Source organism: Novosphingobium malaysiense, from assembly GCF_000802225.1.
In the GTDB taxonomy this organism is placed as follows: Bacteria; Pseudomonadota; Alphaproteobacteria; order Sphingomonadales; family Sphingomonadaceae; genus Novosphingobium; species Novosphingobium malaysiense.
Window position 1 is genome coordinate 338216 of the sequence record NZ_JTDI01000007.1, and the last position, 54105, is coordinate 392320.

The following is a 54105-nucleotide window of genomic DNA, read 5'->3' on the forward strand; positions in this document are numbered from 1 at the left end:
AAGACTTCGGGAGGGATCATCCTCCGCGCTGCGGAACCGGGCCGCGCGCTCGATCAGCTCCGACTTGAGCATGGCCTCCTGTCGCAGGCCGTCATTGCGATTTGATGGCAATGGTTCTTGGCACAGGGCATGGACGCAATCCAGCATTTGCGCGAGTCGTCGTCAAGCGGGCATTATTGCGCCCATCCGACAATCCACAGTCGCGAGTTCTTGCGGCGGGCGCGCTTGCCGGTAGGACTGGCCACGCCATGATCGTGACACGCTTTGCCCCCAGCCCCAACGGACCGCTGCACCTCGGCCATGCCTATGCCGCGATCGTGGCGCATGACCTTGCGCGAAAGAGGGGTGGTACGTTCCGCCTGCGGATCGAGGACATAGACGGGCCGCGAAGCAGGCCCGAACTCGTCGAGGAGTTCTTTCTCGATCTCGAATGGCTGGGCCTGACCTGGGACGGCGAACCAGCCTTCCAGTCGCGCCGACTGGCCAGCTATGCCGAGGCCGGCGAGCGGCTCAAGGCCATGGGTCTGCTCTATCCGTGCCGCTGCACTCGCGCGGAAATCGCTGCCGCCGCTACCGACGCCGGGCCGGACGGCCCGATATATCCAGGAACCTGCCGCCACCGGGATGTGGAACCGCTAGAGGCAGCATGGCGGCTTGACGTCACTGCTGCGATGGAGCGTGCCGGGCCGCTGGAATGGCTGGACGAGAGCGCGGGACCGCAAGTGGCAACACCGCAGATTTTCGGCGATGTCGTGCTGCTGCGCAAGGATCTGCCCGCCGGCTATCACCTTGCCGCCACGCTCGACGATGCCGCCGACGGCATAACCCTCGTTACCCGCGGCATGGACCTGTTCCGGGCCAGCCACGTGCACCGCCTGCTGCAGGCCCTGCTTGAGCTGCCCGTGCCGACCTGGCACCATCACGGCCTGCTCGTGGAATCCGATGGCCGAAAGCTGGCCAAGCGGCGCGGGTCCCCGTCGCTGGGAGACCGGCGGCGTGCCGGCGAGGACGGGCGGGCGATCGCCGATGCCCTGCGCGCCCACCGCTTCCCCGCTGGTATTTCCCTGTCACAAGTCTTAGATGGGGGACCATGAACTACATTCTTGTCCCCATCATCGTCGTGCTGATGATCATGGTCGTGGTCAGCCTCGTGCGCGGCATCGCCGCCTTCATCAACAGCACCAAGGAAGACCTCAACCGCGATCCGAATGCGACCGGGCCTTCGCCCAATCAGGTGCTGCAGAACAAGATGATGTTCAACCGCATCAAGTACCAGGCCGCAGCGGTGCTGGTCTGCGCGCTGTTGCTCGCGATGGCGCATTGACCATTGAAGGCGCGGCCCTGACCGAATAGGGCGCCGGCAGCGCAATTCGTAACGGGTACATCCTTGGTCCGGCTGAACAAGATCTACACACGCACCGGTGACGACGGGACCACGGGTCTCGTCGACGGCTCGCGACTGCCCAAGCAGGCCCCGCGCATGGATGCGATCGGCGCGGTCGACGAAGCGAACAGCGCGATCGGTCTGGCCTTGTGCGCCATGCCGGACTCGCCGCACGCCGCCACGCTGATCCGCATCCAGAACGACCTGTTCGATCTCGGCGCCGATCTGGCCACGCCCGGCGAGGATTTCACCCCCGGCGAAATGACGCTGCGTGTCGTGGACGCGCAAGTCGAATGGCTCGAAACGGCAATCGACGCGATCAACGCGGACCTTCAGCCGCTCAAGAGCTTCATCCTGCCCGGCGGCAGCGAAGCGGCAGCGCGGGTTCACGTCGCTCGCGCCTCGACCCGCGCGGCTGAGCGCAAGGCCGCGGCCCTCGCCGATGCCGAGCCCGCCAACCCGGCCGCGCTCGCCTACATCAACCGCCTCAGCGACTATCTCTTCGTCCTCGCCCGGGCGCTGAATGCCAACGGCACCGACGACGTACTTTGGGTGCCCGGCCAAAATCGCTAGGTTCCCTCCGTGAAAGCGACGCGCTAGGCAGCGCTCGAATTCGGTCCAGCGAGAGGGAGTGAAGCGTGCAGACAGTCGGTATCATCGGTGCGGGTATCATGGGCTCAGGAATTGCCCAGACGGTCGCGAGCAAGGACATGGACGTGGTGCTCACGGACATCAGCCTCGAAAATGCCGAAAAGGGCAAGGCCGGCATCGCCAAGGGCCTGTCCAGGCTCGTCGCCAAGGAAAAGATGACCCAGGCCGATGCCGACGCCCTGCTGGCGCGGATAACCCCGGTCGGTGATTATTCCGCGATGTCCGGCTGCGACCTGATCATCGAGGCCGCCACCGAACGCGAGGACATCAAGGCCAAGATCTTCGAGGCCGCGGGCAAGGTGCTCAAGGATGGCGCGATCATGGCGTCCAACACCAGTTCGATCCCGATCACCCGGATGGCCGCGCAGTCGCCAGATCCGACGCGTTTCTGCGGGATGCACTTCTTCAACCCGGTGCCGGTGATGGGCCTCGTCGAGGTAATCCCCGGCCTTGCCACTTCGCAGGACACCACCGACCGGATGAAGGCCTTCGGCGAAAAGCTGGGCAAGACCGTGGTCCTTGCCGGCGATGCTCCCGGCTTCGTGGTCAACCGCATCCTGTGCCCGCTGCTCAACGAGGCTATCTTCGTGCTGGGTGAGGGACTGGGTTCGGTGGAAGACATCGATGCCGGCATGCGGCTGGGCGCCAATCACCCGATGGGTCCGCTGACGCTGGCCGATTTCGTGGGCCTCGATACGCTCTACGAGATCATGAAGGTGTTCCAGGCGACTACCGGCGATCCCAAGTACCGCCCCGCCCCGCTGCTGCAGAAGTATGTCGAGGCCGGCTGGTACGGCCGCAAAAGCGGCAAGGGCTTCTACGACTATTCGGGCGAGAAGCCGGTTCCGAGCCTGTAAGCCACGCAACCGGACCAGCGATTGCGCCCTCGGCTTTGCGAAGCCGGGGCGTTTTCGTGGAACAGCACGCGGCCGTTCGCCGTTATCGGATCGAAGGAGAATTCCTATGACCGAACGTAACGACGATCTCGCCCCGGAAACCGTCAACGCCGAACAGCAGGATGCCGAAACGCAGGCCCAGGCCGTGGCCGACGAGGCCATGACCAGTTCGCTCTCAGTGCTGGGTCTCGAACAGAGCGAAAAGCTTTCCAACAGCCTGAACCCGGCGCGGGCGCAGGACCTGGTCGATCACATGAAGCAGATGGATACCAGCGGCACGATCGACATGAGCGCTTATCGTGGCGAAGAAACCCTCGACGACCTGGAAAACCGCTTCGGCTATGCCGCTGTCGCCGACGATTACCTGTCCCGCGACGACAGCTAGTCGTCACTGTCCTTCGACCACGGATTCGTGTGGTCGGCCTTGGTGACCGCGACCTTGGCCTTTTCGGGCCGGGCTCCCTGCTCGGCGGCCGGTACGCTGCAGTAGGCTGTGGCCAGAATGCCGGCCGCCCAGAACAGCGCGTTCCAGCGGCTCTTGAAGACGGTGGTGATTCTGGGCCCGAACAGCATGGCAGGAGCCTAGACCCGGCAGGTTAAGGTTCGGTGCCTGCTTCGCGCTTCAGATCGTAGAGAATTTCCAGAGCGTCGCGCGGGGCCAGTGCATCGACATCCATGTCGCGCAATTTTTCACGCAGGGTGTCGCACTGCTCCTCCCGCGCGTCGTGCGCTGCGGCAAACAAGGGAAGATCCCCCAGGCCGGCGGCCAGCCCACCGGTTTCCGCTCGCCCCTTTTCCAGCTTCTCCAGCACCGATTTCGCCCGGCTGACGACCTTCGGAGGAACGCCGGCGAGTCGCGCCACGGCAAGGCCATAGCTGCGATCAGCCGGCCCGTCGGCCAGTTCGTGAAGCAGAACCAGTTCCCCCTTCCATTCCCGGGCCCGGACATGGTGCAGCGACAGGGCCTCGCAAGTCTCGGCGAGCCGCGCGAGCTCATGATAGTGCGTGGCGAAAAGGCAGCGGCAGCGGTTGGTTTCGTGCACCGCCTCGGCGACGGCCCAGGCGAGTGCCAGACCGTCATAGGTCGAGGTTCCTCGACCGACTTCGTCGAGAATGACGAAACTGCGTTCGCTCGCTTGCGCAAGAATCGCTGCGGTTTCAACCATTTCGACCATAAAGGTGGAACGTCCACGGGCGAGATTGTCCGAAGCGCCGACCCGGCTGAACAAGCGATCCACCATACCAATCCGGGCCGATTTGGCAGGTACGAACCCGCCTGCCTGAGCCAGAAGCACGATCAGCGCATTCTGGCGCAGAAAGGTTGATTTACCACCCATGTTGGGGCCGCCGATAAGCCAGAGACGGTCATGCGTTCCAAGCCTGCAATCGTTTGCAACAAAGCGCTCGCCCTGTCCCGCCAGCGCCGCCTCCACCACGGGGTGACGGCCGGCCTCGATATCGAGGGAAAGGCCCTCTACCACGTCCGGGCGGGTCCAGCCGCCCTCGGCGGCCCTTTCGGCCTGCCCCGCAGACACGTCGATTCGTGCAAGTGCTGCTGCCGTAGCGGCAATTTCCCTTTTTGCTGCAATAGCTTGCGCCACCAGCTCCTCGAAATGGGTGTCCTCGGCGGCGAGCGCGTGGGCGCCGGCTTCCGTGATCCGGCTGGCTTCCTCGTGCAGGGCGAGAGCATTGAACCGCATGGCGCCGGCCATGGTCTGTCGATGCGAAAAGCCGCTGTCGGCTTCCATCAGCTTGTCGGCATGACGCGACGGCACTTCGATAAAGTAGCCGAGCACATTGTTGTGCTTGATCTTGAGCGCGGCAACACCGGTTTCCTCGCGGTACTTCGCTTCGAGCGCGGCGATCGCCCGTCGCGCATTGCCGGAGGTCTGCCGCAGCTCGTCGAGCGCCGCGTCGTAGCCTTCGGCAATGTAGCCACCCTGGCCACGTTCGGTCGGCGGCGCCGGCACCAGAGCGCGCGCGAAATGGTCGACCAGCGCGCCATGCCCCCCAAGACGAGGCAAAAGCGCTTCCAGCAGCACAGGCAGGTTGTCCCGCTGCGCCAGCCTCTCACCGATTGCCCTGGCACCGGCAAGCCCATCGCGAAGCTGCCCGAGATCGCGCGGACTCCCTCTCCCGGCGACCACGCGCCCAAGAGCCCGCCCCACATCCGGAAGGGAACGCAGCGCTGCGCGCAGGTCCTCGCGCAGCAACGCATCCTCGCAAAGCCATTCCACCAGTTCGAGCCGTTGCGCGATAGCGGTACGATCCGTCAGCGGCGCGGCCAGGTCTTCTGCAAGCTGCCGCGCGCCGGCGCCCGTAACGCAACGGTCGATGGCATCGATCAGGCTGCCCTTGCGCGTCCCCTGCGTGGATTCGAGAATCTCCAGGCTAGCCCGGGTCGCTTCGTCCATGGCCAGGGTGGCTTCGCCCGAACGCACTTCCGGCGGCAGCAGCAAGGGCAACGCGCCGCGTCCGACATGATCGAGATAGGCAATCAGCCCGGATGCTGCTGCCAGCATCGGGCGCGAGAATGTGCCGAACCCGTCGAGCGTTGCGACGCCGTGAATACCCTTGAGCCGTTCCTCGCCGCCTTCGGAGGAAAACTCGTGTCCCGAACGGGAGATGGCATCGTCCGGCGCAAGTTCCCAGCCATCGGGGACAACGATTTCGCTGGCGCCGAGCCGCGCCAGCGCCGCGCCCAGCCGATCGGGCGGGCACTCTTCCAGTTCCATCCGGCCGGTCGAGATGTCGCAAGCCGCAATTCCCGCGATCCCGCGCACTTCGCAAGCCGCCGCCAGGACATTGGCCCGCCGCGGCTCCAGCAGCGCTTCCTCCGTGAGCGTGCCCGCCGTCACGAAACGCACGATGTCGCGCGCGACCAGGGCCTTTGAACCGCCGCGCTTCTTGGCTTCGGCCGGTGTTTCGGTCTGCTCGGCTATCGCCACGCGGCAGCCTGCCTTGATGAGCCGGGCAAGATAGCTCTCGGCCGAATGCACCGGGACGCCGCACATCGGGATCGGCGCGCCGTTGTGCTCGCCCCTTGTCGTCAGGGCGATGTCGAGGATGGCCGCGGCCTTCTTTGCGTCGTCGAAGAACAGCTCGAAGAAGTCGCCCATCCGGTAAAACAACAGGCAATCGGCCGCCTCCTCGCGCAAGGCGAGGTACTGGGCCATCATCGGGGTTGCGCCCTGGTTGCCGGAACTGCCACTCATGGGGCAGCGTTAGCGCCGTCTTCCGGTTTTTGTGAAGCGCATGAGCGCGCCTTTCCCCTATCGCGTCACGGGAACATCCGTTAGGGGCTCAGGCGAATGCAGGAGATGTAGCTTGTCCGAGAAAAGCAAGGTCCAATTCACCGAGCGCGAAGCGCTGTTTTATCACGAGACGATCCGCCCGGGTAAGATCGAGATCATCGCCAGCAAACCGATGGCGACACAGCGCGACCTTTCCCTTGCCTATTCTCCCGGCGTCGCCGTTCCGGTACAGGCGATCGCCGACGATCCTCAGAAGGCCTATGACTACACGGCCAAGGGCAATCTCGTCGCCGTCATCTCCAACGGGACCGCGATCCTGGGCATGGGGAATCTCGGTGCACTGGCCTCCAAGCCGGTCATGGAAGGCAAGGCCGTGCTCTTCAAGCGCTTCGCCGATGTCGATTCAATCGACATCGAGCTGGCCAGTGAGAACGTGGATGAGTTGATCGAAGCCATCGCAATGATGGAGCCCAGCTTCGGCGGCATCAATCTCGAAGACATCAAGGCACCCGAGTGCTTCATCATCGAGCAGACCCTGCGCGAGCGGATGAACATTCCGGTCATGCACGACGACCAGCACGGGACCGCCATCATCGCGGCGGCCGGCCTGATCAACGCGGCGCACCTGACCGGCCGCGATCTCGACAAGCTCAAGGTCGTCGTCAACGGCGCCGGCGCCTCGGCGCTGGCATGCACCGCGCTCATCAAGTCGATGGGCGTGCGCAACGACAACGTGATCGTCTGCGATTCCAAGGGCGTGATCTACAAGGGCCGCGAAAACGTAGACCAGTTCAAGTCGGCCCATGCCGTCGATACCGACAGGCGTACGCTTACCGAAGCGCTCAAGGGTGCGGACGTGTTCCTGGGTCTTTCCGTTGCTGGCGCCGTGACGCAGGAAATGGTCAAGGAAATGGCCGATGAGCCGATCATCTTCGCCATGGCCAACCCCGATCCGGAAATCACGCCGCCGGCCGTGAAAGCGGTGCGTCCCGATGCAATCGTCGCCACCGGTCGTTCGGACTACCCCAACCAGGTCAACAACGTCCTGGGCTTCCCCTTCATCTTCCGTGGCGCGCTCGACGTGCGTGCGACCGCGATCAACGAGGAAATGAAGATCGCTGCTGCCCGCGCCATTGCCGAACTGGCGCGCGAGCAGGTGCCCGAGGAAGTTGCCGCCGCCTATGGCGAGACCCAGCAGTTCGGCCGCGAGTACATCATCCCAGCTCCGTTCGACCCGCGCCTGATGGAAGTGGTACCCATGGCGGTGGCCAAGGCGGCGATGGAGTCGGGCGTTGCCCAGAAGCACATCGACGACTTCGACGCCTATCGCCATGAGCTCAAGGGCCGTCTCAACCCGACAACCTCGGTATTGAGCAGCGTTTACGCGCAGGTGAAGGCCAACCCCAAGCGCGTAATCTTCGCGGAGGCCGACAACGAGGTGGTCCTGCGCGCCGCCATCCAGTTCCGCGATTTCGGCTATGGCGAACCGGTCCTGGTCGGACGCACGAAGAACATCCACAATCTGATGAACGAACTCGGCGTTGCCGATCCGGACAGCTACCGTATCGAGAACTCCATGGTGTCCGAACATGTCTCGCCCATGGTGGAAATGCTCTACGAGCGCCTCAAGCGCCGCGGCTTCCTGCAGCGCGACGTGCAGCGCATGTGCAATACCGATCGCAATGTCTTTGCCGCCGGCCTGCTGAAGCTGGGCGTGGGCGATGCCATGATCACCGGCATGACCCGTCCCTTCGCGCAGTCGATGAAGGAAGTGCGCCGGGTACTCGATCCGGCGGAAAACAAGCTTCCCTTCGGCATCCACATGCTGGTCGGCAAGAACCACACGGTCTTCCTTGCCGACACCACGATCAACGAGCGGCCCAACGCCGATGAACTGGCTGTCATCGCCACGGAAACGGCGGCCGTAGCGCGCAGGCTCGGCCACGAGCCGCGCGTGGCTTTCCTGAGCTACTCCACCTTCGGCAATCCCTCGGGCAAGTGGCTCGATACCATCCGCGGGGCGGTCCAGATCCTGGAGGGGCAGGATCCCGGCTTCGAATTCGACGGCGACATGGCACCCGATGCTGCACTCAATCCGAAGATCATGGCGCTCTATCCGTTCTGCCGCCTGAGTGCGCCTGCCAACGTGCTTATCATGCCCGGCCTGCAGTCGGCCAATATCTCGGCCAAGCTCCTGCGCGAGATCGGCGGAGCGACGAACATCGGGCCGATGCTCCTGGGCATGGAAAAGCCCGTGCAGATCGTCCCGATGACCGCGATCGCCCCGGATGTCCTGACCAGCGCCGTACTCGCTGCGGCCGGAGTCACCGGCTGATCGCGGCGGCAGGCAGGCCATGAACGCATTTTCGATCCCCGGCATCGATCTTGTCGCCTTCGTCGAGGCCACCCTGGCGGAGGACCTCGGCGTGGGCCTGCCCGGCGGCGGGCATGACGTCACGTCGGAAAGCGTGATCGATGCCGATGCGCGGTTTTCCGGCGTGATGGATTCGCGCGATGCGATAACGGTGGCGGGCCTGCCGATCGCAGCCGCGTTCTTCCGGAAGCTCGACCCGTCGATGGACATCGAAATTCTTGTCGAGGAAGGCACTCAGATCCCGCCCGGCACCGACCTGATGCGCCTCACCGGCAATGCCCGGGCCATGCTCACGGCGGAACGCTCTGCGCTCAACACCGTGCAGCACCTGTCGGGCATTGCCACGATGACACGGCACTATGTCGATGCGATGCAGGGCAATGCCACCCTGCTCGATACCCGCAAGACCATCCCGGGCCTGCGTCACCTCGAAAAGTACGCGACCCGGATGGGCGGTGCCCGGAATCATCGCATGGGCCTTTGGGACGCCGCGATGATCAAGGACAACCACGTTCTTGTCGCCGGCGGTGTCGGCCCCGCCGTTGCCCGCGCCAAGGCAGCCGGCGTCGAACAGATCATTTGCGAAGTCGATCACCTCGAACAGATCGAGCCGGCCATTGCCGCCGGCGCGCACCATCTCCTGCTCGACAACATGGGACCCGCCATTTTGCGCGAGGCCGTGGCGCTGGTGGCCGGCCGCGTGCCGACCGAAGCCTCCGGTGGGGTCAACCTCGAAACCATCGGGCCGATCACAGCAACCGGCGTCACCTATGTGTCGGTCGGCCGACTTACCCAGAGTGCGCCGGCAGCCGACATCGGACTGGACTTCACGCCGCTGTGAGGGCTCTGGCGGCCTTGCTGCTCGCACTGCCTTCCCCTGCCTTCGCCCAGGCCTATCAGTGTTCCCTGCCGCGCAGCATCGGCCCTTTGCGTCCCGTGGCCCCCGATGGCCCGGTCCGCAAGCTGGCGGTGGCCGGCTATACCCTCGCGGCGAGCTGGTCGCCCGATTATTGCAAGACGAGGGGCCAGCCGCAGTCCATGCAGTGTTCGCACCGCAATGGCCGTTTCGGATTCATCCTGCATGGCCTCTGGCCGGAAGCCCGACGCGGCCCGGCTCCGCAATGGTGTGCATCGGGGCCGATGCCGTCCCCGGAAGTTGTGCGGCGCAACTTGTGCATGACGCCATCGCCCGAGCTTTTGGTGCATGAATGGACCAAGCACGGCACCTGCATGACAAAGCGGCCGCAGACCTATTTCAAAGTCAGCGCGATCCTCTGGCGTTCGATCCGCTGGCCCGATGCAGACCGACTTTCGCGCAAGGAGGACCTGACGGTGGGCGACCTGCGAGAGGCCTTCGTTGTCCGCAATCCGGCCTGGAAGCCAGAATATGTCGGTATCCAGGTCAGCCGCACCGGATGGCTGCGGGAGATTAGGCTCTGCTACGACAAGGACTTCATGCCGAGAGCCTGCAGCAAGTGGCAGCATGGGCCTTCGGATGCAGCCAGCCTGAAAATCTGGCGCGGTCTGTAGCGGATGCGTCTCTGGCGATCACCGCCTTTCGCGAAAGAAGCCGCGCAGCAACTCCGCCGATTCGGTCTCGCCGATTCCCGAATAGACTTCCGGGCGGTGAAGGCACTGCTCCTGTTCGAAAACCCTCGCCCCGTGCTCGACAGCGCCACCCTTGGGATCGGACGCCCCATAATAGAGCCGAGCGATGCGGGCATGGACAATGGCACCGGCACACATGGCGCAGGGCTCCAGCGTCACCCAGAGCTCACAGCCTTCCAGACGTTCGTTTCCCAGGACGCGCGCAGCCTCGCGAATCGCTTCGATTTCGGCGTGGCTGGTGGGGTCGCAGCGCTCGCGGGGGCCGTTGCGACCAGTGGCGATGGGCCGCCCTTCCTTGACCACCACGGCACCAATCGGCACTTCCCCCGAATCGGCGGCCTCCTTCGCTTGCGCCAAGGCGATCTGCATGTATTCGGGAAGGGGCCAGCGGGTCATTAATCCGCGCTAGCGCGCAGAATCCCGCCATGCAACTTGACCTTGCCCGGGCGACTCGGTAAGGGCGCGCCTTCCCGTACAAACGGCAACAGATTTTTCGAGCGAGAGTAGACATGTCCCGCATCTGCGAACTGACCGGCAAGGGCCGACAGGTCGGCTGCAACGTCAGCCACGCCAACAACAAGACCAAGCGCGTCTTCCTGCCGAACCTGCAGAACGTCACGCTGATGTCGGAAGCTCTGGAGCGCAGCTTCAAGTTCCGCGTTTCGACACAGGGCCTGCGCTCGGTCGAGCACAATGGCGGTCTCGACAACTGGCTGCTCAAGGCTGCCGATTCGAAGCTTTCGGCGCGCGCCCTCAAGGTGAAGCGCGAACTGAAGAAGAAGCAGGCCGCCTGACGTTTTGGGCTCTCCTGCGGGAGAGCCTTTACCCGTCAACTGCGCAAGGCGTGCAGGCATTTGCCATGCGCGCCTTTAGCGTGCCTGATGGCGATGACGTGGCCAGGGCAACCGACGCGGATCGACGGTCAACTTCCACAGCAGTGTGCGCTGTAGAATGCGCATGTTGTTGTCATCCGACATAAGCCAGACATTCACTTTGCTGTCGGTTCGCGGAACCACTGCAATAGCCTCGAAATTGTCGACTGGCAGCACCGAGGCAAGCGATGCGAGCGGCACCGAGTGCCAGATGCCGCCCGGACGAATCTGCGCGGGATCGGCAATGACGATGCGACCGGCAAATCGCATCGGGAATGCCCAGAGCAGCCGACGCATGAGAATCAGCGCGCGGCCGTCGGGCAAAAGCGCCATATCGACGACGGAGAAGTTGTCCGGGCCGTCGAAGAAGAACCTGTGGCCTGCAGGGTGCTTGATAGGATCGCCGTCGAACAGGACTGCTTGATGCAGACGTGCGTCCCGCCAGGATCGAGAGACTTCGCGAATGGCCACGAAGCGTCCATCCGGCAAGCGCGTCATGGCCTCCGGCCCGGTATTGGCACCCCAATGCTTCATCTGGACCGGCTTGAATTTGCCTGTCTCTTCCAGATTCCGGTTCAAGCGGATTATGGCGTTGGCGCCTTCGACTCCCAGCCAATATCGATCCGACGAAGGGTCGTAGGCGACGGATTCGACGTCCCGAAACGCCGCGCGCCGCTTCCGTCCGAACTTGACCCAACCGAATTCCGGATCCGCCCGTGTTGCCCCCGGCAACGAAAACCGCAGATACTTGCCGCCGTCGGTGAATGCCAGCATTCGGCCGTCGGGCTCGGGGAGCATCGACGAATAGCCGGAAAACCGGCTGTCGGGCGAGGTCAGTCGCCAGGCGGCATCGAGTTGGAATGGACCGAGATATGACGACAGGATCTTCGCGCTGGGCAATCGCAGCGGCGTGACCCGGATGCGCGGGTCGAAATGCACCGGCGCTCTGGCGCCTTTGTCCCACGTGACCGCGAGCAACAGCAGAAGCGGAAGGAGGAGAACGATGTTGCGGCGCACAACGGGGTGATTACCCTCCTGCGGCAGCACTGCAAGCCCTCCTGAAGGGTGTCAGCGCATCGGTCCTGTGAAAAGCAGCGGATCCAACCGATCGTCTTCCCATTTGATCGACCAATGCAGATGCGGGCCGGTGGCGCGGCCAGTCATGCCGATCTTGCCGATGACCTGGCCCTGCTTCACATGATCGCCTTCCCGCACCAGTATCTGCGAGCAATGCAGAAAGGCGCTGTTGAGCCCCATCCCGTGGTCGATCATCAGGAGATTGCCTTCGAGCGTGAATGGCTTGTCCGCGACAAGGGTCACCACCCCGTCCGCCGGCGCCACGAACGGCGTACCGCTCTTGCCCGTGGTGATGTCGATGCCGGAGTGGTAGCTCCCGGGCTCGCCGCGATAGATGCGCTGCGATCCGAAACGACCCGATATACGGCCCTCGACCGGCCAAATGAAACGTTCGCGCCATCCCTGGGCGCCCGTACGCATGGCGCGGGCTGCATGGATCCGGGCGAGTTCCGGACGGCGCAACTTCATGAACGCCTCGGACGGCCCGCCGGACCGACGTGCAATGTTCACATGCTCGATGTTCCAATCGCGTGGCGCGACGGCAAGTTGCTGGCGGGTAACAGTGCCGTCTTCCGTGGTAACCGTCAGCGTGGCCTGAGGCGGCGCATCCCGGTCGAACGCCGCGAACCACGCCCCGTCGGGCGCCAACGGTACCGGCTGACCGTCGAGCGAAAGCGATTTGACGTCGTCGGGGGCCTTCCCGCGGATCCAGCCGCCCTGGGTGAGTTCGCCGGAAAATGTCAGCCGCGCGGCTCGAGCGTCCGGTGCTGCCGCGTCGGCGGCGCTGCCGCGTCCAAGCGGCAGCCCGGTCATGGCCGCGAGCAGACAGGTGGCTGCCAGCGATGCTATCGAAGCTGCACGCAACCTCATGCCTGGCCCAGCAGACGCCGCGTGGCGATCTCCGCTGTGACGTAGGCTTCCTGCCGCTCGACACTCCAGTAGCGAAGCGCCTCCAGCGAAACCTTCTCACCGGTAACGGCGCACTCCACGAAGTGCCCCGGGCTCAGCACCCGAAATCCATTGGGGCCGTAACTGAGATTGGCGGGGCGATCAGCAGAAGACATAAGCATGACAATTACCTAGCAGAGCCGTGCATTCAGAACAAATCGCCTTGCCGCGGTTCATCGGCTTTCGGTCGCGCCGGTTTGCGGGCCGGAGGCGATGCGCTTTCATGGCGCGTCGCGCCTGAACCGACCGTGACCGGCAGTTTGCCGTCGCGAAATTCGAGAACGAGCGTGGCTTCCTGCGCCGCCCGGTCGCGGCTTGTAAGCGCCTGCCCGCCAGCGTCCGTTACCAACGCATAGCCGCGTTGCAGCGGCAGTCGCGGATCGAGCTGCGGAAGGACTCGCGCAACCGGGGCCAGATTGTCGCGCGCCTGAGCCCAGCGGCGGGTAAGCAGCCGGGCTGTCAGCCCCACTCTGTCCAGCCTTTCGCCACTGGCCTGCACGCGCTGGCGCAGCAACGGGAGCGACAATTTGGCTGCCGTGCTGCCCAGGCGTTCGCGCTTGCTGCGCTCCTGGTCTTGCAGGCCGCGCCGCAATCGCTCGGAAAGTTCGTCGAGCTTCTGGGCCTTGGCAGCGAGGATCGCGTCCGGTTTGGGCAACCGCTGCACACGCGCTTCCAGCCTTTCCCGGCCGAGCGTCACCGGGCGCAAGGCGCAGCGCCGCTTGCGCAGGGCCAGTTCGTCGAGTTGCGCCATGAGCTCGGCGCGCACGGGCACGGCGATCTCGGCAGCGGCCGTGGGCGTGGGCGCCCGTCGGTCCGCAGCATGATCGCATAGCGTCGTGTCGGTCTCGTGACCGACCGCGGAGATGACGGGAATCGACGATTCGGCTACCGCCCGGACAACCGCCTCCTCATTGAAGCCCCAAAGGTCTTCTATGGAACCTCCGCCACGAGCCACGATGACGACGTCCGGTCGCGGCACGGGCCCTCCCGGCGGCAGGGCGGAGAAACCGCGCACCGCGTTGGCGACTTGCTGCGCCGCGCCTTCGCCCTGGACGAGCACCGGCCAGACCAGGACCCGGCTCGGAAAACGATCGGCAAGGCGGTGAAGGATATCGCGGATCACCGCGCCCGTAGGCGACGTCACGACACCAATGACGTCGGGCAGGAACGGGAGCGGACGCTTGCGCTCGGCTGCAAAGAGCCCTTCTGCCGCCAGCCGTGCCCGCAGTTTCTCGAGCAGCGCAAGCAGGGCCCCTTCGCCGGCGATCTCCATCGATTCGATGACGATCTGGTATTTCGATCGCCCCGGGTAGGTCGTGAGCTTGCCCGATGCGACGACCTCGAGTCCGTCTTCCGGACGAAAGGCGAGCCGCTGTGCACCGCCGCGCCACATCACGCCGTCGATGACCGCCTTGTCGTCCTTCAGGCAGCAGTACAGGTGCCCGGATGCCGCCCGTTTCACCCCCGAAAGCTCACCGCGCAACCGCACGAAACCGAAACGATCCTCCACGGTGCGCTTGAGCAGGGCGGAAATCTCGCTGACCGAGAGCGGGGCGGCGTTGTCCCCGGCGGCCGCCTTCGCTACCAGCCCCTCCGAGCGACCGTTTTCATATTCGTCGTCACCGAAAGACTGACCGAAAGGCTGAGGCAAATGAACATCCTTCTTCTGGGTTCTGGCGGCCGCGAACATGCGCTGGCCTGGAAGCTGGCGCAATCCCCGCAATGCGACAGCCTGTGGGCTGCGCCGGGTAACCCCGGCATTGCCGAGCATGCCACATGCGTAACGCTGGATGTCGCCGATCACGCGGCAGTTCTGGCTTTCTGCGAGGAAAAGGTGATCGGTCTCGTCGTCATCGGACCGGAAGCCCCGCTGGTGGACGGTCTGGCCGATTCGCTGCGCGACCGGGGCTTCGCCGTCTTCGGACCGAGCAAGGCGGCTGCCCAGCTGGAAGGATCGAAGGGCTTCACCAAGGACCTCTGCGCTCGCGCCAACATTCCGACGGGCGGCTATGAACGCGTGGCCAACGAGGCCGACGCGCTGGCTGCCTTGCAGAAATTCGGCGCGCCGGTCGTGATCAAGGCCGACGGCCTCGCCGCCGGCAAGGGTGTGACGGTGGCCATGACCATGGCGGAAGCCGAGGAAGCGGTGCGCGACATCTTCGCAGGACGTTTCGGCGAGGCCGGCGCCGAGGCGGTCATCGAGGAATTCCTCGAAGGCGAAGAAGCCAGCTTCTTTGCACTTACTGACGGCTCGACCATCGTCCCTTTCGCATCGGCGCAGGATCACAAGCGCGTGGGGGACGGCGACACCGGTCCCAACACCGGGGGCATGGGCGCGTACAGCCCCGCCCCGGTGCTAACGGCCGATCTCGCGGGCGAGGCCATGACCCGGATCATCGCGCCGACCGTCAGGACTCTGGCCGAGGAAGGCATGCCGTATTCGGGTGTGCTGTTCCTGGGCCTCATGCTCACGCGCGATGGCCCCAAGCTGATCGAGTACAATTGCCGTTTCGGCGATCCCGAATGCCAGGTGATGCTGCTCAGGCTCGAGTCCGACCTTGTGGAGCTGCTATACGCCTGCGCCGAGAACCGCCTGGCAGCCATCCAGCCGCCCAAGTTCTCGGACAATACGGCGCTAACCGTCGTCATGGCCGCGAAAGGCTATCCCGGCACGCCGGAAAAAGGCGGCACCATCGATGGCATTGCCGCCGCGGAAGCCCACGGAGCCAAGGTCTTCCAGGCGGGAACGGCCCTGAAGGACGGGCAGCTCGTCGCCAGTGGCGGACGCGTGCTCAACGTCACGGCGCGCGGCGATTCGGTAACCGAGGCGCAGCGCAATGCCTATGCAGCCGTCGACGCCATAGATTTTCCGACCGGCTTCTGCCGGCGCGACATCGGCTGGCGCGAGGTCGCACGCGAAACGCGCGATGCTTAAGCATTCCGATGCGATCCTGAAGCTGGCGCTCGCCCTGGCCATCCTGCTTGCCGGCGGCGGGGTCGGTTTCTACTATGGTATCTTCCTGCCATCGCAGGACATCCGCCGACAGACCCAGGCCATGGCTGAAAGGCGATCCAAATCCGAGGCGCAAAGTCGGGCGCTCGTCGAGCAGGCCCGGCGCGAAGCGGATCTGGCGAAACGCAATGCCGAGCGCGCAAAGGCGGCGCAACGCGAGTATAACGACTGCATCGGCTTCGCCGAGCTGTCCTACAAGCGGCGTTGGGCCGGAAGTTGCCGGACCCTGCACGACGCCGACGTGGCCGCCTTTGAGGACTGTGCCGACAACCTGTTCAGCACCGATAGGGGATGCCGCGCCAAGCACCCGATCCGCCCGGCCAATGACTGCGCTCTGCCGGCCCGCATGGCGCACGAACTGACCAGCGCCCGTGACAAGCGCAAACGCGAATGCCTGGCCAAGCTGCAGGCCGTGCAAGCCGCTTCAGGCGGCTCCCCGACACCCTTGTCGCCCGCCGAACGGTAGCGGATCAGTAACTGAGGCCCCGGGGCGGCTCATCCAGCAGCAGCTTCACCACCATGGCCAGCCGCTTCGCATCTTCGCGCGCCAGGTGTTCCTTGGGCAGGCGACGCTTGGCCTCTTCAAGGGCGGTGACGACCTGCGGACGAGAGTACCCGCGCTTCTTCATGAACTCGCCGAGAAAGCGGACTGGAAACGGTGGCGTGGTTCCCGCCGCGTGGCACAGCAGTTCGAGCCAGTACTGATCGAGATCGGCATCGGCGTAGACGTTGCAGTCGTGGACGAAATTGCTCAGTTCCGCGACCACCTGCTCGGGCGGCAGTCCTTCCTGTTCGAGCATCGCGCGACTGATGCCATGCAGTTTTTCCGCCTCTGGCGACCAGTCCCAGTGCTTCCAGGCCTCGACGGGCCGGATTAGCCAGGCACGACTGTCTCCGTCGGTCCGGGCGACTGCGACTTCAATCGGGAAGGACTGACCGTATTCGGGCAGGCAGCTCGCTTCGAAATCGATCAACGCCGGACAGTTCAATCGCGTTTCCCTTTCCTATCTGGCCTGGAATCACCCCATCCGTTCGGCAACGAAGGCCTTGAGGTCGCGCTCGGCGCGAGCGCCGTAGTGGGAAATGATCTCGCTGGCACAAATCGCACCCATCCGCAGGCAATCGTCGGTTGCCATTCCGCGAACATGCCCGAACAGGAAACCGGCTGCAAACAGGTCCCCGGCTCCCGTCGTGTCGACCACCCGGTCGATAGGTTCGGCGGCGACTTCGCTGCGAACGCCGTCAGCAATCGCGACCGCGCCATCGGCGCTTCGCGTCACCACCAGCGTCGGGATCTTCGGCGCAAGTTTGGCAAGGCCGGTTTCGAAATCGGCCTCCTTGGTCAACGCGGCCATTTCGTGTTCGTTGCAGAAGAGCACGTCGATTTCGCTCGCTTCGATCAACTCGACGAAATCGTCGCGATGCCGATCGATGACGAATGTTTCCGATGGCGTGAAAGCGACCTTGCGGCCAGCCCGGCGCGCGGCCGCAATCGCCTTGCGCATGGCCGCGCGTGGTTCTTCGGGATCCCACAGGTAGCCTTCGAGATAGAGCACGGCGGCATCGGCGATCACGGTCTCGTCGAGCGCTTCCGGCGGCAGGTGCTGCGAGGCGCCGAGGAAGGTATTCATCGTACGCTGGCCATCCGGGGTCACGAAGATCAGGCACCGGGCCGTCGGCGGATCCCCCGCCCGGGCCGGAACCGAGAACTGGATACCGGCCGAACGGATGTCGTGCGAAAAGACGTCGCCCAGCTGGTCCTGCGCAACCTGCCCGATGAATCCGCACTTCGCGCCGAGCATGGCGAGCCCGGCAAGGGTATTGGCCGCAGACCCCCCCCGAGATCTCCCGCGCCGGACCCATCGCGTCGTAGAGGCTGCGCGCCTGGTCCGTGTCGATCAGCATCATGCCGCCCCGGGCGAGACCCAGTTCGTCAATCAGGCTGTCCTCGCAATTGGCGATAACGTCGATGATGGCGTTGCCGATGGCGACGACATCCAGGCTCGGTTGCGTCATGGGGAAAACCTGTCCTTGAATTGGCGGGAAGAGCAATGGACCGCGAGTAGCGTGCGGCCCGCCGCTCCGCAACCGTCAGCCCGAAGCGGAGCCGTTGACAGGCGATGCCCGCCGCGCAATGCGATGGGCCGATCATGACCAAACCGCATCCGCGACCGACCCTCGCCCGCATCCGTGCCCCCCTGGCTGCCTGTTCGCTAGCGTTGCTGCTCACGGCCTGCGCCGGGGGCGTCGCCAGCACGCAACGCCCCTCTTCTGGTATTCCCACGGTACGGCAACCAACGCGCACGGTACCGCGCGAGCCGCAGTTCCAGTCCATTCCCGGACTGGAGGGCGTGATCGGCGCCACGCAAAAGCAATTGGTCCGCGAATTCGGCGATCCCCGTCTCGATGTCTGGGAAGGCGATGCCCGCAAGCTGCAATTCACCGGCACGCCCTGCGTCCTCGACATCTATCTCTACCCTACCTCGCGTTCGCGCGAGCCGCTGGCGACCTACGTCGACGCGCGCCGCGCATCCGACGGCCAGGATGTGGACAGGGCCGCCTGCGTCGCCGCGCTCAGGCAAAGATAGCCGGTTTAACGCCAAATTAGACTTATGCTGCCACTGGTTTCCCGACGATTATTTGCGGGAGCCGCAATACGATGAGCATGCATTTCAGCGAAATCGCCGAGCAGGCACTGGCGGACGGCGAGATCTGTAGCGACGATGTTCTTGCGCTGCGCCAGGCCGGTTGGGCCAATGGGCGAATAGACCCGGAACAGGCCGAGGTCATCTTCGCCATAAACGGGCGGCTCGACGCCCCGAGCCGGGAATGGGCGGACTTCTTCATCGAGGCCATCGGCGAATACGTGGTCAACCAGCTCGAGCCGCGCGGTTACGTCACCGAAGGCAATGCGGACTGGCTGATCGCCCATGTCGAGCGCGACGGCCGGCTTCACTCGATCACCGAACTCGAACTGCTGGTTCGCGTGTTCGAAAAGGCGCTCAACGTGCCTGACAGCTTGCGCACCTACGCCCTTCGCCAGATCGAGGATGCCGTGCTTACCGGGGTCGGCCCCACCCGCTGCGGTGGCGAACTGGCGGCCGGGAATGTGACCGCTGCAGAAGCGCAGATCATGCGCCGTATCCTGTTCGCGTCCGGAAGCGAGCGCCCGGCGGGCGTAAGCCGCCGCGAAGCCGAAATGCTCTTTCGCATCAAGGACGAGACTCTGCAGGGCGAAAACGCCGCGGAATGGAAACGGCTCTTCGTTCAGGGCGTCGCCAACTATCTGCAGGGATTTACTTCGCACACACCGATGTCACGAGAAAGGGCCGCGCAGCTCGAGGCGTTCATGAACGACCGGACCTCTTCGGTCGGCGGTTTCATGGTGCGCGCCGTTCGCAGCATCGCCACGGTGAACCGCAAAGGCATCGTGTTTGGCCGCAAGGAGGCCAAAGCCAGTTTCGCGTCTCTCGCCCAAATGGCAGTGCGTGTCACCAACGACGAGCAGACCTGGCTCGACGACAGGATCGACGCAAACGGCAAGGTCGATGAATACGACGAAGCTCTGCTGACGTTCCTTGCCGAGGACGGGCACACGCACTGAACGCAGGCCCGGCGGGCCTACGGCGCGAAAAAGGGCGCCAATTCAGATTTTCACGGCGCCGAACAGCTCAGCCTTGAGGGCCTTGCGGTCCGGTTTTCCGACCATCGTCCGGGGCAGCGACGAACGCACAACGATCTGATCGACGCGTTCGTGCTTTCCGACGCGGGCATTGAACCATTCGGCAATTTCGTCCGTTCCAGCGCTGGCTGCGGGCTGGAGCACCACGTAGGCGCGCGGGCTTTCCCCGCGATAGGCATCGGGCACGCCGAGCACCATCGCTTCCCTGACGTCGGGATGTTCCAGCAGGACCGCTTCGACCTGGCTGGGAAAGACCTTGAACCCGCCCACCGCGATCATATCCTTGGCGCGGTCGACGATACGCACGTAGCCTTCCTCGTCGATCGTCGCGATATCACCCGTGCGCAGCCATCGTTTGCCGTTGCGCTCGACGAAAGCCGCGCGGTCCGCCTCCGGCCGGTTCCAGTAGCCGGCCATGACCTGGGGGCCCGACACTGCAAGCTCTCCCGCCTCGTCCGTCGGAGCATCCTTCCCGGGATCGTCCTTGTCGAGCAGGCGCAGGTCCGTACCCGGCAGCGGATGACCGATCGAGCCGACCCGTTCGGGACCGTCGAACGGATTTGTCGCGACGACGCCTGCCGCTTCGGTAAGACCGTATCCTTCTACCAGCTTGGCGCCCGTCGATCTTTCGAAGTCGCTTTTGACTCCTGCGGGCAATGGCGCGCCGCCCGATATACACGTGAACAGATGGGAGAAATCGGTCCGGCTCACATGCGGATCGTCGAGCAGTGCCTGAAACATGGTCGGCACGCCCGGCATCGCCGTGGCCTTGACCCGCTCAAGGGTGGAGAGCGTCGCCGCTGGCCTGAACCGGGGAAGCATCGCGATCATGCCGCCATTGCAGATCGTGCGATTCAGCACGCTGGAATTGGCGAAGACGTGAAAAAAGGGCAGCACGCCCATGATCACGTCGCGCGCATGCGCATGAGGATCGATGCATTCGATCTGCCGCGCATTGGCCGTCAGGTTCTGATGGGTCAGCATCGCGCCCTTGGGTGTTCCGGTGGTCCCGCCGGTATATTGCAGCAGGGCCAGGTCAGTGAGCGGCTCGATGTCTACGGGATCGGGATCGTGGTCGGCCAGCGCTGTCGGCCACTCGATAACGTCGGCGCTCACCTGGACAGGCACGGTTTCGTCACGGCGGAACACGCTGAGACCAAGCCTTTGCCAGAACGGCATCTGCGCTCCCAGGCGTGCGACCACCAGCAATTCCAGGTCCGATTCCCGCAGGACCCGTTCGGCGGTCGGCAGCAGCGAGGGCACGTCGAGCGTGACCAGCAGCCGCGTACCTGAGTCAGCAACCTGGACCTCCAGCTCTGATCGGGAATAGAGCGGTGAGAAGTTGACCACCACGGCGCCGCACATCAACGCCCCGAAGTAGGCCGCGAGATAGGTAGGGACGTTTGGCAGGTAGAGCCCGACCCGGTCACCCTTGGCAATGCCGAACGACTGCAGACCCGCCGCAAATCGCCGCGCTTCGCGGTCGATTTGGCCATAGGTGTATGTACGCCCGAGAAAATCTGCCAGCACGCGCTCGCCATGACTGGCCACGCTGGCGGCAAACATGTCCGGCATCGCCAGAGGCGCAAATTCCCGCTCCCATGAGCTGGGATGAGCGTAGCTCATGCGCCATGCGGCGGGGCCGTTCCTCTCGTCCATGCGCGCGACATTGCGCCCAAGGCGGACGCCGGGCAAGCGACTTGTGTTCAGTTGTTAACTTTGCCGACACCAGCAACGCATAAGCGCGGTAGCGATCGGTTTGAGCAGCGTTATTCCCCGCGCTCTTCCGCCGCCTCCGCAGCGCGCTTGGCCTCGAGCCAGGCGGCGGCTTCGGCCTCCTGCGCGGCTTCGCTGGCGGCCTTGGCGGCAGCCTCGCGCTCGGCGCGCAGTTCCTCGATCAGCGCCTCGCGATCGCCGACCAGGTTTTCATCGCCCGATACCTCGTCTTCAATACCGGCCTTCTTGGCGGCCTTGGCGACGATCGCGTCGAGTTCGCGCTGCGAGCACAGACCCAGCGTCACGGGATCCTTCGGCGTGATGTTGGCGATGTTCCAGTGCGACCGGTCGCGGATCGCGCCGATGGTGTTGCGCGTGGTGCCGATCAACTTGCCGATCTGCGCGTCGGAGACTTCCGGATGGTTGCGCAGAATCCAGGCAATACCGTCCGGCTTGTCCTGGCGCTTGGAAACCGGCGTATAGCGCGGCCCCTTGGTACGGCTGACCGTCACCGGCACCTTGTGCATCTTGAGCTTGTATTCCGGATCCTTCTGGCCCTTCTCGATCTCTTCCATCGTAAGCTCGCCAGCGCGCACGGGATCGCGGCCGGTATACTTGCTGGACGCGAGATCATCGGCCATGGCCTGGACTTCAAGCATGTGCAGACCACAGAATTCGGCGATCTGCTCAAAGGTCAGCGCGGTGTTGTCGACCAGCCAGGAGGCGGTCGCGTGCGGCATCAGCGGAGTGGGCTGGCTCATTCTCTATCTCCGGCGGAAACAATAAGGGCCGCCCCTGCGGAGCGGCCGTTCGATGCCGATTTAGGGAAAGTTTCCGGATTCGGCAAGCAAAAGCCTTGATTCTTGCGAAGCGCCCAGCGGATTTCCCGGCTCAGTCCATGGAGACGTATCTTGGCAGGCCCGACACACGGTTGAGCCAGCGGCATACGGCGGGATAGTCGTAAAGCCGGAATCCACCCGCTTCGCAGACGTGGGTATAGGGATAGAGGGACAAGTCGGCGAGGGTGACGCTGTCGCCGACAAACCAATCGCGGGCCGAAAGGTGCTCGTCCATCACGGCCAGGGCAGCTTCCCCGCCCGCGCGCTTGGCCATGATCTGATCCCTCTGGAACGTCGATAGATTCGACTCGCCCACGAACATCAACCAGAAGCGCAAGGTCGCGATGTTGGGTTCATGATTGTACTGCTCGAAGAACATCCAGCGCAGCATATCGGCACGATCGAACGCCTCCGCCGGAATCAAAGGCGAACCTTCGGCGAGATACCAGCAGGCGGCATTGCTCTCGGGCAGAAACCGGTTGCCGATCTGCAGCACAGGAATGCGACCGTTGGCATTCACGTTCTGCAGGAATTCCGACGTGCGCGTCTCTCCGTTCATGATGTCGTACTGCACCCGCTGGATGCGCTTGCCCAGCAAGGCAGCGGTCAGCCGTATCTTGAAGCAGTTCCCGCTGCGCGGGTCTTCATGCAGGATCAGGTCGTCCATGGTGACGTCATCGCATGAGTGACGTCACACCTCCAGCACGATCTTGCCGATGTGGTCGCCGGCTTCCATGCGCGCATGCGCTGCCGAAGCGTCGGCCAGCGCAAAGCGCATGTCCATCACCGGCCGCAGGGCGCCCTCCACGGCAAGAGGCCAGACGTTGGCACGAATTTCCTGCGCAAGCAACGACTTGAATTCATCAGACCGAGGCCGAAGGGTGGAGCCGGTGAGCGTGTAGCGCCGACTCATGACCACAGCCATGTTGATCTCCGACTTGGCCCCTCCCTGCACGGCAATGGTGACATGACGTCCATCCATGGCGAGGCACTTGAGGTTGCGCGCGACGTAGCTGCCCGCAACCATGTCGAGCACGAGATTGACACCGTTTCGGTCGGTGAGCCTTGCCACTTCTTCCACGAAATCGGTCGACTTGTAGTCGATAGCGTGGGCCGCGCCGATCTCTAGCGCCCTGGCGCACTTTTCGGCAGAACCACAGGTAACGATTACGCGCAGCCCGAATTGCTTGCCCAGCATGATCGCCATGGTCCCGATCCCGCTGGTGCCGCCGTGCACGAGGATGGTCTCGCCTTCGCGGGCATAGCCGCGCTCGAAGACATTGTGCCAGACCGTGAACAGCGTCTCGGGCAAGGCCGCCGCCATGTCGAGCGGCATGCCATCGGGAACCGACAGGCAATGCCCGGCCTTGGCCAGACAATACTGTGCATAACCTCCGCCGGAAACCAGGGCGCAGACGGCCTGGCCCACCTCGAGGTCGAGGACGCCCTCGCCCAGCGCCGCGACGGTGCCGGAGATCTCGAGGCCGGGGATTGGCGAGGCGCCCGGCGGCGGCGGATAGTTGCCCTTGCGCTGGACGACATCGGGCCGATTGACCCCGGCAAAGGCCACTTTGACAAGCACTTCTCCCGGGCCGGGCCTTGGGAGGTCCAGGGTAACGGGCTGAAGAACATCCGGGTCGCCGGGAGTCTCGAAGCCGATGGCGGTCATGGTCGCGGGAAGATTAGCCAACATGATGTCACTGTTGCCACACAGTACCAGTGGAGGGGAACTCCTTTCCGGGCATTGACAGCAGAGAATTACAGTCCGATGCTGCAGTGCAATGGACGAGGACGATCGACCGCGGCGGCGGTCGCCCGAGAATGATCTCGGTGCCGCCAGCCTTCTCGCCAGCGAAAGCCTGGAGCGCTATTCGCTGGACGAACTGGATGCACGCATCGTCCTGCTCGAAGCCGAGATCGTCCGCATCAGAGAGCATCGAAGCAAGTCCTCCGCGCACATGGCGGCGGCCGAAGCTTTGTTCAGGCCGAAGACACCGTGATCCGGTCAAGGTTCGCCTCGTTGCCCTTAGCGGCACCTCGCATCCGCTCCGAGCGTTCCTATATAGTTCCTGCACCCTGCTCCGCCACACACTCCCGCAAGGAGAGTCCTCCCTCCCAATGAAAGTGTCCTAAATGCCAAGTTTCGCGCAAAGCCTTGAAAAGACCCTGCACTCGGCCCTGTCTCACGCGTCTGAACGGAGCCACGAGTATGCGACGCTCGAGCACCTGCTGCTCGCGCTGATCGACGATCCGGACGCAGCCCAGGTCATGCAGGCTTGCGGCGTGGACCTTGGCGATCTCGGCGACGTGGTACGCCAGTACCTCGACCAGGAATATCAGTCGCTCAAGACCGAGGAAAAGGGCGACCCCGCCCCGACCGCCGGCTTCCAGCGCGTGATCCAGCGCGCCATCCTGCACGTCCAGTCGTCCGGCAAGGACACCGTGACCGGCGCCAACGTCCTGGTCGCACTGTTCTCCGAACGCGATTCCTATGCCGTGTATTTCCTGCAGCAGCAGGACATGAGCCGGCTCGATGCCGTCAGCTACATCAGCCACGGTATCGGCAAGGGCGGCAAGCGTATCGAGGACCGCAGCCCCAAAGGCAACGACGACGGTGCCGCGCCGCAGGAAGACAAGGCCGAGGCGAAAAGCGCCGGCAACAAGAAAGATTCCGCGCTCGACCAGTTCTGCGTCAATCTCAACGAGAAGGCGCTGGCCGGCAAGGTCGACCCGCTTATCGGCCGCGGCCCCGAAGTGGACCGGACAATCCAGATCCTGTGCCGCCGTTCCAAGAACAACCCGCTCTACGTGGGCGATCCCGGCGTCGGCAAGACCGCCATCGCCGAGGGCCTGGCGCGCAAGATCGTCGAAGGCGAAGTGCCCGAAGTGCTGTCCGAGGCGGTGATCTACTCGCTCGACATGGGCAGCCTGCTTGCGGGCACGCGCTACCGCGGCGATTTCGAGGAACGCCTCAAGCAGGTCGTTTCCGAACTGGAAAAGATGCCGCACGCGATCCTGTTTATCGACGAGATCCACACTGTGATCGGCGCCGGCGCCACCAGCGGCGGGGCAATGGACGCCTCGAACCTGCTCAAGCCGGCGCTTTCGGGCGGCACGATCCGCTGCATCGGGTCGACCACCTACAAGGAATTCCGCAATCACTTCGAAAAGGACCGGGCCCTGCTGCGCCGATTCCAGAAGATCGACGTGAACGAGCCTACGGTCGAAGATACCGTCAAGATCCTTCGGGGCCTTCGCTCGGCCTTCGAGGAACATCACAAGGTCAAGTACACGACCGATGCGATCAAGACCGCCGTGGAGCTTTCGGCCCGGTACATCAACGACCGCAAGCTGCCCGACAAGGCGATCGACGTGATCGATGAAGTGGGCGCCATGCAGATGTTGCTGCCGCCCAGCCGCCGCAAGAAGACGATCACAGCCCGCGAAATCGAGGCGGTGATCGCAACCATGGCGCGCATTCCGCCCAAGTCGGTCAGCAAGGACGACAAGAAGGCGCTCGAGAACCTCGAACGCGATCTGAAGCGCGTGGTCTTCGGCCAGGACAAGGCGATCGAGGTTCTTTCGACCGCCATGAAGCTGAGCCGTGCAGGCCTGCGCGATCCGGACAAGCCGATCGGTTCGTTCCTGTTCTCCGGTCCGACCGGCGTCGGCAAGACCGAAGTCGCCAAGCAGCTGGCCTCGATCATGGGCATACCCATGCAGCGCTTCGACATGTCCGAATACATGGAGCGCCACTCGGTCAGCCGGCTGATCGGCGCACCTCCGGGGTATGTCGGCTTCGATCAGGGCGGCCTGCTTACCGATGCCGTCGACCAGCAGCCGCATTGCGTCCTGCTGCTCGATGAAATCGAGAAGGCCCACCCGGACCTTTTCAACATCCTCCTGCAGGTGATGGACAACGGAAAGCTGACCGATCACCACGGCAAGACCGTCGATTTCCGCAACGTGGTGCTGATCATGACCACCAACGCGGGCGCTTCGGACATGGCGCGGCAAGGCATCGGTTTCGGCGACGTTTCCAAGGAAGACGCCGGCGACGAGGCGGTGAAGAAGATGTTCACCCCCGAGTTCCGCAACCGGCTCGATGCGATCGTGCCGTTCAGCTACCTCGCCAAGGAGACCATCAGCCGGGTCGTGGACAAGTTCATCCTCCAGCTCGAGCTGCAGCTGGCGGACCAAAACGTCCACATCCAGTTCGACTCCGATGCCCGTGCATGGCTGGGCGACCGCGGTTACGACCGCCTCTACGGCGCGCGCCCGATGGGTCGCGTGATCCAGGAGCGGGTCAAGCAGCCGCTGGCCGAGGAACTGCTGTTCGGCAAGCTGGCGCATGGCGGCGAAGTCCATGTCTCGGTCAAGGACGGCGGACTCAACTTCGAGCTGACGCCTTCCGCGCCGAAGGTGAGCAAGTCCAAGAAGCGCAAGGCCCCGGTCCGCAAGACTCCGGCGAAGAAGACCGGACCGCAGCCGGAGGAAAGCACCGACGACTGAGGCCAATGCCGATAACTGACATGATGGGGTGGAACCTGACGGGTTCCGCCCCATTTTTGCTTGCATGCCTCGCGATTTTTCCTGGATCCGACCCGAACCCTGGGGGATCCATGTCGTTCCCGCCGACTGCTGGATAGACCCGGCCCGGCCCGTCGACCGGGCGCTGATCACTCACGGCCATGCCGACCACGCGCGCGGCGGCCATGGCACGACCATGGCGACACGCGAAACGCTCGCGATCATGAAATTGCGCTACGCTACCGACGATGGAGCAGTGCCGGTCGCCTACGGGGAAACTCTCACCCTTCCCGGCGCCGTGTCGGCCACCTGGATCCCCGCCGGCCACGTATTGGGGTCGGCCCAGATCCTGCTTGAACATGCCGGCGAGCGGATTGTCGTGACGGGCGATTTCAAGCGGCGGCCCGATCCCACTTGCGCCGCATTCGAGGTCACCCCCTGCGATATCCTTGTCACCGAGGCCACATTTGGCCTTCCCGTCTTCCGGCATCCGCCCGCTGAACGGGAAATCTGCAAGCTTCTCTCGGTCCTGGCCGCCAATCCGGAACGCTGCGTCCTTGTCGGCGCCTATGCATTGGGCAAGGCCCAGCGCCTGATCGCGGAACTGCGCCAGGCAGGGCACCACGACGTGATCTGGCTGCACGGTGCAATGGAGAAGATGTGCCGGCTCTACGAAGAGCACGGGGTGAATCTCGGCGAACTCGGTCTGGTTTCGGACGCAAACAAGGAGCAATTGCGCGGGAGCGTGGTCGTGGCACCTCCGTCCGCCTTGAACGACCGCTGGAGCCGTCGCCTGCCCGATCCGGTCACCGCCATGGCGTCCGGCTGGATGCGCGTGCGGCAGCGGGCCCGCCAGCGCATGGTCGAACTGCCGCTCGTTATTTCCGACCATGCCGACTGGGACGAACTGACGCAGACCGTCGTCGATATCGACCCGAGCGAAACCTGGATCACGCACGGGCGGGAAGAGGCCATGTTGCGCTGGTGCCAGCTCAACCAGCGACGGGCCAGGGCCCTTGCCCTGGTGGGGTACGAGGACGAGGACGACTGATGGAAGCCTTCGCCCGACTGCTCGATGCGCTGGTCTACACCCGCAGCCGCAACGCCAAGCTCAAGCTTCTGGCCGACTACCTGCACGATACCCCGGATCCGGATCGGGGCTGGGCGCTGGCCGCACTTACGGACGGGCTCGATTTTCCCGCAGTGAAAAGTTCAACCATCCGCAACCTGATGAGCGAGCGCATCGACCCGGTGCTGTGGACCCTGAGCCGGGACTATGTCGGCGATTCGGCGGAAACGGCGAGCCTGCTCTGGCCGGAAAGCGATACGGTGCCTTCGCCGCCGTCCATCAGCGAAGCCGTGGGCCACCTTTCGCGCATGACCCGCGCCAACGTAATGACCGAACTGCCGGTCCTGCTCGACCGCCTCGACGCGAACGGGCGTTACGCCCTGCTCAAGCTGGCGACCGGGGCGATGCGCATCGGCATATCGGCGCGGTTGGCCAAGACGGCTTTCGCGCAGGCCTTCGACGTCGCCGTGGAGGATGTCGAGGAGCACTGGCACGGCCAGCAGCCGCCGTACACGGAACTGTTCGCATGGGCTGCACATGGTGCGCCGCCCCCGGACACGGAAAACCTTCCCTTGTTCCGGCCCTTCATGCTCGCCCATCCCCTGGACGAAGGGGAAGTCGACCTGGCGGAGTTCGCGGCAGAGTGGAAATGGGACGGAATCCGCGTGCAGGTTGTACGGGCAGGGGGCGAAACGCGGGTCTATTCCCGATCGGGCGACGACATCTCCGCCACCTTTCCCGAAATCACGCAGGCGCTGGAAATCGACGCCGTGCTGGACGGCGAACTGCTCGTGCGGGGAAGTCATCAGGGGGGAGCCGAGGGTGGCGCGGCGAGCTTCAACGCCCTGCAACAAAGGCTCGGCCGCAAGACCGTATCAAAAAGGATGCGGGCCGAATTGCCGGCCTTCGTGCGGCTCTACGACGTACTGATCCTAGAAGGCGAGGACCTGCGCGAACGGGCTTGGCACGAGCGGCGAGACCGGCTCGAGGCTCTGGTCGCCGATCTCGATACCGAGCGGTTCGACCTGTCGCAGGTGATCGAGGCGGACGATTTCCCGGCTCTGGCCGCCTTGCGCGAACGCGCGCGTGACGACGCCATCGAGGGAGTCATGCTCAAACGCCGCGCCAGCCCCTACGTGGCGGGAAGAAAGACCGGGTTGTGGTACAAGTGGAAGCGCGATCCGCTGTTGGTCGATTGCGTGCTCATGTATGCCCAGCGCGGCTCGGGCAAACGCTCCTCCTTCTATTCGGACTACACGTTCGGCTGCTGGGACGGCGATCCGGATGCCGGCGCGGATCTGCTGCCGGTGGGCAAGGCCTATTTCGGTTTCACCGACGAGGAGTTGAAGTGGCTCGACAGATACGTACGCAACCACACCGTCGACCGCTTCGGACCCGTGCGCGAAACGGACAAGTCGCTGGTATTCGAAGTGGCCTTCGATTCCGTCCATGCCAGCAAGCGGCACAAGTCGGGCCTTGCCATGCGCTTTCCCCGCATCAACCGGATTCGCGCAGATAAGCCCGCCCACGAGGCCGATCGGATCGATGCGCTGCGCGCGCTGGTGCGCGATTGATCGCGATCAAGGTTTCACGTGAAACCAAGGCGCTAAAGACGCACCATAAGCCCCCTTGTTCCGGAGAGATCAGCCTGTGACCGTTGAAGCGCCTGCGAAGCCGACCGCCAATCCCAACGCGCCTTTCTATCGCCTCGGCGGCGCGCCCGTATTCGAAGCAATCTGCAACCGCTTCTACGACCTTATGGAGCAGGATTCCGCCTACGCGGAACTGCGCGCCATGCACGCGCCCGATCTGGCCCCGATGCGCGAATCGCTACCCAAGTTCCTCGCCGGCTGGGCCGGTGGGCCGCGCGACTGGTTCGAGGCCAACCCCGGCCGCTGCATGATGAGCATCCACAAGCCGTTCACGATCACCAAGGACACCGCCGGCCAGTGGGCGGAGGCGATGCAGCGGGCCATTGCCGACGTCGCGCCCGAGCCAGCCGACATGGCCAAGGCCATGGGCGAGGTTCTGGGAGACCTCGCCCGCGGAATGGGACGCTGACACCACTCGTCAGCGCGGCATCATGCCGCTAGTCTCGGCTTCGTGCACAGCCTCGACCGACCCCGAAAAGCGCTTGCCGCCGCCCTTTCAGCCCTCGCCGGGTATGTCGATGCGGTCGGGTACCTGTCGGCAGATCGCTATTTCGTCTCCTTCATGTCGGGCAACACCACGCGGTTCGCCACCGATCTGATCACCGAGGGCCTGAGAGCCGCGATCCCCGCCCTTCTCATTTTCGGCTTCGTGCTGGGCGTGGCCGCAGGCAACGTCACCGCGTTCAGGGCCGGGCCCTGGCGCAAGCCCGCAGTACTGCTGCTGGTGACGCTGCTCCTGCTTCTTGGCGGCATCTCCACGGCGACAGGCCACCGCTCCACGATGATGGCCTGCCTCGTCCTGGCCATGGGCGCTCTCAATAATTCGCTGCAGCACGACGAGACGCCAGTGCCACTTACCTATCTCACCGGCGCGCTGGTCCGCATCGGGCAGTCGCTGGGCTCGAAAATCACCCGTCGCCCGCAAGAGCCGGCCTGGCCATTCTTCGCGATGTGGGCTTCGCTGGCGAGCGGAGCCGCGTTCGGATCGCTCGTCTTTCTCTCGCTGGGACGTGCCAGTCTCTGGGTCGCAGTCGCGGCTTCGGCTGTGCTCACGCTTATCGGGTACAGGATTGCGCGGGCTAACCTGGGATCCTGAACTGCTTTTCCCGACAAGTTGCGCCGCGCAACAGTTCGAGACGGGACGGTGCCATTCCCAGCGCCGCTGCAAGCAGACTGCGCACGGCATCGTTGGCCTTGCCCCCTTCGGGCTTGGCGCGCACCTTGGCAAGCAACCGGCCTTCCGAAATCTCGAGCGCTTCCACGCGCGCGCCGGGCGTGACGCGAACGGCAAGCCGCCCCTGGGAATCTATGAGCGCAAGAACGGCCTCCGCGGCCGGAAAGTCCGCTTTGGGCCGCGCCATCAGGCTTTCAGGCCGAGCGCCTCGGCATGCATGCGACCATTGATGACATAGCCCTTCACTCCGGCCTGGTTCGCTTCGATTGCGGCATCATCCAGATCGCGCAGGTGCTTGGCGGGCCGCCCCATCCAGAGCTGACGCGCGCCGATCCGTTTGCCGGTGAGCATGGCGCCTGCCGCAAGCATACCGTCGCTTTCGATGTAGCTGCCGTCCATGACGATCGCCCCGAGCCCGACGAAGGCGCGGTCCTCGAGCGTGCAGCCATGGACCATGGCCATGTGCCCGATCAGCACATCTTCACCGATTATTGTTGGAAAACCATCTGGATTCAATGGCTTAGGGCTATCGCAGTGGACGACCGTCCCATCCTGAATGTTGCTGCGCGCGCCGATGACGACGCGATGCACATCGGCGCGAATTACGCAGTTGTACCATACACTGGCATCGGGTCCTATCTCGACATTGCCGATGATCCGGCATCCCGGCGCAATGAACGCGCTCGAATGGATCCTGGGAGACTTCCCGTTGATGGCGGCCAGGGTGATGTCTGTGCGTTCGCTCATGTGATCTCTCTAACGTCGTGCCCAAAACCCCCCATGGGCCAGGGCACAAGGCGAGCGCAAGCCTGCAAAAAGTGCAGGCCGTCAGCCGCTCACGATTTCCAGGCGTCCCGGGCCAGCGAATAGACGATCGTGTCGCACAGCGGCGGATCGAAGCGGCTGTCCGTATAATCGAGGTCTTCTCGCCGCGTCATGCCGAGACGTTCCATCAGGCCCCAGCTCGCGGCATTCCCGGGAACGGTGATCGCGTAGATCACCTCGGCGCCGAAGCGGTCGAAACCGGCATCGAGCGAGGCAATCGCCGCTTCCTTGGCGTAGCCCCTGCCCCATGCATCCTCGCGCAGGCGCCAGCCGATCTCGAATTCACCGAGGATGTCGGCATCGGGCGCGTCGGCACGCTTGAGACCGCAGAACCCAAGCACTTGTCCCGCGAGGTGCCCGCCATCGTCCTTGCGCTCGACGATCCAGAAACAGTGGCCGTACTTTTCCTGGAAGCCGATCATGCGACCTTCCAGCATGCCTATCGTAGCCTCGTCCATCAGCCCGCCGAGCCAGCGCATGACTGCAGGCGTGTTGGTCACCGCGACGAACCGATCGACATCGCCCGGCCCCCAGCCGCGCAGCGTCAGCCGGTCGGTTTCCAGACGAAAGGGTGTAGTCGCTTCAACCATTTAGGAGCCGTGCGGCATGCGCCGCGTGATAGCTCAATACCCCCGAACACCCTGCACGCTTGAAGGCCAGCAGCGTTTCCAGCACCAGGGCATCGCGCTCGCCGGCGCCAGCGGCGACCGCTGCCTCGATCATCGCGTATTCGCCGGAGACCTGATAGGCAAACACCGGCACCTCAAAGGTGTCCTTCACGCGCCGGACAATGTCGAGGTAGGGAAGGCCGGGCTTGACCATCACGCTGTCCGCGCCTTCGGCCAGGTCCATTTCCACTTCGCGCAAGGCTTCCTCGGCATTGGCCGGGTCCATCTGATAGGTTTTCTTGTTGCCTTTCAGGAGACCGCCCGAACCAACGGCATCGCGGAACGGACCGTAGAATGCCGAAGCATATTTGGCGGCGTAGCTCATGATCTGGACATTGGCATGGCCTTCGTCCTCGAGCGCGGCGCGGATCGCGCCAATACGGCCATCCATCATGTCCGACGGCGCGATGATATCCGCGCCCGCAGCGGCCTGGTTGAGCGACTGGCCGACCAGCATTTCCACCGTCTGGTCATTGAGCACGTAGCCGTCCTCGTCGATCAGGCCGTCCTGACCGTGGCTGGTGTAGGGATCGAGCGCCACGTCGGTCAGCAGACCGATCGAATCGCCCAGCGCATCGCGGATCGCCCGGATCGCCCGGCACATGAGGTTGTCGGGGTTGAGCGCTTCCTTCCCGTCCTCGCTGCGGCGCTCGGGCTGGGTGTTGGGAAACAGTGCCAGGCACGGAATGCCCAGGTCCACCGCCTCCTTGGCGCGCACCACGATCTGGTCCACCGACCAGCGCGAGACGCCCGGCAGCGACGAAACGGGCTGTTCGATCGCGTCGCCTTCGGTGACGAACAGCGGCCAGATCAGGTCCGCGGGCGTGAGCTGCGTTTCACGGTGCATCGCACGGCTCCAGGCCGTGGCGCGCACGCGGCGCAGGCGAGTGTGGGGATAGGTTCCGGACATGGCCGGGTGATTGCCGGAAAATGCCTTGCGGTTCAATTGCGCAAGATGCGGCGCGACTTGCGCAATCGACGGGTCGTCAGCCGATCTTCTTCGGTGCCAGTCGGTCGATCTCGCGCTCGGCCTCGGCATGTTCGCTCGGCGCGGCAGCCATGGGTCCCAGCGCGGCGCCCGGCTCGACGGTCAGCAACGACTTGAGCCTGGCCTTGAAGGCATCGCGCTCCTTGGCGTCGATCTGCGGCCGCGAAACGATACTGATACCGGCAGGATTGATCGTGTGGCCGTTGCGGTAGGCTTCGAAATGCAGGTGAGGTCCGGTCGACAGGCCGGTAGAACCGACATACCCGATCACCTGCCCGGCACGCACATGGCTTCCCGACGATACGGCGATACGGCTCATGTGGCCGTAGCCGGTACCCAACCCGCCGGTGTGCTGGATACGCACGTACTTGCCATGGCCACCGTGGCGCCCGGCGTAGGTCACGGTACCATCGGCCACGGCATAAATGGGGGACCCATAGGACGCGCCGAAATCGATGCCGGAGTGCATGCGCACGTATCCCAGGATGGGATGGCGGCGCATGCCGTAACGCGAGGTGATGCGACCGGCCACTGGCTGGCCGATCGGCACGCTGCGCGGCTTGCTCAGCGCGGTTGCCGAGAACATCTGGCCGTCCTTGCCCCAGCGCAGCAATTGCAGGCGCGGCTTGCCGTCGCGCTCGATGCCCGCGTAGAGCAGCTTCCCGACCTGGCGCTCTCCCTTGGCCGAGCGCTTGTAGGCCACGATCATGTCGAACTCGTCGGACGCGCCGATGTCGTCCTCGAGGCTGAGATACTTGTCGACTGCCTGCAGGTAGGGCTGGATGGCCGCGACCGGCGCGCCGGCATTGCGCGCGGAGCGGTAGAGACTGGAACCCACCGTGCCGCGAATGCGCAACGGCGTTTCATCGACGGCGATGGGATGACGCACCAGCGCGAGATTGCCGTCATCACCCCGTTCGATCGAGAGATCGAGGTCGAAGCGAGCGCGGAAGCCGATCGCGTCGAGCGCCCGCGAGGCGTTCGGTTCCGGGCGTTTGCCCAACGTGATGTCGAACTGCGTGCCGGATGCGATGTCCTCGACTGGCATGGCATTGCCGATCAGTTCCGAAACGCGGGTGATATCGCTGCCCCCGACTCCGGCGCGCTCGAGCATACGGCTGAAGCTGTCGCCCTGGCTCAGCGTGGAAACGAGCTGGATACTGGGGCGCTCAGGGACTTGCGCAAGCGGCCTGACCAGGGGGCTGGCGCCCATGTGGCGACCGCTGTCGGCGCCGAAGGCCAGCGGGGCGATGCTCTGGCTGCGGAATTCGTCGCGCTCGCGGTGCTCGACCGGCATCGCTGTCGCTGCTTCGACTTTGGAAAAGTCGGGCCACATGGCGATGGCGGCCGCGCTCAAACCGAGCAGCGTAGCGAGGCCGCGCATCCATTTGCGGCTGCCGATATCGCTGGCAAGGTCGGGTGCCAGGTCGACGTGTGCGCACCAGGCTTCGAACTGCTGGCAGCGTTGCGAAAAGCGCTCGAAGAGGCTGGGCCTGTCCGGCTCGTCATAAGGGCAGCGGAGCCACACCTCGTCGGCCGCGGGCGGATCTGTCAGGACATGCGCGTGCGACAGGACGACAGCGTCGCCTGCACCATGGCGGATATCTCCACCGCTTTCTTCAAGCGCCTTGAACAAAACGCCCCGCTTCCCGTTTCAACCCGACGTAATGCAACCCTTGGATCCCCATGGAAGGGTGAAGATCCCGATCCGGACCTTCATCAATTTCCTTGCCCGCTCAAGGTTAACACCACCCTAATCCTGTGGATTCCGGACCTTCTTTTCGGTGAGTCGACACTTGCGAGCGGCGGGCGGCGATGCCACATTCGTGTCCGAGATGGTTCACGCTCCGCACGTCTCCTCACGTCAGGACACCCCAAGCGGGGTGAAGGCGGTGCTCGGGCCGACGAATACCGGCAAGACGCATCTCGCCATAGAGCGCATGTGCGCGCACTCCAGCGGCATGATCGGCTTTCCCCTGCGACTGCTGGCGCGCGAGGTCTATGACCGGGTCTGCCATATCAAGGGCGAAAGGAACGTCGCCCTGATCACCGGTGAAGAACGGATCGAACCGAAGGACGCGCGCTACCTGCTGTGCACGGCGGAGGCCATGCCCATCCTCGATCGCTCCATGGCTTTCGTTGCCATCGACGAAGCTCAGCTGGCGGCCGATCGGGAGCGCGGCCACGTCTTCACCGATCGCCTCCTGCATGCGCGCGGGCGCGAGGAAACGATGATCCTGGGTTCCTCGACCCTCGAACCGATGGTCAAGGCGCTGGTGCCGGAAGCCGAGATCGTCACGCGCCCCCGGTTTTCCACTCTCACCCATGCCGGAGCGAAAAAGCTCAGCCGTATTCCTCCGCGCAGTGCCATCGTCGCCTTCTCCGCCGAGCAGGTCTACGCCATTGCCGAGATGCTGCGCCGGTTCCGCGGCGGCGCGGCTGTCGTCATGGGAGCGCTCAGCCCGCAGACGCGCAATGCCCAGGTTGCGCTATACCAGTCGGGCGAAGTCGACTATCTGGTCGCCACCGATGCCATCGGCATGGGCCTCAACCTCGACGTGGAGCATGTCGCATTCGCCGGCCTATCCAAGTTCGACGGCCGGCGCCATCGCCGTCTCACTTCCGCGGAAATGGCGCAGATCGCCGGCCGCGCCGGCCGACACCAGAAGGACGGAAGCTTCGGCACGCTGACCGGGCACGGCGGACATGATTCCGAATTCGAACCCGAAGAAATCTATGCCATCGAGGAGCACCGCTTTCCGCCCCTGACGAAGCTCTTCTGGCGCGAGCCGGAGCCGCGCTTCGACAGCCTCGAAACACTCATCGCCGATCTCGAGACGCCGCCGCTGCGCCCCGAACTGGCGCCCGCGCCGGAAGCAATCGATCTTGCCGTCCTCAGGCGCCTCGCCGAAGATCCGCAGATCGCCGGGAGCGTTCGCGGCGCGGCCCAGGTCGAGCGCTTCTGGGAAGCCTGCCGCCTGCCCGATTTCCGCCAGCAGGGAGTGGAAACCCATTCCCGGTTCGTCACCCGGCTGTGGCAGGACCTGCGCGAAGGCGAACTGGGCGCCGACTTCGTAGCCGGTCAGATCGCCCAGCTCGACCGGACCGGCGGCGATATCGACACGTTGCAGGGAAGGATCGCCGCAATCCGGTCCTGGGCCTACATCGCGCAGCGGCCCGACTGGGTGCTGGCGCGCGACGAGATGGCCGCGCGGGCCCGCGCGGTCGAGGCTCGACTTTCCGATGCGCTTCACGGCAAACTGACCGAACGATTCATCAATCGCAGGACCGCTGTACTCATGAAGAAACTGGGGCCCGATGCCGGGCTGTTGTCCGTCCGGCTCGAGGACGAGGAAGTTCTTGTCGAAGGCGAGCACATCGGCTCGCTGCGCGGCTTTGCCTTCAAGGTCGATCCCGGTACGCGGCTTTCCGACCGCAAGCTGCTGCTGGCCGCCGCCGAAAAGCACCTTGCATCCCTGCTGCAGGAACGCGCCGACACGCTCGCCGACGCGATTCACGCCGGTACGGCGGAAATTGGGTTCGAAGACGGAGACCTCGTCTGGGACGGCGAACGCATCGGCAAGCTCTCGGCCGGGCGGTCCCTGCTTGCGCCGGTCCTGGTGCCGGACCGCACGCTCGACGCGATTCCCGGTCCTTCGCGAAAAGCGCTGGTGGCAGCGCTCGAGATCTGGCTCGAAACCGCGCTTTCTCCACTGGAGCCGCTGCGCAAGCTGGATGAAGCGAGCCGCGCGGAAGACGCCGGGCCCGACCTGCGCGCCCTGCTGATCACGCTCGTGGAGCGCGGCGGCATGACGTCACGCGAACAGTCGGGCGTCGACAATCTCGACAAGCATCGCCGCACGATGCTGGCGCGGCTCGGCGTGCGGGTCGGCGCGCTGGATCTTTTCGTGCCGGCCATGCTGCGTCCGAAGCCGATCGCCCTTTGGCGGCTGCTCGCCCGTATCGCCGGGAAATCGCCAGCTGGAGGAACCCCGGAAACGGAAATGCCGCCTGCCCTGCCCGCCACTCGGCATGGCCGCGTCGCTGGCTATCGCAATCTGGGCAAGCAACTGATCCGCCTCGACATGGCCGAGAAGCTATTGCGCGAGGCCCATGAGGCGCGCAGCACGGAAAAGGCGCGCGACTTCAAGCTGGACCCGGCGCGGGCAGTCTCGATGGGGCTGACGACCTCCAGCTATTCGCGCCTGCTACGTCTGGGCGGGTTCCAGGCGATCGTGCCGCGTCCCCTGTCCGAGGAAGCGCATGGTCCTCCTGCCCCGCTACGCTGGCGCTGGCGGCCACCGCGTCGAAATCCCCGACAAAATCGCCAGCCGCGTGCACGCAAGGACAGCGCCTTCGCCGCCCTGGCGGACATGGTCCGGTGACACGCCGGTCTTTCGCCGCGGTTGCGGCCGAAACCTGCGGAAACGGTCGAAAGGCGCGCCAATGAGGGTCGACAAGCTGCTGTGGTACCTGCGCTTGGCAAAGTCCCGGTCCGTCGCCCAGGCGATGGCGGCAGGTGGACACATGCGCCTGAACGGTCGGCGCGTAGACCGGGCCCACCAGAAAATCGGTGCAGGAGACGTGCTTACCATCCCTGCAGGTGGCGGAGTGCGCATAATCGAGATACTTTCGCTGCCGCCGCGACGTGGGCCGGCGCCGGAGGCACAGGCTTGCTACAGAGTGCTTGACGGACGGGCCGTTGATCCCATAGCAGCATTCGTCAACGATGCCTGAGAGAAGGAATTTGCCACAATGACCTATGTCGTCACCGACGCATGCATCCGGTGCAAGTACACGGATTGCGTGGAGGTCTGCCCAGTCGATTGCTTCTACGAAGGCGAGAACATGCTCGTCATCAACCCCAGCGAGTGCATCGATTGCGGTGTCTGCGAACCCGAATGCCCGGCCGAGGCCATCCTGCCCGACACGGAAAGCGGCCTTGAGCAGTGGTTGGAACTGAATACCAAGTACTCGGCCGAATGGCCCAACCTGACGTCCAAGAAGGACGCGGCTCCGGATGCCGACGAGCACAAGGACGAGGAAGGCAAGTTCGAGAAGTACTTCTCGCCGGAACCCGGCGAAGGCGACTGATCGCGGTGGGCGAGGGCCCGTCACGCACACGAAACGTAGTCGATAGACGACTGCCGCAGGCCACGACCTTGCGGGATGAAATGCGACGTTTCGCCATCCGGTTGGCGGGCTGAAGGGAAACCTTCTCTCGCCTCTGGAATTTTTGTCACATCGGTGCTATATAATCGTGCAACTGCCCGGGCGTCCCGCTCGTCTGGCAGGCGTATCATTGCGAGGCAGGGTTCGAAAGCAAGCGGTTGGGAGAGTGATCTGACCGGGCGGCGGAGGTTTTGCCTCCAGGTCGCACGCCCCCGGAACACCCTCCGCTACAAATTGCATCACCCCTGCAGGTGAAAGGACGATACATGGCAACCAAGGCCGACGCCTTCGATGTTGGAGACTACGTTGTATACCCGAAGCACGGTGTGGGCCGTGTGATTGAACTGCAAAAGCAGGAAATCGCCGGGATGCAGCTCGAACTTTACGTTTTGCGGTTCGAAAAAGAGCGCATGACGCTGCGCGTTCCGATGAACAAGGTTGAATCGATCGGCATGCGCAAGCTGTCGTCCGACAAGACCCTGCGCGAAGCCCTCGATACCCTCAAGGGCAAGCCCAAGGTGAAGCGCACCATGTGGTCGCGCCGCGCCCAGGAATACGAAGCCAAGATCAATTCGGGCGATCTCGTTTCCATCGCCGAAGTCACGCGCGATCTGTTCCGCGCCGACGATCAGCCGGAACAGAGCTATTCCGAACGGCAGATTTTCGAGGCCGCCTCCTCACGCCTGGCCCGCGAACTCGCGGCCATGGAAAAGACCGACGAGCCGACCGCGCTGCAGAAGATCCTCGCGATCCTCAACGAGCACGCACCTAAGTACTACGAGAGCGCCGAAACCGCCTGATCGGGCGTTATCGAATTTGCAGGAGGCCGCTTCCGCAAGGAGGCGGCCTTCTTGTGTGCGGACCAATCGTTCATTGCCCCGTCATCGCTATCGTGAGAAGACGCGCCGCATGAAATCGCCCCGTCTTCTTCCAGTCATGGCCGTTTGCCTGTTGCCCTTGGTGTCTGCCTGCATCGCCAGCACGGCCGCCAACGTCGTGACGGCACCGGTAAGGGTGACCAGCAAGGCCGTCGACCTGGCCACGACGAGCCAATCGGAAGCCGACGAGAAGCGTGGCCGCAGAATGCGCGAGTACGAGGAAGATCTCGGGAAGCTGGAGCGGCGCTACGACAAGCACATGCGGCAGTGCGACGACGGTAGCGATTCCGCCTGTCTCAAGGCGCGCAACGATTACGCCGACATCCAGCAGCTTCGCGCCTCGGCGCCTTACTGAGCCTTTCAGGCGGCCGCACGGCGCAGACGATCGTTGATCGCTGTCCCGACCCCCTCTTCCGGGATCGGGGCCACGGCAATTCTCGGCTTTGGCGATGCCGCGCCCGCGTGGAGCAAGGCATAGAGGCGGGCCGCCGCTTCCTCGAGATCTCCGGAACCCGAGAGCGTGACGTCACCGGCCACTTCACCGAACCCGATGTGAAATTCATCGGCCCGCGAGGTTTGTGCGTTCAGGCGAACCGGCTTGCCCGGCGCATAATGGCTGGCGAGTTGCCCGGGCGCCTCGATCTCTTGCAACGTCACGGCCTCGCTTGGCGTTCCCAGCTCCGCGGAAATGCACGATTCCTCTATCGGACCAGGTCGCAGGACCTGCCACCGGCCATCCCCGCGCAAGGCCACGATCGTTGATTCTAGCCCGGACTTACAGGCGCCACCATCGAGCACGGCATCGATCCGCGCGCCCAGAGATTCCACGACATGGGCCGAATCGGTTGGGCTTACGCCTCCGCTGCGATTGGCCGACGGTGCTGCAAGCGGCACCCCAGCCTCGGCAATCAGCCTCCGCATGACCGGGTGGGCCGGACATCTCAGGGCAATCGTCGTCAGACCGGCAGTCACGGCCGCTGCAACCGGGGCCTGTTTGCGCAGCGGCAGGACCATCGTGAGCGGCCCGGGCCAGAAGGCCTCCGCCAACCGCAATGCCCGCTCGTCGAACGCCGCGAGCGCCTGCGCCGTCGCGAGGTCCGGAACGTGGACAATCAGCGGATTGAAACTCGGCCGTCCCTTGGCCCGGTAGATCGCGGCGACGGATTCGTCCCGATCGGCGCGAGCGGCCAAGCCGTAGACCGTCTCCGTTGGAACCGCCACGAGGCCGCCCTCCCGAAGGATCCGGGCCGCCTCGGCAATTCCGTCCCGGTCCGGCTCGAGGATGGCTGGTCGACTGGCGTGGTCCATGCTCCGCCGCTATAGCGGCGCGCGACGAAAGCCAAGGAAAAGCGCGCGAATGACTACCTCCTCGTCCGACCAAGCCTCCCTGCTGGTTCGCATCGCCGATGCTCTCGACCGGTTGGCTCCCCCGCCCGCGCCAACATCCGACTGGGTAAGTCATCCAGCCTACGTCTGGACAGGGGAGACTGCCCGTCCGGTGGATCGCCTCGACGCGCCCGCACTCGTCCTGTTGCGGGGCATCGACGATCAGAAGCAACGCGTAGCCAACAATATCGAGCGCCTGGCGGCGGGCCATGCCGCGCACGACATGCTGCTGTGGGGATCGCGGGGCATGGGCAAATCGGCCTTGCTGCGTGCCGCCATGCTTGCTGCCCAACAGGTGCATCCCGGCCAGATTGCCCTTGTTCAGGTGGCGCAGGAGGCCCTGTCGGGTGTCACCGGGCTCTTCGCGACACTGGGCAAGGTCGACCGCAGGTTCCTCGTTTTCATCGACGACCTCGGGTTCGAGGAAGGCGATGGTTCGGGGCCGCGGCTACTGCGTTCCTGGCTCGAAGGCGGCGTCGAGGCGCGTCCTGCCAATGTTCGGCTCGCGGTTACATCCAACCGCCGGGCAATCGTCTCGCGCTCGATGTCCGAACAGGACGATCCCATCAATCCGCGCGACGCGGTCGACGACCGCCTTGCGCTTGCCGACCGCTTCGGTCTGTCGATCGGCTTTCACAATTGCGATCAGGACGCCTACCTCGCGATCATCGAAGGCTACGCGAGGCAATACGGGCTCGAGTGGGAGCAGGGGGACGCACTGGAATGGTCGCGGCGGCGAGGTGCCCGCTCGGGGCGCGTTGCCTGGCAGTACGTGAACGAACTGGCGGGGCGGGCCGGAAAGTCCATCTGAGCCCCGTGCCGGGTCTCACCGGAGGCCTTCCGGCGGTTACGGCAACAGCTTGTCCTTTTCGTCGCGGAAGCCCGCTTCGAGCTCACCGCCGCCGCCCGGCAACGTGGGGTCCTTGAGCTCCTTCTGCGGCTTCATGTGCTCGGTCACGATCGGCTTGACCTCAGGCGAAGGGGCGGCGCCCGGCTTGACGACACGCCAGATGATCCCTCCGGTATCGTCGCTGACCAGCAGAGCGCCGGTCTTGTCCCAGGCCACCCAGGTGGGGCGCCCGTGGGTCTTGCCATCGCCGGTCATGAATCCGGTCAGCACCGGCTGCGGTTTGACGTCCTTGGGATTGCCATTGGCGTCGAAGGGTATGAAGACGACATCGTACCCGACGGCCGGGCGCCGGTTCCACGATCCGTGACGGGCGATGAAGGCGCCATTGTCGAATTTCTTGCCCAGACGGCTGCCACCCTTGTCGAAGACCATGCCGAGGACTGCGGTATGTGCGCCCATCGCGTATTCGGGCTTGCGGGTATATTCGATCATGTAGGTCTGCATCGGCCACTGCACCCGGTCGTCGAAAGTGGTCTTCCAATAGACCCACGGCCAGCCGTATTGCGCGCCCACGGGAACGTTGGTGAAGTAGTCCGGGACAAGGTCGGGACCCAGCATGTCGCGTTCCTGCACCGTCGCCCACAGTTCGCCGGTCGCCGGATTCCAGTCCATGCCGTTGGGATTGCGCATCCCCGCAGCGTATTGGCGCCGCCGGCCGGTATCGGTGTCGACTTCCCAGATGGCTGCCCGGCCGGCTTCTTCTTCCATTCCGTTGTCGGCAATGTTGGTAGCCGACCCGACGGCGACATAGAGATGCTTGTTATCCGTGCTCAACAGCAGGTTGCGCATCCAGTGGTTGCCGCCCGGCCAGAGGTCCATCAGCTTCCTGGCCGGGCCTTCGAGCCGGGTGGCGCCCGGCTCGAAAGGGAATTCGAGGATGGCATCGTGGTTGGCAATGTAGAGCTTGCCATCGCCGTAAGCCATTCCGGAGGGGGAGTGCATGTCGGCGCTGCGGAAGTCGAACTTCTGCTCGGCCTTGCCGTCGCCGTCGGCGTCGCGCAGCAGCACGATCTTGTCGGGCGAAGGTTCGCCGGCGCCGACCTTGTCCATCATCCAGCCCATGACCATGCCGGTGATCCCGTCCGGCTTGTTGCCCGGGGGAGCATTGGTCTCCGCGACCAGAACGTCGCCATTGGGCAGCGTCAGCATCGTGCGGGGGTGGTCGAGGCCCTGCGCGAACCGACTCACCGCCAGTCCATCTGCCGCCTTGGGTTTCTCACCCTCTTTCCAGCCCACGGTCTCGAGCAGCTTGACGCTCGGGATCCACTGCGGGTCGGGCTCGACCAGCTTGGGGTCCTTGCCAGCCGTGGCATCGCTGGGAAGGTCGGAGGAATTTGAATACTGGGCCCAGGCCACCACCCCGATCGCGAGGAGGACGAGGATGGCGATGGCGATGAGGACCTTCTTGAGGATCGAGCGCATGGCCACGAGATAGGCCTGCACAGCCTAGGCGGCAACCGCGAGTTGCGCTAACGGAGCCCCTATGTACGACTTTGCCCCCCAGCACGATCTTGAAAAGCCTGAACTCTACAGTGCCCTGTCCCGCGCGGCCAACGCACTGGTCGAAGGTGAACCTGACCCGGTGGCCAACATGGCAAACCTGGCGGCCCTGATCTGGCAGTTCGTGCCCGACCTCAACTGGGCCGGCTTCTACCGAGTGGTTCCGGGCACCAAGGGCGGCGAGCTCGTGCTCGGTCCCTTCATCGGCAAGCCGGCGTGCATTCGCATCCCCATTGGCACGGGCGTATGCGGGACGGCCGCGGCACTGGGCACGACACAGGTCGTGGCAGACGTCCACGCGTTTCCGGGTCACATCGCCTGCGACGCCGAAAGCCGGTCTGAACTGGTCGTGCCGGTGATGGCCAACGGCCGGGTCGTCGCCGTGATCGATCTCGACAGCCCGCGCCCGGGCCGGTTCGACGAGGAGGATGCAAAAGGTATGCAGCTCGTGGCCCAGGTTGCCGCTTTCGCGATCTGACGGCCGGAACTGCTCCGAATCGGGACATGGCGTAGGGAAACCGGCAAGACGCTTGGTCATGTGCGGAATCCAATGCTAAATTTCGCGTTAACTGACGGGATTAACCGTCCGGTTCTCGCGAAAGGGTATTCCCGATGCGCCTTGCTGTTTCCTCACTTGCAGCGGCTGTTGCCATGCTCGCCACCCCCGCCATGGCCCAGGACAGTCCGCCACTTCCTCCCGAACCGCTGCCTTATCCTGCCGCTCCGGTCGATGCCCGGATGCCGTATCCCGGCGGTCCGACATATGGCGGCTACGATCCCGCAGCACGCGACGCCTGGCTGGCCGACTGCCGCCGCCGACTCTCGAGGCAGGATTCCGGCGTGGGTGGGGCCGTCGTCGGCGGCGTCATCGGTGGTGTGGCCGGCAACCGCATAGCCGGAAAGCACCATCGCACCGTCGGCACCGTAGCGGGAGCCGCCGTCGGCGCTGCCGCGGGCGCGGCGATCGACAAGGCCGAGGATGCCGGGCGTTACCGCGACGAATGCGAAGCCTATCTCGACGACTACTATGCCAGCTACACGCATCGCGGCTATCCGGGCTACGGCTATAGACAAGGTTATGGCTACGGATATCCGCAAGGGTATCATCGGGCTAACGGCTATCCGGGGCCGGGTTGCTGCATGGCCCAACCGATGATGGCAGTACCGATGATGATGGTCCCGGTCGTTCGGGGAGAACCGGAATGCACGGAAACCGTCGAATACGTCTATGAAGACGTGCCGGCACGCCCCGCACCGAAGCGGCGGTACATCCCGAAGCGCACCAAGATCGTGCCCGACAAACGGATCAAGGCGGTACCGGACAAGCGAGTGAAGACCGTTCCCGACAAACGGGTAAAGTAGGAAAGAGCCGGGGAGCGCACAGCTCTCCGGCTTTCTTCCTTAGAAAAGGGTGGAAATGCCCAAGTGGGGATCCACCCAGCCGTCGTAGATCATCTTGAGAGCGACGTAGAGGATCACCACGAGACCCAGATAGGCAATCCAGCGATAGCGCTCGATGTATCGGGCGATGAAATTCGCGGCCACGCCCATCAATACTACCGACAGCAGCAGACCGACAATCAGGATGCCCGGATGCTCGCGGGCAGCCCCGGCCACGGCCAATACGTTGTCGAGGCTCATCGAAACGTCGGCGACAGCGACGGCCCAGGCTGCACCGGCAAAGCTCTTGGCCGCGTGCAGTCCGCTTTCCTCGTCACCCTCGATTTCCGGTGAACCGGCACTTTGGCCGCTATGGTGCAATTCGCGCCAGAATTTCCAGGCAACCCACAGGAGCAGCAGTCCGCCGGCAAAGATCAGGCCAACAATCCCCAGCAGCCAGGTCACCATGAGGGCGAAAGCAATACGCAGTACCAGCGCGGCGCCGATACCGATCATGATGACCTTCTTGCGGTCTGCAGCCGGTAATCCTGCTGCAAGGGCGCCGACGACGATGGCGTTGTCGCCAGCCAGCAGGAGGTCGATCATCAGCACCTGGCCGAAGGCGGCCAGTGCCGCCGGTTCGGAAATGTTTGAGAAATCGGCAACGATATGCTGCCAAATCTCCGCCGGGCCTCCAATCGAGGCCGCTTCGGCCAGCATTCCCAGGATGATCAAAACTCCCGACCCCGCTCGCTACTGGTTCATCGTCGCGAAGAAGTCCTCGTTGGTCTTCGAGTCCTTCATCTTATCGAGCAAAAACTCCATGGCGTCGACGGTTCCCATCTGCATGAGAATTCGGCGCAGGACCCACATCTTGGAAAGCTGATCCTTGGGAACCAGCAATTCCTCCTTGCGGGTGCCGGACTTGCCGACATCGAGTGCCGGGAAGATGCGCTTGTCGGCCACCTTGCGGTCGAGCACGATTTCCGAGTTACCGGTGCCCTTGAATTCCTCGAAGATCACTTCGTCCATGCGGCTGCCGGTATCGATCAGGGCCGTAGCGATGATCGAGAGCGAACCGCCCTCCTCGATGTTGCGCGCGGCACCGAAGAAGCGCTTGGGACGCTGCAGGGCATTGGCATCGACGCCGCCGGTCAGCACCTTGCCCGAGCTGGGCACCACGGTGTTGTAGGCGCGGCCAAGACGCGTGATCGAGTCGAGCAGGATCACGACATCGCGCTTGTGTTCGACCAGACGCTTGGCCTTCTCGATCACCATTTCGGCGACCTGCACGTGGCGCTGCGCCGGTTCGTCGAAGGTCGAGGAAATGACTTCCCCGTTCACCGAGCGCTGCATATCGGTGACTTCCTCGGGACGTTCATCGACGAGCAGCACCAGCAGGAAGACTTCCGGGTGGTTGTCGGTAATGGCCTTGGCGATGTTCTGCAGCAGGACCGTCTTGCCGGTGCGCGGCGGCGCCACGATAAGGGCACGCTGGCCCTTGCCCTGTGGCGAGATGAGATCGATGACGCGGGCCGACTTGTCCTTGATCGTGGGATCGAGCGCGTCGAGCTTGAGGCGCTGGTCCGGATAGAGCGGCGTGAGGTTGTCGAAGTTGACACGATGGCGCACCACGTCCGGATCATCGAAGTTGACGCTGATCAGCTTGGTGATGGCGAAGTAGCGTTCGCCGTCGCGCGGCGCGCGGATTTCGCCCTCGACCGTGTCGCCGGTGCGCAGGCCCCATTTGCGGACCTGATTCGGCGAAACGTAGATATCGTCGGGCCCGGCAAGATAGTTCGCTTCCGGACTGCGCAGGAAGCCGAATCCGTCGGGAAGAACCTCGATCGTGCCCTGGCCGACGATTTCCTCGCCGTCCTCGGCCACTTCCTTGAGGATCCCGAACATGAGATCCTGCCGGCGCATCGTGGACGCGCCTTCGACGCCCATTTCCTCTGCCATCTCGACCAGTTCGGCCGCATTTTTCTTCTTGAGTTCTTTAAGGTGCATTTTGGTAGTTTCCGAATGGAAAAAAGAGATGTGGCCGGCGGATCGAGGGGCTTGGGGAAAGCAGATCCGGGCATGCGAAAGGGCTTCGCTGCCCCTTGCCGGGATGAACGTCAGATAAGCGCTGGCGCCGGAACGGTCAACGCATCATCTGGCAGAACGCGTACAAAGTGCGCCGGAACGACTTACTTGCCGAAAGTAGTCCCGGATACAGTCAGGACAGGTCCGGGGTCATCGCTGTAGCGGACAACGAAAGTGCCGTGGCAGATGCCGGACAACATTTCTTCGTTGCCGACGCCTAGAACGGCTTGACGACCACCAGGACAACGATGACGGCCGCAGCCAGTCCGGGTACTTCGTTGAGCAAACGCAGCTTCTTGCCGGTGAGCGTTCGTTCGCCCTTCGCAAGCTTCTTCGCATAGCTCACGAGCCAGCCGTGATAGCCGGTCAATGCGACGACGAATAGCAGCTTGGTATGGAGCCAGGGTGCAACCCACCAGTTTCCGGCGAATGCCAGCGCCACCCCGAACACCCAGACCATGATCATCGAGGGCGTAAGAATAATCTTGCGCAGCTTTGCCTCACGATCGACCCACCGGGCTTCCTCGGCCGAGCCCGGATCGGCCTCCTGGTGGTAGACGAAATAGCGCGGAAGCATGAACAGCCCGGCCATCCAGAAAATCACGAAAATGACATGTCCGGCTTTCAGCCAGAGATAGGTGGTCTGCAAGATCTGCTCCATGAGGTCAGCCTCTTAGCGCCTGCCCCCGGCGCCTGTCAGCCCCCGTTTATCATATCGGTGATCAACGCTCCCACGCCCGCAGAACTGCGAGCAGGCGCTCGACATTCTCGATCGGCGTATGCTGGCCGATTCCGTGGCCGAGATTGAACACGTGCGGACGTCCTGCGAAGGCATCGAGCACACGATTTGCCTGTCGGTCCAGTTCATCTCCCCCGGACAGGAGCAGCAGCGGATCGAGATTGCCCTGGACCGGCATGGTTTCGGGCAATTCCGCGGCGGCCCAGATCGGATCGACGGTTTCATCGACGCCCACGGCGTCGACTCCCGTCTCTCGGGCATAGGCAGCGAGTTTTTCCCCCGATCCCTTCGGAAAACCGATGATCGGCGTTTCGGGATAGCGGTCCTTAAGTGCCGCAACAATCGCCGCGTTGGGGGCGATCACCCACTTTTCGAATTGCGCCGGGGCCAAGCTGCCCGCCCAGGAATCGAACAGCTGAACCGCTTCCGCACCCGCTTCGATCTGGCCGGAGAGATATTCCACGGTCACTGCTGTTACGGCATCGATGATGGCCTGGAAGGCTGCAGGATCGCGATAGGCCATGGCCCGAGTGTCGTGCTGGTCGCGACTGCCTTCGCCAGCCACCATGTAGGTCGCGACGGTCCAGGGCGATCCCGCAAAACCGAGCATCGTTTTGTCCACAGCCAGCGCAGCCCGCACTTTTCGGACGGTTTCGTAGATGGGAGCGAGCCGCTCCGGCACGGCCGTGAGCCCTTCCAAGGCATGGTCGACAAGCCTTGGGGACAACTTCGGCCCTTCGCCTGCCAGGAACTTGAGATCCTGGCCCATCGCGTAGGGCACGATCAGGATATCGGAAAAGAGGATGGCCCCATCGAAGCCGAAACGGCGGATCGGCTGAAGCGTGATTTCCGTCGCGGCATCCGTATCGTAGACCAGTGCAAGGAAGCCGCCTTTCTTGGCCCGCAGCTCACGATACTCGGGGAGATATCGTCCGGCCTGGCGCATGAGCCAGACAGGGCGCGTGTTCGCGTTCTCACCACGGAGCGTGTTCAGGAGGAGGCCGGGCATTGCGTTTCGGGTCCGATCAAAAAAATAAAAGATTATTTATAAAGGATTGATGGAGTCTGTTGGTCCTGTGGATATCGGGGACGAGCGCGCCTTGCCCGATTTGTCCCGAGTTGAACAGGGTGAAGTGGCCGGAGCGACTCTGAGCCGTGCCGTGGTCAAGCAAAGGTTGTTCGCCTTGTCCACAGGGTGTGGAACCGGCCGCCGGGGTGTCCACAAACGTGCTTGGGGAATCCGGGTATCGGGCACGAATCCGGGTCCGCGAGTTGTCACCGGATCGATCCCGTGGTTTATGCCGGCAGATATCCACAAGCAGCCAAACTTCCTCCAATAAGGCACTTCATGGCGCGTTTTCACCTCCATCTCCTTTCGGACTCGACCGGCGAAACGCTGGAGATGATTGCCAAGGCTGCGCTTGCCCAGTTCGACGATTCCGACGTCTTGCGGCACTTCTGGCCGATGGTGCGATCGCAGCAGCATCTCGACCGGATCATGGGCGAGATTGCGGCCCACCCTGGGCTTGTGTTCTTCACGCTGGTCAACGAAGAAACCCGCGGGCGGCTGGAGGAACGGTGCCAGTCGCTCGGCCTTCCCGCGATCGCCGTGCTTGATGGAGTGACAGATGCGCTGGAAGCCCACCTCGGCCAGGAGGCCAAGGGACGTCCCGGCCGTCAGCACCGGCTCGACGAGGCCTACTTCGCACGCGTGGATGCCATCCAGTTTACGATCGCGCACGATGACGGCATTGCCTGGGAAGACTGGGAGGAAGCGGATATCATTCTTGCCGGGGTATCGCGCACCAGCAAGACGCCGACCAGCATCTATCTGGCCAATCGTGGGTACAAGGTTGCCAATATTCCCATCGTTGTGGAAAGTCCCCCGCCCCCTGCCCTGTTCGGTCTCAAGCGGCCAATGGTCGTCGGCCTGACCACGGCGCCCGAGCGGCTGATCCAGGTTCGCCGCAACCGGCTGCTATCGCTGAGCCAGTCGCCCGATACCGACTACGTGCAGATGGAAAAGGTAGAAAGCGAAGTGAAATATGCCCGGCGCATGTTCGCGGACAATTCCTGGCCCGTAATCGATGTTACCCGCCGCTCGATCGAGGAAACGGCGGCCGCGGTCATCAACCTCTACAATGAACGCAAGGCTGCTGGCGTTCAGGGCCAGGTCGGGCCAAAGCCGATCTGACGAACCGGATATCGAACCGATGATCGTCCTTGCATCCCAGAGTGCATCCCGCCGCGCCATGCTGGAAGCCGCCGGTATCCCTTTCCGGGCACAACCGGCCCAAGTGGATGAACGGGGTATCGAGCTGGAAATGGGCAATGCTCCGCCGGAAGACGTTGCCCTTGCGCTTGCCAGGGCCAAGGCGCTCGCCGTTTTCGCAGAGGCCGAAATCGTTCTCGGCAGCGATTCCCTTGTATCCTGTGCGGGCCGGCGCTTCGACAAGCCGGCATCGCGCGAACAGGCGGCGGAGCATCTGCGTTTTTTCTCCGGCAAGGTCATGGAATTGCACAGCGCCGCCGCCCTGGTCCGGGACGGCGATGTAATTTGGGCCGAACATGCGCTCGCGCGGTTGCATGTCGCGCAGCTGTCCGACTCTTTTATAGAGACGTACCTTGAAGCCGAATGGCCTGCCGTGGCCGGATGTGTAGGCGTCTTTCGCATCGAGGCACGCGGCGTTCAGCTTTTCGAGGCGATCGAGGGCGACTATTTCACCATCCTGGGCATGCCGCTGCTCAAGGTGCAGTCGGCCCTGCGCAAGTTGGGAGTGATGGAGCAGTGACGGTGCCCCCCTCGTCTTCGCTGGGGACAGGTTACGCCGAGGTCATCGGCGATCCGATCGCCCAGTCGAAATCGCCGATCATCCACGGGTTCTGGCTGGATCGGCTCGGCCTGCCCGGTCGCTACGAACATTGCCTGGTGAAATTGCCGGAGCTTGCGGGTTATCTCTCGAAGCGGCGCGCCGATCCCGATTGGCGCGGCTGCAACGTGACGATGCCGCACAAGCTGGGCATCATTCCCCTGCTGGATCGGCTCGATCCCCTGGCCGAGAGGATCGGGGCCGTGAACACGGTCGTGCGCGAGGCCGACGGATCGCTGACCGGGCATAACACCGATGCGCCCGGCTTTCTTGAACCGTTGGCAAAGGATCTGGCGAAAACGCATCTGTTCCGCATGGCGCGTGTCCTCGGCACTGGCGGCGCGGCCCGGGCGATCGTCGCGGCGCTGGCGCAGGAGCATTTCGTCATCGTGCTGGCCGGGCGCAATCCGGAAAAGGCGCGGGCGATGCTTGATGAACTGGCGCCGGGAACCGATCATCACGCCATCGATCTGGCCCATTTCGGAGATCCGACCGATTTCGCCTTCGACAATCGCGAGGGGTGCATCGACCTGATCGTCAACGCCAGCCCGCTCGGGATGACCGGGCAGCCACCTCTCGCCTTCGATTTCAGCCATGCCCCGCCGGGAAGCATTGTCTATGACATCGTCACCAGTCCGCTCGATACGCGATTCCTGCAGGATGCGCGCTCCGCCGGTTTCCGGACGGTTGACGGTCTGTCCATGCTGATCGGCCAGGCGGACATCGCCTTCACCCGCTTTTTCGGCGAGAAGCCGCCTCGTGAAGATGATGCGGAATTGCGGGAGCTGATCCTGAAATGACGGAGGAAAAGGCGCGCCAGAAGATTCTCGGTCTCACCGGTTCCATCGGCATGGGCAAATCGACAGTTGCCGGCATGTTGCGCGAACTCGGTGTGCCGGTATTCGATGCCGACGCGGCCGTCCACGAACTGCAAGGTCCCGGAGGCGCTCTGTTGCCCGCTATCGAGGCGGCGTTTCCGGGGACCACGAGCGATACCGGCGTGGACCGGCAGAAACTGGGGGCTGCCGTCTTCGGCGACTCCGAAAAGCTTGGCCGACTCGAGCGAATTGTCCATCCGGCAGTGGCTGCGATGCGTCGGGACTTCCTGCGTGACAATGCAGCGGCGCCGTTGATCGTGTTCGACATTCCTCTCCTGTACGAAAAAGGAGGACAAGAGGGTCTCGATGCAGTGGCCGTCGTTTCCGCTCCTGCCGGCGACCAGCGCCAGCGCGTACTGGCGCGACCGGGTATGACGGCGGAAAAGTTCGAGAAAATTCTGACACTTCAGGTGCCCGATGCGGAAAAACGCGCACGCGCCGATTTCGTGATCGATACCGGAACGTCGCTTGCCGAAACGCGCAATCAGGTGGCCGGTATCGTCAGAACGCTGAAACGAGCAGAATAATCGTCCGCAAGCCCTTGCGCCGGGGCCTTTGCAGGCAGATATGAGAAGTGATGCGAGAGATCATCTTCGATACCGAGACGACCGGTTTTGACCCGAAAAACGGGGACCGGATGGTGGAAATTGGCTGCATCGAAATGATCAACCGGGTTCCTACCGGTCGTACGTTTCACGCATATTTCAATCCGCAGCGTTCGATGCCTGCCGAAGCCGAAGCCGTGCACGGGCTGTCGGATGCTTTTCTGGCCGAGAAGCCGTTGTTTTCCGAACTCGCACAGGACTTCCTCGACTTTATCGAGGACAGCCCGATGGTCGCGCACAACGCCGGCTTCGACTTCAATTTCATCAATGCGGAATTGACGCTTTGCGGTCTGCCCATCGTCGGCAACGAGCGCATGGTCGATACCGTGGCGCTTGCCAAGGTCCGTCATCCGGGCTCGAAGCTTTCTCTCGATGCCCTTTGTTCCCGCTATGGCATAGACCGCAGTCACCGCACCAAGCACGGGGCGCTTCTGGACGCCGAGCTTCTGGCGCAAGTTTACGTCGAGCTTCGCGGCGGGCGCCAGATCGGTCTCGAACTGGGTGCGGAAACCACCGAAATCGTGACGGAAGTCAAAGTTCTCGTTCGAAAGGACCGTATTTACCGTCAGCCGCGTCCACACGCGGCCACCGAACAGGAGCTGGCGGCCCACGCCGAGTTCCTCAAGTCGGTCGATACCCCGCTTTGGGGTGCATGAACTCTAGTACAAGGAGAATTCGCTCATGGATATTCGCGTCTCCGGTCATCAGGTCGACACTGGTGAAGCCCTGCAGACTCACGCCAACGAGCGACTGACGGCGATCATCGAGAAGTATTTCAGTCGAGCGCTGTCTTCGCACGTGACCTTCGGGCGGGCTCCGGCCGGCGCATTCCGATGCGATATCATCATGCACGTAATGCAGAACCTTGTACTCAAGGGCACCGGCGTGGCGCATGACGCCCACGTTGCCCTCGACCAGGCCGCCGAGAAGATCGACAAGCAGTTGCGGCGATACAAGCGCCGCCTCAAGGATCGTCACGAACAGGCCCAGCACGCGATGGCAGTGGAAGATGCCGCGTACGAAGAAGCCGGTTACACCATTTTCGAAGAATCCGCGTCGGAGCGCGAAGAGGAGACGGAAACGGATGCGCCCGTGGTGATTGCGGAGACTCGGGTCGATGTTCCCGAAGCGACCGTATCGGATGCAGTGATGATGCTGGACCTGCGCAACACGACGGCCCTGTTCTTCAAAAATGCTGGAACTGGGCGTCATAATATGGTTTACCGCCGCGGCGACGGCTCGATCGGCTGGGTCGAACCGCACTGACGCTGCCGAAGCAAGCCGAACTTCTGATCGGAAGATAGGGGAAAAACCCCCGGTTTACCGGGGGTTGGGGGCATGCATCATTTGGAAACCGATCAAAGCCTAGAATCAGAATCGTCATGACTGGTCTTTTTACTCTGCTGCCCGAAGCCGTGACTGCGGCCCGTGCGGACAGCAAGGATCTCATTCTGGGACAGCTCGCGGCGCTATTCGCGGAGGTCTACGATCTCGATCGTGATGCCGTGCTGGCACGTATCGTCGAACGGGAAGAACTGGGCAGCACGGGCTTCGGGCGTCGCATCGCGATTCCCCATGCGCGGCTGCCCGGCCTTGGACGACCGGTGGCGGCATTCATGCGCCTGGAATCCCCGATCGAATTCGATTCGGCGGACGGCATGCCGGTGGATCTCGTTTTTGGCCTGCTGTCTCCCGAAGGTGCCGGCGCCACGCATCTCCATGCCCTGGCGGCCATTTCGCGCATGATGCGTGATGAACGCATGCATGAAGCGCTTCTGGAAGCACCCGGCCCGGAAGTGCTGTTCAGCCTGCTCAGCAACGTCATCGATCGTGATGCCGCATGATCTGAAGCACGGAGAGGCGCCTGAAGTCTCCGGCGCAGATCTCCACTGGCGCGCGCTGGAAGGCCTCTATGCTTCAGCGCCGATCAACCACAAGTTCAAGTCCAGGCTCGAGATCGTCGGCGAAGGACTTTCGCGGATAACTTTTCTGGTCGAGCCCGATTCGTTCCACGCGGCCGGTGCGGCTCATGGCACGATCTACTTCAAGATGCTGGACGATGCGGCATTCTACGCAGCTAACACGCTGGTTACCGACCGTTTCCTGCTGACGACATCGTTCAACCTGCATTTCAGCAAACCGATCAAGGGCGGCCGGGTCGTTGCGGAAGGACGTTGGGTGAGTGGGCGTCGGCGCGTTCTCGTGGCCGAATCGCGGCTGGTCGACGAGGAAGGCGAAGAAGTGGGCCGCGGTACCGGGACCTTCATGCGTTCGCGAATCGCCCTGTCGGGCCTGCCCGGTTATGCTGGGGCCCGAGGGGATTGATCGATGGATGCTCGCGTTCCCGCCCATATCGAAGTCTCGGGGCTCGTGCGCAACGTCCAGGCGGCTGGAGGTTTCCCAGCGGTAATCAAGAAAGGTGAACGCGACGCCGGGACGATCATGGTCGTACTCACCGAAAATGGCGAAAATGTGCGGG

General features: G+C 63.8%; 60 protein-coding genes and 1 pseudogene (2 of these 61 only partly in view). 36 read left to right on the plus strand and 25 right to left on the minus strand.

Annotated elements, in window-relative coordinates:
• Positions 1-72 carry the 5' end (the start) of an HNH endonuclease gene (locus tag LK12_RS20980; protein ID WP_039288595.1) on the minus strand. It extends 537 nt beyond the left edge of the window, so only the first 72 of its 609 coding nucleotides appear in the window; it begins with the start codon at positions 70-72; the stop codon falls past the left edge of the window.
• A gap of 176 nt (positions 73-248) precedes the next feature.
• On the opposite strand from LK12_RS20980, the gene gluQRS reads away from it, so the two are divergent.
• The 5 genes from gluQRS to LK12_RS21005 all read left to right on the plus strand — a co-directional run bounded on the left by gluQRS (position 249) and on the right by LK12_RS21005 (position 3316).
• On the plus strand, positions 249-1094 hold the full coding sequence (gene gluQRS, locus LK12_RS20985; RefSeq protein ID WP_039288598.1) for a tRNA glutamyl-Q(34) synthetase GluQRS: 846 nt from the start codon (positions 249-251) through the stop codon (positions 1092-1094).
• Complete coding sequence (locus LK12_RS20990) at positions 1091-1324, plus strand: HIG1 domain-containing protein (protein ID WP_039288600.1); 234 nt, start codon at positions 1091-1093, stop codon at positions 1322-1324. The genes gluQRS and LK12_RS20990 overlap by 4 nt, the downstream gene beginning before the upstream one ends.
• 63 nt (positions 1325-1387) lie before the next feature.
• The gene (locus LK12_RS20995) at positions 1388-1957 is read left to right on the plus strand and encodes a cob(I)yrinic acid a,c-diamide adenosyltransferase (protein WP_039288603.1); all 570 of its coding nucleotides are present in this window, start codon (positions 1388-1390) and stop codon (positions 1955-1957) included.
• 65 nt (positions 1958-2022) lie between these two features.
• A complete protein-coding gene (locus tag LK12_RS21000) occupies positions 2023-2892 on the plus strand; it encodes a 3-hydroxyacyl-CoA dehydrogenase family protein (RefSeq protein ID WP_039288605.1) in 870 nt (289 codons plus the stop codon).
• A 106-nt stretch (positions 2893-2998) separates the two neighbouring features.
• Positions 2999-3316 carry a hypothetical protein gene (locus LK12_RS21005; RefSeq protein WP_039288608.1) on the plus strand — a complete coding sequence of 106 codons (318 nt, stop codon included), beginning with the start codon at positions 2999-3001 and terminating at the stop codon, positions 3314-3316.
• On the opposite strand, the gene LK12_RS21010 is transcribed toward LK12_RS21005, so the two are convergent.
• Together LK12_RS21010 and mutS are read right to left on the minus strand one after the other, a co-directional pair.
• A complete protein-coding gene (locus LK12_RS21010; RefSeq protein ID WP_039288610.1) occupies positions 3313-3504 on the minus strand; it encodes a hypothetical protein in 192 nt (63 codons plus the stop codon). The genes LK12_RS21005 and LK12_RS21010 overlap by 4 nt on opposite strands.
• A gap of 23 nt (positions 3505-3527) precedes the next feature.
• Positions 3528-6146, minus strand: coding sequence for a DNA mismatch repair protein MutS (gene mutS / locus LK12_RS21015; protein ID WP_456237689.1), 2619 nt, complete (start codon positions 6144-6146; stop codon positions 3528-3530).
• A 112-nt stretch (positions 6147-6258) separates the two neighbouring features.
• On the opposite strand from mutS, the gene LK12_RS21020 reads away from it, so the two are divergent.
• Genes LK12_RS21020 through LK12_RS21030 form a run of 3 tightly spaced genes read left to right on the plus strand, consistent with a single transcriptional unit; the run spans position 6259 to position 10089 of the window.
• The gene (locus LK12_RS21020; protein WP_039288613.1) at positions 6259-8520 is read left to right on the plus strand and encodes an NADP-dependent malic enzyme; all 2262 of its coding nucleotides are present in this window, start codon (positions 6259-6261) and stop codon (positions 8518-8520) included.
• A 19-nt stretch (positions 8521-8539) separates the two neighbouring features.
• A complete protein-coding gene (gene nadC / locus LK12_RS21025; RefSeq protein ID WP_039288615.1) occupies positions 8540-9400 on the plus strand; it encodes a carboxylating nicotinate-nucleotide diphosphorylase in 861 nt (286 codons plus the stop codon).
• A complete protein-coding gene (locus LK12_RS21030; protein ID WP_039288618.1) occupies positions 9397-10089 on the plus strand; it encodes a ribonuclease T2 family protein in 693 nt (230 codons plus the stop codon). Before nadC ends, LK12_RS21030 begins: the two co-directional genes overlap by 4 nt.
• Before the next feature lie 18 nt (positions 10090-10107).
• Here LK12_RS21030 and LK12_RS21035 read toward each other — a convergent pair whose 3' ends face one another.
• On the minus strand, positions 10108-10563 hold the full coding sequence (locus tag LK12_RS21035; RefSeq protein WP_039288620.1) for a nucleoside deaminase: 456 nt from the start codon (positions 10561-10563) through the stop codon (positions 10108-10110).
• 113 nt (positions 10564-10676) lie between these two features.
• Between LK12_RS21035 and rpmB the strand changes: the two genes are divergently transcribed.
• The gene (gene rpmB, locus LK12_RS21040) at positions 10677-10961 is read left to right on the plus strand and encodes a 50S ribosomal protein L28 (RefSeq protein WP_039288624.1); all 285 of its coding nucleotides are present in this window, start codon (positions 10677-10679) and stop codon (positions 10959-10961) included.
• Between the two features lie 75 nt (positions 10962-11036).
• On the opposite strand, the gene LK12_RS21045 is transcribed toward rpmB, so the two are convergent.
• The 4 genes from LK12_RS21045 to xseA are packed head-to-tail and all read right to left on the minus strand — an operon-like array spanning position 11037 to position 14715.
• Positions 11037-12086 (minus strand): esterase-like activity of phytase family protein, encoded by a 1050-nt coding sequence (locus LK12_RS21045; RefSeq protein WP_231568434.1) that lies wholly within the window; start codon positions 12084-12086, stop codon positions 11037-11039.
• 21 nt (positions 12087-12107) lie between these two features.
• Positions 12108-12986 carry a M23 family metallopeptidase gene (locus LK12_RS21050; protein ID WP_231568435.1) on the minus strand — a complete coding sequence of 293 codons (879 nt, stop codon included), beginning with the start codon at positions 12984-12986 and terminating at the stop codon, positions 12108-12110.
• Positions 12983-13186 carry a DUF2093 domain-containing protein gene (locus LK12_RS21055; protein ID WP_039288627.1) on the minus strand — a complete coding sequence of 68 codons (204 nt, stop codon included), beginning with the start codon at positions 13184-13186 and terminating at the stop codon, positions 12983-12985. The genes LK12_RS21050 and LK12_RS21055 overlap by 4 nt, the downstream gene beginning before the upstream one ends.
• A gap of 26 nt (positions 13187-13212) precedes the next feature.
• Positions 13213-14715, minus strand: a complete 1503-nt coding sequence (gene xseA, locus LK12_RS21060) for an exodeoxyribonuclease VII large subunit (protein ID WP_039289680.1) — start codon at positions 14713-14715, stop codon at positions 13213-13215.
• Here xseA and purD point away from each other — a divergent pair, their 5' ends adjacent.
• Positions 14716-15999 carry a phosphoribosylamine--glycine ligase gene (purD, locus tag LK12_RS21065; RefSeq protein ID WP_039288630.1) on the plus strand — a complete coding sequence of 428 codons (1284 nt, stop codon included), beginning with the start codon at positions 14716-14718 and terminating at the stop codon, positions 15997-15999. It abuts the gene before it with no gap.
• Entirely contained in the window at positions 15992-16543 is a 552-nt protein-coding gene (locus LK12_RS21070; RefSeq protein ID WP_039288633.1) for a hypothetical protein, read from the plus strand. Before purD ends, LK12_RS21070 begins: the two co-directional genes overlap by 8 nt.
• Positions 16544-16547: 4 nt before the next feature.
• On the opposite strand, the gene LK12_RS21075 is transcribed toward LK12_RS21070, so the two are convergent.
• Entirely contained in the window at positions 16548-17066 is a 519-nt protein-coding gene (locus LK12_RS21075; RefSeq protein WP_039288635.1) for a 3'-5' exonuclease, read from the minus strand.
• A 30-nt stretch (positions 17067-17096) separates the two neighbouring features.
• Positions 17097-18093: pseudogene (locus LK12_RS21080) on the minus strand (adenosine kinase).
• A gap of 134 nt (positions 18094-18227) precedes the next feature.
• On the opposite strand from LK12_RS21080, the gene LK12_RS21085 reads away from it, so the two are divergent.
• Both LK12_RS21085 and LK12_RS21090 read left to right on the plus strand, forming a co-directional pair.
• Complete coding sequence (locus LK12_RS21085) at positions 18228-18665, plus strand: hypothetical protein (RefSeq protein WP_197063610.1); 438 nt, start codon at positions 18228-18230, stop codon at positions 18663-18665.
• Positions 18666-18736: 71 nt separating this feature from the next.
• Positions 18737-19681, plus strand: a complete 945-nt coding sequence (locus tag LK12_RS21090; RefSeq protein WP_039288637.1) for a hypothetical protein — start codon at positions 18737-18739, stop codon at positions 19679-19681.
• A 42-nt stretch (positions 19682-19723) separates the two neighbouring features.
• Here the strand turns inward: LK12_RS21090 and LK12_RS21095 are convergent, their stop codons facing one another.
• The 4 genes from LK12_RS21095 to LK12_RS21110 form a co-directional block, all read right to left on the minus strand.
• Entirely contained in the window at positions 19724-21418 is a 1695-nt protein-coding gene (locus tag LK12_RS21095; RefSeq protein WP_039289685.1) for a long-chain-fatty-acid--CoA ligase, read from the minus strand.
• 110 nt (positions 21419-21528) lie between these two features.
• Positions 21529-22236, minus strand: a complete 708-nt coding sequence (locus LK12_RS21100; RefSeq protein ID WP_039288639.1) for a DUF1013 domain-containing protein — start codon at positions 22234-22236, stop codon at positions 21529-21531.
• Positions 22237-22366: 130 nt separating this feature from the next.
• The gene (locus LK12_RS21105) at positions 22367-22981 is read right to left on the minus strand and encodes a glutathione S-transferase family protein (protein WP_039288641.1); all 615 of its coding nucleotides are present in this window, start codon (positions 22979-22981) and stop codon (positions 22367-22369) included.
• A gap of 24 nt (positions 22982-23005) precedes the next feature.
• Complete coding sequence (locus LK12_RS21110; RefSeq protein WP_039288643.1) at positions 23006-24007, minus strand: NAD(P)H-quinone oxidoreductase; 1002 nt, start codon at positions 24005-24007, stop codon at positions 23006-23008.
• 88 nt (positions 24008-24095) lie between these two features.
• Between LK12_RS21110 and LK12_RS21115 the strand changes: the two genes are divergently transcribed.
• From LK12_RS21115 to LK12_RS21140, 6 genes are all read left to right on the plus strand, one after another.
• On the plus strand, positions 24096-24314 hold the full coding sequence (locus LK12_RS21115) for a DUF1192 domain-containing protein (protein ID WP_039288647.1): 219 nt from the start codon (positions 24096-24098) through the stop codon (positions 24312-24314).
• Between the two features lie 133 nt (positions 24315-24447).
• Positions 24448-26826, plus strand: coding sequence for an ATP-dependent Clp protease ATP-binding subunit ClpA (gene clpA, locus LK12_RS21120; RefSeq protein WP_039288649.1), 2379 nt, complete (start codon positions 24448-24450; stop codon positions 26824-26826).
• A 64-nt stretch (positions 26827-26890) separates the two neighbouring features.
• Positions 26891-27895 (plus strand): ligase-associated DNA damage response exonuclease, encoded by a 1005-nt coding sequence (locus tag LK12_RS21125; RefSeq protein ID WP_039288652.1) that lies wholly within the window; start codon positions 26891-26893, stop codon positions 27893-27895.
• Positions 27895-29487, plus strand: a complete 1593-nt coding sequence (locus LK12_RS21130; RefSeq protein ID WP_039288654.1) for a cisplatin damage response ATP-dependent DNA ligase — start codon at positions 27895-27897, stop codon at positions 29485-29487. The genes LK12_RS21125 and LK12_RS21130 overlap by 1 nt, the downstream gene beginning before the upstream one ends.
• Positions 29488-29563: 76 nt before the next feature.
• Positions 29564-29974 (plus strand): group II truncated hemoglobin, encoded by a 411-nt coding sequence (locus tag LK12_RS21135; RefSeq protein WP_039288657.1) that lies wholly within the window; start codon positions 29564-29566, stop codon positions 29972-29974.
• A gap of 42 nt (positions 29975-30016) precedes the next feature.
• Positions 30017-30661: a YoaK family protein gene (locus LK12_RS21140; RefSeq protein ID WP_039288660.1), complete on the plus strand. Its 645-nt coding sequence runs from the start codon at positions 30017-30019 to the stop codon at positions 30659-30661.
• On the opposite strand, the gene LK12_RS21145 is transcribed toward LK12_RS21140, so the two are convergent.
• The 5 genes from LK12_RS21145 to LK12_RS21165 form a co-directional block, all read right to left on the minus strand.
• Complete coding sequence (locus LK12_RS21145; protein WP_039288662.1) at positions 30645-30926, minus strand: DUF167 domain-containing protein; 282 nt, start codon at positions 30924-30926, stop codon at positions 30645-30647. The genes LK12_RS21140 and LK12_RS21145 overlap by 17 nt on opposite strands.
• Positions 30926-31486: a gamma carbonic anhydrase family protein gene (locus tag LK12_RS21150; protein ID WP_039288664.1), complete on the minus strand. Its 561-nt coding sequence runs from the start codon at positions 31484-31486 to the stop codon at positions 30926-30928. The genes LK12_RS21145 and LK12_RS21150 overlap by 1 nt, the downstream gene beginning before the upstream one ends.
• 89 nt (positions 31487-31575) lie before the next feature.
• Entirely contained in the window at positions 31576-32154 is a 579-nt protein-coding gene (locus LK12_RS21155) for a GNAT family N-acetyltransferase (protein WP_039288666.1), read from the minus strand.
• Positions 32147-33142 carry a porphobilinogen synthase gene (gene hemB, locus LK12_RS21160; RefSeq protein WP_039289687.1) on the minus strand — a complete coding sequence of 332 codons (996 nt, stop codon included), beginning with the start codon at positions 33140-33142 and terminating at the stop codon, positions 32147-32149. Before hemB ends, LK12_RS21155 begins: the two co-directional genes overlap by 8 nt.
• 76 nt (positions 33143-33218) lie before the next feature.
• Complete coding sequence (locus LK12_RS21165) at positions 33219-34856, minus strand: M23 family metallopeptidase (RefSeq protein ID WP_039288668.1); 1638 nt, start codon at positions 34854-34856, stop codon at positions 33219-33221.
• Between the two features lie 199 nt (positions 34857-35055).
• On the opposite strand from LK12_RS21165, the gene LK12_RS21170 reads away from it, so the two are divergent.
• From LK12_RS21170 to LK12_RS21190, 5 genes are all read left to right on the plus strand, one after another.
• Positions 35056-37605, plus strand: coding sequence for a helicase-related protein (locus LK12_RS21170; RefSeq protein WP_039288670.1), 2550 nt, complete (start codon positions 35056-35058; stop codon positions 37603-37605).
• 61 nt (positions 37606-37666) lie between these two features.
• On the plus strand, positions 37667-37957 hold the full coding sequence (locus LK12_RS21175) for an RNA-binding S4 domain-containing protein (protein ID WP_039288671.1): 291 nt from the start codon (positions 37667-37669) through the stop codon (positions 37955-37957).
• Between the two features lie 18 nt (positions 37958-37975).
• On the plus strand, positions 37976-38314 hold the full coding sequence (fdxA, locus tag LK12_RS21180; protein WP_039288674.1) for a ferredoxin FdxA: 339 nt from the start codon (positions 37976-37978) through the stop codon (positions 38312-38314).
• A 344-nt stretch (positions 38315-38658) separates the two neighbouring features.
• Positions 38659-39192: a CarD family transcriptional regulator gene (locus tag LK12_RS21185; RefSeq protein ID WP_039288676.1), complete on the plus strand. Its 534-nt coding sequence runs from the start codon at positions 38659-38661 to the stop codon at positions 39190-39192.
• 109 nt (positions 39193-39301) lie between these two features.
• Complete coding sequence (locus LK12_RS21190; RefSeq protein WP_039288678.1) at positions 39302-39625, plus strand: hypothetical protein; 324 nt, start codon at positions 39302-39304, stop codon at positions 39623-39625.
• Positions 39626-39630: 5 nt separating this feature from the next.
• On the opposite strand, the gene LK12_RS21195 is transcribed toward LK12_RS21190, so the two are convergent.
• Positions 39631-40578, minus strand: a complete 948-nt coding sequence (locus LK12_RS21195) for an L-threonylcarbamoyladenylate synthase (protein WP_039288681.1) — start codon at positions 40576-40578, stop codon at positions 39631-39633.
• A gap of 49 nt (positions 40579-40627) precedes the next feature.
• Here LK12_RS21195 and LK12_RS21200 point away from each other — a divergent pair, with 49 nt between their 5' ends.
• Positions 40628-41467, plus strand: coding sequence for a DUF815 domain-containing protein (locus tag LK12_RS21200; protein ID WP_039288683.1), 840 nt, complete (start codon positions 40628-40630; stop codon positions 41465-41467).
• Between the two features lie 36 nt (positions 41468-41503).
• Here the strand turns inward: LK12_RS21200 and LK12_RS21205 are convergent, their stop codons facing one another.
• Complete coding sequence (locus LK12_RS21205; protein ID WP_039289689.1) at positions 41504-42988, minus strand: PQQ-dependent sugar dehydrogenase; 1485 nt, start codon at positions 42986-42988, stop codon at positions 41504-41506.
• Between the two features lie 61 nt (positions 42989-43049).
• Here LK12_RS21205 and LK12_RS21210 point away from each other — a divergent pair, with 61 nt between their 5' ends.
• Positions 43050-43544, plus strand: a complete 495-nt coding sequence (locus LK12_RS21210) for a GAF domain-containing protein (RefSeq protein WP_039288685.1) — start codon at positions 43050-43052, stop codon at positions 43542-43544.
• Positions 43545-43717: 173 nt separating this feature from the next.
• Positions 43718-44428, plus strand: coding sequence for a glycine zipper 2TM domain-containing protein (locus tag LK12_RS21215; protein WP_231568436.1), 711 nt, complete (start codon positions 43718-43720; stop codon positions 44426-44428).
• A gap of 39 nt (positions 44429-44467) precedes the next feature.
• Here the strand turns inward: LK12_RS21215 and LK12_RS21220 are convergent, their stop codons facing one another.
• From LK12_RS21220 to hemE, 4 genes are all read right to left on the minus strand, one after another.
• Positions 44468-45166: a YjbE family putative metal transport protein gene (locus tag LK12_RS21220; RefSeq protein ID WP_197063615.1), complete on the minus strand. Its 699-nt coding sequence runs from the start codon at positions 45164-45166 to the stop codon at positions 44468-44470.
• A gap of 33 nt (positions 45167-45199) precedes the next feature.
• Positions 45200-46456, minus strand: a complete 1257-nt coding sequence (rho, locus tag LK12_RS21225; RefSeq protein ID WP_039288693.1) for a transcription termination factor Rho — start codon at positions 46454-46456, stop codon at positions 45200-45202.
• Between the two features lie 295 nt (positions 46457-46751).
• Positions 46752-47195, minus strand: a complete 444-nt coding sequence (locus tag LK12_RS21230; RefSeq protein WP_039288696.1) for a CopD family protein — start codon at positions 47193-47195, stop codon at positions 46752-46754.
• A gap of 61 nt (positions 47196-47256) precedes the next feature.
• Positions 47257-48282, minus strand: coding sequence for a uroporphyrinogen decarboxylase (gene hemE / locus LK12_RS21235; RefSeq protein WP_039288699.1), 1026 nt, complete (start codon positions 48280-48282; stop codon positions 47257-47259).
• Between the two features lie 339 nt (positions 48283-48621).
• Between hemE and LK12_RS21240 the strand changes: the two genes are divergently transcribed.
• The 9 genes from LK12_RS21240 to LK12_RS21280 form a co-directional block, all read left to right on the plus strand.
• Positions 48622-49467, plus strand: coding sequence for a pyruvate, water dikinase regulatory protein (locus LK12_RS21240; RefSeq protein ID WP_039288701.1), 846 nt, complete (start codon positions 48622-48624; stop codon positions 49465-49467).
• A 19-nt stretch (positions 49468-49486) separates the two neighbouring features.
• Positions 49487-50065, plus strand: a complete 579-nt coding sequence (locus tag LK12_RS21245; protein ID WP_039288704.1) for a Maf family protein — start codon at positions 49487-49489, stop codon at positions 50063-50065.
• Positions 50062-50943, plus strand: a complete 882-nt coding sequence (locus LK12_RS21250) for a shikimate dehydrogenase family protein (protein ID WP_231568437.1) — start codon at positions 50062-50064, stop codon at positions 50941-50943. Before LK12_RS21245 ends, LK12_RS21250 begins: the two co-directional genes overlap by 4 nt.
• Positions 50940-51548 carry a dephospho-CoA kinase gene (gene coaE / locus LK12_RS21255; RefSeq protein WP_039288706.1) on the plus strand — a complete coding sequence of 203 codons (609 nt, stop codon included), beginning with the start codon at positions 50940-50942 and terminating at the stop codon, positions 51546-51548. The genes LK12_RS21250 and coaE overlap by 4 nt, the downstream gene beginning before the upstream one ends.
• 50 nt (positions 51549-51598) lie before the next feature.
• Positions 51599-52282, plus strand: a complete 684-nt coding sequence (dnaQ, locus tag LK12_RS21260; protein ID WP_039288709.1) for a DNA polymerase III subunit epsilon — start codon at positions 51599-51601, stop codon at positions 52280-52282.
• A gap of 25 nt (positions 52283-52307) precedes the next feature.
• Positions 52308-52892: a ribosome hibernation-promoting factor, HPF/YfiA family gene (gene hpf, locus LK12_RS21265; protein WP_039288711.1), complete on the plus strand. Its 585-nt coding sequence runs from the start codon at positions 52308-52310 to the stop codon at positions 52890-52892.
• 116 nt (positions 52893-53008) lie between these two features.
• Positions 53009-53470 carry a PTS sugar transporter subunit IIA gene (locus LK12_RS21270; protein WP_039288712.1) on the plus strand — a complete coding sequence of 154 codons (462 nt, stop codon included), beginning with the start codon at positions 53009-53011 and terminating at the stop codon, positions 53468-53470.
• A complete protein-coding gene (locus LK12_RS21275; RefSeq protein ID WP_039289692.1) occupies positions 53460-53951 on the plus strand; it encodes a PaaI family thioesterase in 492 nt (163 codons plus the stop codon). The genes LK12_RS21270 and LK12_RS21275 overlap by 11 nt, the downstream gene beginning before the upstream one ends.
• 3 nt (positions 53952-53954) lie before the next feature.
• Positions 53955-54105: the 5' portion of a DUF1491 family protein gene (locus LK12_RS21280; RefSeq protein ID WP_039288714.1), read on the plus strand. Its footprint extends 179 nt past the window's final position; the window shows 151 of its 330 coding nt (coding positions 1-151); the start codon lies at positions 53955-53957; its stop codon lies beyond the right edge, outside the window.

What these genes read in the sequence shown, in the direction of transcription:
- LK12_RS21100 (WP_039288639.1), bottom strand. Translation starts at nt 22,236, where the DNA reads ATGAGCCAGCCCACTCCGCTGATGCCGCACGCGACCGCCTCCTGGCTG.
- LK12_RS21245 (WP_039288704.1), top strand. Translation starts at nt 49,487, where the DNA reads ATGATCGTCCTTGCATCCCAGAGTGCATCCCGCCGCGCCATGCTGGAA.
- LK12_RS21145 (WP_039288662.1), bottom strand. Translation starts at nt 30,926, where the DNA reads ATGGCGCGGCCCAAAGCGGACTTTCCGGCCGCGGAGGCCGTTCTTGCG.
- mutS (WP_456237689.1), bottom strand. Translation starts at nt 6,146, where the DNA reads ATGAGTGGCAGTTCCGGCAACCAGGGCGCAACCCCGATGATGGCCCAG.
- LK12_RS21220 (WP_197063615.1), bottom strand. Translation starts at nt 45,166, where the DNA reads ATGCTGGCCGAAGCGGCCTCGATTGGAGGCCCGGCGGAGATTTGGCAG.
- LK12_RS21050 (WP_231568435.1), bottom strand. Translation starts at nt 12,986, where the DNA reads ATGAGGTTGCGTGCAGCTTCGATAGCATCGCTGGCAGCCACCTGTCTG.
- LK12_RS21270 (WP_039288712.1), top strand. Translation starts at nt 53,009, where the DNA reads ATGACTGGTCTTTTTACTCTGCTGCCCGAAGCCGTGACTGCGGCCCGT.
- LK12_RS21155 (WP_039288666.1), bottom strand. Translation starts at nt 32,154, where the DNA reads ATGGTTGAAGCGACTACACCCTTTCGTCTGGAAACCGACCGGCTGACG.
- LK12_RS21130 (WP_039288654.1), top strand. Translation starts at nt 27,895, where the DNA reads ATGGAAGCCTTCGCCCGACTGCTCGATGCGCTGGTCTACACCCGCAGC.
- LK12_RS21085 (WP_197063610.1), top strand. Translation starts at nt 18,228, where the DNA reads ATGACCAAACCGCATCCGCGACCGACCCTCGCCCGCATCCGTGCCCCC.
- hemE (WP_039288699.1), bottom strand. Translation starts at nt 48,282, where the DNA reads ATGCCCGGCCTCCTCCTGAACACGCTCCGTGGTGAGAACGCGAACACG.
- LK12_RS21115 (WP_039288647.1), top strand. Translation starts at nt 24,096, where the DNA reads ATGGACGAGGACGATCGACCGCGGCGGCGGTCGCCCGAGAATGATCTC.
- fdxA (WP_039288674.1), top strand. Translation starts at nt 37,976, where the DNA reads ATGACCTATGTCGTCACCGACGCATGCATCCGGTGCAAGTACACGGAT.
- LK12_RS21150 (WP_039288664.1), bottom strand. Translation starts at nt 31,486, where the DNA reads ATGAGCGAACGCACAGACATCACCCTGGCCGCCATCAACGGGAAGTCT.
- LK12_RS21275 (WP_039289692.1), top strand. Translation starts at nt 53,460, where the DNA reads ATGCCGCATGATCTGAAGCACGGAGAGGCGCCTGAAGTCTCCGGCGCA.
- LK12_RS21055 (WP_039288627.1), bottom strand. Translation starts at nt 13,186, where the DNA reads ATGCTTATGTCTTCTGCTGATCGCCCCGCCAATCTCAGTTACGGCCCC.
- LK12_RS21210 (WP_039288685.1), top strand. Translation starts at nt 43,050, where the DNA reads ATGTACGACTTTGCCCCCCAGCACGATCTTGAAAAGCCTGAACTCTAC.
- coaE (WP_039288706.1), top strand. Translation starts at nt 50,940, where the DNA reads ATGACGGAGGAAAAGGCGCGCCAGAAGATTCTCGGTCTCACCGGTTCC.
- gluQRS (WP_039288598.1), top strand. Translation starts at nt 249, where the DNA reads ATGATCGTGACACGCTTTGCCCCCAGCCCCAACGGACCGCTGCACCTC.
- purD (WP_039288630.1), top strand. Translation starts at nt 14,716, where the DNA reads ATGAACATCCTTCTTCTGGGTTCTGGCGGCCGCGAACATGCGCTGGCC.
- clpA (WP_039288649.1), top strand. Translation starts at nt 24,448, where the DNA reads ATGCCAAGTTTCGCGCAAAGCCTTGAAAAGACCCTGCACTCGGCCCTG.
- LK12_RS20990 (WP_039288600.1), top strand. Translation starts at nt 1,091, where the DNA reads ATGAACTACATTCTTGTCCCCATCATCGTCGTGCTGATGATCATGGTC.
- hemB (WP_039289687.1), bottom strand. Translation starts at nt 33,142, where the DNA reads ATGTCCGGAACCTATCCCCACACTCGCCTGCGCCGCGTGCGCGCCACG.
- LK12_RS21230 (WP_039288696.1), bottom strand. Translation starts at nt 47,195, where the DNA reads ATGGAGCAGATCTTGCAGACCACCTATCTCTGGCTGAAAGCCGGACAT.
- LK12_RS21185 (WP_039288676.1), top strand. Translation starts at nt 38,659, where the DNA reads ATGGCAACCAAGGCCGACGCCTTCGATGTTGGAGACTACGTTGTATAC.
- LK12_RS21010 (WP_039288610.1), bottom strand. Translation starts at nt 3,504, where the DNA reads ATGCTGTTCGGGCCCAGAATCACCACCGTCTTCAAGAGCCGCTGGAAC.
- LK12_RS21205 (WP_039289689.1), bottom strand. Translation starts at nt 42,988, where the DNA reads ATGCGCTCGATCCTCAAGAAGGTCCTCATCGCCATCGCCATCCTCGTC.
- LK12_RS21190 (WP_039288678.1), top strand. Translation starts at nt 39,302, where the DNA reads ATGAAATCGCCCCGTCTTCTTCCAGTCATGGCCGTTTGCCTGTTGCCC.
- hpf (WP_039288711.1), top strand. Translation starts at nt 52,308, where the DNA reads ATGGATATTCGCGTCTCCGGTCATCAGGTCGACACTGGTGAAGCCCTG.
- nadC (WP_039288615.1), top strand. Translation starts at nt 8,540, where the DNA reads ATGAACGCATTTTCGATCCCCGGCATCGATCTTGTCGCCTTCGTCGAG.
- LK12_RS21095 (WP_039289685.1), bottom strand. Translation starts at nt 21,418, where the DNA reads ATGGACGAGAGGAACGGCCCCGCCGCATGGCGCATGAGCTACGCTCAT.
- LK12_RS21105 (WP_039288641.1), bottom strand. Translation starts at nt 22,981, where the DNA reads ATGGACGACCTGATCCTGCATGAAGACCCGCGCAGCGGGAACTGCTTC.
- LK12_RS21070 (WP_039288633.1), top strand. Translation starts at nt 15,992, where the DNA reads ATGCTTAAGCATTCCGATGCGATCCTGAAGCTGGCGCTCGCCCTGGCC.
- dnaQ (WP_039288709.1), top strand. Translation starts at nt 51,599, where the DNA reads ATGCGAGAGATCATCTTCGATACCGAGACGACCGGTTTTGACCCGAAA.
- LK12_RS21215 (WP_231568436.1), top strand. Translation starts at nt 43,718, where the DNA reads ATGCTCGCCACCCCCGCCATGGCCCAGGACAGTCCGCCACTTCCTCCC.
- LK12_RS21090 (WP_039288637.1), top strand. Translation starts at nt 18,737, where the DNA reads ATGAGCATGCATTTCAGCGAAATCGCCGAGCAGGCACTGGCGGACGGC.
- LK12_RS21175 (WP_039288671.1), top strand. Translation starts at nt 37,667, where the DNA reads ATGAGGGTCGACAAGCTGCTGTGGTACCTGCGCTTGGCAAAGTCCCGG.
- LK12_RS21200 (WP_039288683.1), top strand. Translation starts at nt 40,628, where the DNA reads ATGACTACCTCCTCGTCCGACCAAGCCTCCCTGCTGGTTCGCATCGCC.
- LK12_RS21240 (WP_039288701.1), top strand. Translation starts at nt 48,622, where the DNA reads ATGGCGCGTTTTCACCTCCATCTCCTTTCGGACTCGACCGGCGAAACG.
- LK12_RS21125 (WP_039288652.1), top strand. Translation starts at nt 26,891, where the DNA reads ATGCCTCGCGATTTTTCCTGGATCCGACCCGAACCCTGGGGGATCCAT.
- LK12_RS21110 (WP_039288643.1), bottom strand. Translation starts at nt 24,007, where the DNA reads ATGTTGGCTAATCTTCCCGCGACCATGACCGCCATCGGCTTCGAGACT.
- LK12_RS21170 (WP_039288670.1), top strand. Translation starts at nt 35,056, where the DNA reads ATGGTTCACGCTCCGCACGTCTCCTCACGTCAGGACACCCCAAGCGGG.
- LK12_RS21195 (WP_039288681.1), bottom strand. Translation starts at nt 40,578, where the DNA reads ATGGACCACGCCAGTCGACCAGCCATCCTCGAGCCGGACCGGGACGGA.
- rho (WP_039288693.1), bottom strand. Translation starts at nt 46,456, where the DNA reads ATGCACCTTAAAGAACTCAAGAAGAAAAATGCGGCCGAACTGGTCGAG.
- LK12_RS21035 (WP_039288620.1), bottom strand. Translation starts at nt 10,563, where the DNA reads ATGACCCGCTGGCCCCTTCCCGAATACATGCAGATCGCCTTGGCGCAA.
- rpmB (WP_039288624.1), top strand. Translation starts at nt 10,677, where the DNA reads ATGTCCCGCATCTGCGAACTGACCGGCAAGGGCCGACAGGTCGGCTGC.
- LK12_RS21005 (WP_039288608.1), top strand. Translation starts at nt 2,999, where the DNA reads ATGACCGAACGTAACGACGATCTCGCCCCGGAAACCGTCAACGCCGAA.